The sequence below is a fragment of the Candidatus Hydrogenedentota bacterium genome (assembly GCA_016791475.1).
In the GTDB taxonomy this organism is placed as follows: Bacteria; Hydrogenedentota; Hydrogenedentia; order Hydrogenedentales; family JAEUWI01; genus JAEUWI01.
The window spans coordinates 1-57671 of the sequence record JAEUWI010000042.1 but is presented as its reverse complement, the minus strand read 5'-3'; the positions used below and the strand labels follow the sequence as shown (position 1 = coordinate 57671).

The 57671-nt window shown below is 61.9% G+C and carries 41 protein-coding genes, 1 tRNA gene and 1 pseudogene (1 of these 43 running past the window's edge); 16 read left to right on the top strand and 27 right to left on the bottom strand.

Annotation, left to right across the window (positions count from 1 at the left end; translation table 11 throughout):
* A protein-coding gene (locus JNK74_20065) for an acylase (GenBank protein MBL7648481.1) crosses the window boundary here: on the bottom strand, positions 1–1306 show its 5' portion. It extends 896 nt beyond the left edge of the window; the window shows 1306 of its 2202 coding nt (coding positions 1–1306); its start codon is at positions 1304–1306; its stop codon lies beyond the left edge, outside the window.
* A gap of 209 nt (positions 1307–1515) precedes the next feature.
* Here JNK74_20065 and rlmD point away from each other — a divergent pair, with 209 nt between their 5' ends.
* A complete protein-coding gene (rlmD, locus tag JNK74_20060) occupies positions 1516–2733 on the top strand; it encodes a 23S rRNA (uracil(1939)-C(5))-methyltransferase RlmD (protein MBL7648480.1) in 1218 nt (405 codons plus the stop codon).
* 176 nt (positions 2734–2909) lie between these two features.
* Here the strand turns inward: rlmD and JNK74_20055 are convergent, their stop codons facing one another.
* The 7 genes from JNK74_20055 to JNK74_20025 form a co-directional block, all read right to left on the bottom strand.
* Positions 2910–4163 carry a Gfo/Idh/MocA family oxidoreductase gene (locus tag JNK74_20055; GenBank protein ID MBL7648479.1) on the bottom strand — a complete coding sequence of 418 codons (1254 nt, stop codon included), beginning with the start codon at positions 4161–4163 and terminating at the stop codon, positions 2910–2912.
* 51 nt (positions 4164–4214) lie between these two features.
* Complete coding sequence (locus JNK74_20050; GenBank protein MBL7648478.1) at positions 4215–5114, bottom strand: sugar kinase; 900 nt, start codon at positions 5112–5114, stop codon at positions 4215–4217.
* Positions 5115–5373: 259 nt separating this feature from the next.
* Entirely contained in the window at positions 5374–6759 is a 1386-nt protein-coding gene (locus JNK74_20045) for a sigma-54-dependent Fis family transcriptional regulator (protein MBL7648477.1), read from the bottom strand.
* Positions 6737–8650: a GAF domain-containing protein gene (locus JNK74_20040; GenBank protein ID MBL7648476.1), complete on the bottom strand. Its 1914-nt coding sequence runs from the start codon at positions 8648–8650 to the stop codon at positions 6737–6739. The genes JNK74_20045 and JNK74_20040 overlap by 23 nt, the downstream gene beginning before the upstream one ends.
* Positions 8647–11163, bottom strand: a complete 2517-nt coding sequence (locus JNK74_20035; protein ID MBL7648475.1) for a GAF domain-containing protein — start codon at positions 11161–11163, stop codon at positions 8647–8649. Before JNK74_20035 ends, JNK74_20040 begins: the two co-directional genes overlap by 4 nt.
* A 2-nt stretch (positions 11164–11165) precedes the next feature.
* Positions 11166–12410 (bottom strand): beta-ketoacyl-[acyl-carrier-protein] synthase family protein, encoded by a 1245-nt coding sequence (locus tag JNK74_20030; protein MBL7648474.1) that lies wholly within the window; start codon positions 12408–12410, stop codon positions 11166–11168.
* Positions 12411–12416: 6 nt separating this feature from the next.
* Positions 12417–14096, bottom strand: a complete 1680-nt coding sequence (locus JNK74_20025) for a hypothetical protein (GenBank protein MBL7648473.1) — start codon at positions 14094–14096, stop codon at positions 12417–12419.
* A 385-nt stretch (positions 14097–14481) separates the two neighbouring features.
* Between JNK74_20025 and JNK74_20020 the strand changes: the two genes are divergently transcribed.
* On the top strand, positions 14482–15102 hold the full coding sequence (locus tag JNK74_20020) for a hypothetical protein (GenBank protein ID MBL7648472.1): 621 nt from the start codon (positions 14482–14484) through the stop codon (positions 15100–15102).
* A 33-nt stretch (positions 15103–15135) separates the two neighbouring features.
* Here JNK74_20020 and rsgA read toward each other — a convergent pair whose 3' ends face one another.
* Positions 15136–16209, bottom strand: coding sequence for a ribosome small subunit-dependent GTPase A (gene rsgA / locus JNK74_20015; protein ID MBL7648471.1), 1074 nt, complete (start codon positions 16207–16209; stop codon positions 15136–15138).
* A 138-nt stretch (positions 16210–16347) separates the two neighbouring features.
* On the opposite strand from rsgA, the gene JNK74_20010 reads away from it, so the two are divergent.
* The 4 genes from JNK74_20010 to JNK74_19995 all read left to right on the top strand — a co-directional run bounded on the left by JNK74_20010 (position 16348) and on the right by JNK74_19995 (position 21873).
* A complete protein-coding gene (locus JNK74_20010; protein MBL7648470.1) occupies positions 16348–17397 on the top strand; it encodes a hypothetical protein in 1050 nt (349 codons plus the stop codon).
* Between the two features lie 21 nt (positions 17398–17418).
* Positions 17419–18636: a HEAT repeat domain-containing protein gene (locus JNK74_20005; GenBank protein MBL7648469.1), complete on the top strand. Its 1218-nt coding sequence runs from the start codon at positions 17419–17421 to the stop codon at positions 18634–18636.
* 324 nt (positions 18637–18960) lie between these two features.
* Positions 18961–21669 (top strand): HDOD domain-containing protein, encoded by a 2709-nt coding sequence (locus tag JNK74_20000; protein MBL7648468.1) that lies wholly within the window; start codon positions 18961–18963, stop codon positions 21667–21669.
* A gap of 127 nt (positions 21670–21796) precedes the next feature.
* A tRNA-Arg gene (locus JNK74_19995) sits at positions 21797–21873 on the top strand.
* Between the two features lie 73 nt (positions 21874–21946).
* Here JNK74_19995 and JNK74_19990 read toward each other — a convergent pair.
* The 3 genes from JNK74_19990 to JNK74_19980 all read right to left on the bottom strand — a co-directional run bounded on the left by JNK74_19990 (position 21947) and on the right by JNK74_19980 (position 24510).
* The gene (locus JNK74_19990) at positions 21947–22207 is read right to left on the bottom strand and encodes a hypothetical protein (protein ID MBL7648467.1); all 261 of its coding nucleotides are present in this window, start codon (positions 22205–22207) and stop codon (positions 21947–21949) included.
* 116 nt (positions 22208–22323) lie between these two features.
* Positions 22324–22944, bottom strand: a complete 621-nt coding sequence (locus tag JNK74_19985; protein MBL7648466.1) for a hypothetical protein — start codon at positions 22942–22944, stop codon at positions 22324–22326.
* 183 nt (positions 22945–23127) lie between these two features.
* A complete protein-coding gene (locus JNK74_19980) occupies positions 23128–24510 on the bottom strand; it encodes a phosphomannomutase/phosphoglucomutase (GenBank protein ID MBL7648465.1) in 1383 nt (460 codons plus the stop codon).
* Positions 24511–24700: 190 nt separating this feature from the next.
* Between JNK74_19980 and JNK74_19975 the strand changes: the two genes are divergently transcribed.
* The 4 genes from JNK74_19975 (at position 24701) to bioB (ending at position 29330) form a co-directional block, all read left to right on the top strand.
* A complete protein-coding gene (locus JNK74_19975; GenBank protein ID MBL7648464.1) occupies positions 24701–25885 on the top strand; it encodes an 8-amino-7-oxononanoate synthase in 1185 nt (394 codons plus the stop codon).
* A gap of 208 nt (positions 25886–26093) precedes the next feature.
* Complete coding sequence (gene bioD, locus JNK74_19970) at positions 26094–26822, top strand: dethiobiotin synthase (protein MBL7648463.1); 729 nt, start codon at positions 26094–26096, stop codon at positions 26820–26822.
* A gap of 56 nt (positions 26823–26878) precedes the next feature.
* Positions 26879–28198 (top strand): adenosylmethionine--8-amino-7-oxononanoate transaminase, encoded by a 1320-nt coding sequence (bioA, locus tag JNK74_19965; GenBank protein MBL7648462.1) that lies wholly within the window; start codon positions 26879–26881, stop codon positions 28196–28198.
* Between the two features lie 148 nt (positions 28199–28346).
* Complete coding sequence (gene bioB, locus JNK74_19960) at positions 28347–29330, top strand: biotin synthase BioB (GenBank protein MBL7648461.1); 984 nt, start codon at positions 28347–28349, stop codon at positions 29328–29330.
* A gap of 9 nt (positions 29331–29339) precedes the next feature.
* On the opposite strand, the gene JNK74_19955 is transcribed toward bioB, so the two are convergent.
* The 10 genes and pseudogenes from JNK74_19955 to JNK74_19910 all read right to left on the bottom strand — a co-directional run bounded on the left by JNK74_19955 (position 29340) and on the right by JNK74_19910 (position 41480).
* Positions 29340–30092, bottom strand: coding sequence for a hypothetical protein (locus JNK74_19955; protein MBL7648460.1), 753 nt, complete (start codon positions 30090–30092; stop codon positions 29340–29342).
* 15 nt (positions 30093–30107) lie between these two features.
* A pseudogene (locus JNK74_19950) lies at positions 30108–30305 on the bottom strand (DUF1559 domain-containing protein).
* Positions 30306–30464: 159 nt separating this feature from the next.
* Positions 30465–31154, bottom strand: a complete 690-nt coding sequence (phoU, locus tag JNK74_19945; protein MBL7648459.1) for a phosphate signaling complex protein PhoU — start codon at positions 31152–31154, stop codon at positions 30465–30467.
* A gap of 84 nt (positions 31155–31238) precedes the next feature.
* Complete coding sequence (gene pstB / locus JNK74_19940; protein ID MBL7648458.1) at positions 31239–32081, bottom strand: phosphate ABC transporter ATP-binding protein; 843 nt, start codon at positions 32079–32081, stop codon at positions 31239–31241.
* A gap of 71 nt (positions 32082–32152) precedes the next feature.
* Entirely contained in the window at positions 32153–33757 is a 1605-nt protein-coding gene (pstA, locus tag JNK74_19935) for a phosphate ABC transporter permease PstA (GenBank protein ID MBL7648457.1), read from the bottom strand.
* Positions 33741–35936, bottom strand: a complete 2196-nt coding sequence (locus JNK74_19930) for an ABC transporter permease subunit (protein MBL7648456.1) — start codon at positions 35934–35936, stop codon at positions 33741–33743. Before JNK74_19930 ends, pstA begins: the two co-directional genes overlap by 17 nt.
* Positions 35937–36073: 137 nt before the next feature.
* Positions 36074–37042: a phosphate ABC transporter substrate-binding protein gene (locus tag JNK74_19925; protein ID MBL7648455.1), complete on the bottom strand. Its 969-nt coding sequence runs from the start codon at positions 37040–37042 to the stop codon at positions 36074–36076.
* A gap of 876 nt (positions 37043–37918) precedes the next feature.
* Entirely contained in the window at positions 37919–39673 is a 1755-nt protein-coding gene (locus JNK74_19920) for a PAS domain-containing protein (GenBank protein ID MBL7648454.1), read from the bottom strand.
* Positions 39674–39791: 118 nt separating this feature from the next.
* Positions 39792–40478, bottom strand: a complete 687-nt coding sequence (locus JNK74_19915) for a response regulator transcription factor (protein ID MBL7648453.1) — start codon at positions 40476–40478, stop codon at positions 39792–39794.
* A gap of 138 nt (positions 40479–40616) precedes the next feature.
* Entirely contained in the window at positions 40617–41480 is an 864-nt protein-coding gene (locus JNK74_19910; GenBank protein ID MBL7648452.1) for a hypothetical protein, read from the bottom strand.
* Positions 41481–41620: 140 nt separating this feature from the next.
* Between JNK74_19910 and JNK74_19905 the strand changes: the two genes are divergently transcribed.
* On the top strand, positions 41621–41950 hold the full coding sequence (locus JNK74_19905) for a (2Fe-2S) ferredoxin domain-containing protein (GenBank protein MBL7648451.1): 330 nt from the start codon (positions 41621–41623) through the stop codon (positions 41948–41950).
* Between the two features lie 13 nt (positions 41951–41963).
* Here the strand turns inward: JNK74_19905 and JNK74_19900 are convergent, their stop codons facing one another.
* Entirely contained in the window at positions 41964–43139 is a 1176-nt protein-coding gene (locus JNK74_19900; protein ID MBL7648450.1) for a M28 family peptidase, read from the bottom strand.
* An 84-nt stretch (positions 43140–43223) separates the two neighbouring features.
* On the bottom strand, positions 43224–46232 hold the full coding sequence (locus tag JNK74_19895) for a heparinase II/III family protein (GenBank protein MBL7648449.1): 3009 nt from the start codon (positions 46230–46232) through the stop codon (positions 43224–43226).
* 343 nt (positions 46233–46575) lie between these two features.
* Between JNK74_19895 and JNK74_19890 the strand changes: the two genes are divergently transcribed.
* The 3 genes from JNK74_19890 (at position 46576) to JNK74_19880 (ending at position 51348) form a co-directional block, all read left to right on the top strand.
* Complete coding sequence (locus JNK74_19890) at positions 46576–47367, top strand: MotA/TolQ/ExbB proton channel family protein (GenBank protein MBL7648448.1); 792 nt, start codon at positions 46576–46578, stop codon at positions 47365–47367.
* A gap of 8 nt (positions 47368–47375) precedes the next feature.
* Positions 47376–48299 (top strand): OmpA family protein, encoded by a 924-nt coding sequence (locus JNK74_19885; GenBank protein ID MBL7648447.1) that lies wholly within the window; start codon positions 47376–47378, stop codon positions 48297–48299.
* Between the two features lie 193 nt (positions 48300–48492).
* Positions 48493–51348 (top strand): DUF4861 family protein, encoded by a 2856-nt coding sequence (locus JNK74_19880; protein MBL7648446.1) that lies wholly within the window; start codon positions 48493–48495, stop codon positions 51346–51348.
* A 10-nt stretch (positions 51349–51358) separates the two neighbouring features.
* On the opposite strand, the gene JNK74_19875 is transcribed toward JNK74_19880, so the two are convergent.
* The 3 genes from JNK74_19875 to JNK74_19865 form a co-directional block, all read right to left on the bottom strand.
* Positions 51359–51997: a hypothetical protein gene (locus tag JNK74_19875; GenBank protein MBL7648445.1), complete on the bottom strand. Its 639-nt coding sequence runs from the start codon at positions 51995–51997 to the stop codon at positions 51359–51361.
* Positions 51998–52471: 474 nt separating this feature from the next.
* On the bottom strand, positions 52472–53104 hold the full coding sequence (locus JNK74_19870) for a tetratricopeptide repeat protein (protein ID MBL7648444.1): 633 nt from the start codon (positions 53102–53104) through the stop codon (positions 52472–52474).
* Between the two features lie 157 nt (positions 53105–53261).
* Positions 53262–54299, bottom strand: coding sequence for a Gfo/Idh/MocA family oxidoreductase (locus JNK74_19865; protein ID MBL7648443.1), 1038 nt, complete (start codon positions 54297–54299; stop codon positions 53262–53264).
* Positions 54300–54418: 119 nt separating this feature from the next.
* Here JNK74_19865 and JNK74_19860 point away from each other — a divergent pair, with 119 nt between their 5' ends.
* Entirely contained in the window at positions 54419–55585 is a 1167-nt protein-coding gene (locus JNK74_19860; protein MBL7648442.1) for an alpha/beta fold hydrolase, read from the top strand.
* 79 nt (positions 55586–55664) lie between these two features.
* Entirely contained in the window at positions 55665–57587 is a 1923-nt protein-coding gene (locus JNK74_19855; GenBank protein MBL7648441.1) for a hypothetical protein, read from the top strand.
* Positions 57588–57671 lie beyond the last annotated feature (84 nt).

Genomic DNA, 57671 nt, shown 5'->3' with positions numbered 1-57671 from the left:
TGGTCCAGATATTTTCCGACACGTTACCGGGAAGGTAGCCCGAATAGTCGTAACCGTCTTTTCGGAGCGGCAGCAGGGCATTGTAACGATACTGGATGTTGCCTTCCTTGTCCGCGTAGCCCACGTTGAAGGAGGGGATGGCCTGCATGGCCATGGCGGCATCGAATTCGGCCAGGTTTTTCGATTTGCCCATGCGGTACCACTGCTCCACCTGGCGAATATCGCCGTAGCCCGCATAGCGGATGGCGTAGACGCCGTGGGGGCGGCGGATAACGGGGCCATGGATGGAGTAGAGCACTTCCTGCGTTGCTTTCCACATGAAGCCGTCGAATACGTTCACCACCACCGGAACCGTGCTCTTGTCGAGGGTCTTCCATTCGCCGTCATACTTGTACTGGTCGGGATTGTCCGGGTTCATCTCCAGCGCGTAGATGTCGATCAGGTCGGGACTGTTCACGGTATGGGCCCATCCCAGATCGAGGTTGTGCCCATGGAGAATCACGGGGGTGCCGGGGAAAACGCCACCGACGATATCGAGCCCTTCTTCACTTTTCATCCGGGCTTCATACCAGGCGACGGGGCCGCTCCAGGGCTGGTGCGAATTGATGGCCAGGTGGGTCTTGCCGTCCGGGGTGCGCCCGGGGGCGATGGCGAAGGTGTTGGAGCCGGTGGGGAGGCCGTCGGCCAGCACATCGGGAAGGGCGCTCAATTCCCGCTCATTCGGCGATACGGACTGGACCCGCTTGCTTTCGTAGAGCTTGACCACCTCCTCTTCAAGTCCAAAAAAGAAGGGCGTCTTCAACACGAAGTCCGTCACGATGTCCTGGCCGGTAACGGGGAGGATGCCGGGGGTTACTTCGTGGGGGTGGAGCGCGGCGAAGTGGTTGATGCCGGCCGCGTAGGCCTCGCAGATCTTTCGGACCTCGGGGCTCAGATCGGTATCATATTTTTCCTGAACGATCTCGCGGAAACGAAAAAGCTTCACGAGGTAGTCAAATGGCGCGGCTTCCTCGCCCTTCAACATGGCCAACATGCCCCTGCTGAGATAGAGGGCTTCCTCGATGGTCGCGTAGTCATCTTCGGCGTGGGCGTAGGCCAGGCCATAGGCGCAATCGGCGTCGGTCTTGCCATAGATGTGGGGAACACCCCAGGTATCGCGAAGAATCTTGACGTTGAATGCGCCTTTCGCGGGAATGAGCTGCCGTGTCGGCGGGTTGAAGCGGATATAGGGGAGTTGCGTCGCAACGATAACAAGGAGTGTCAGGCAAAGTGCCCCGATGATGATCTGGGTCCAGCGAAATTTCATGCGGCCTCGTGGTGGTTCAGGGGAAGTACCGCGTGCCCTGGGCAGCGGGAGCGTGTGGTCATTATACCAATGGCGGGGTGGTCAGTCCTCTTTTGGGCGCGCCGGGTTTGGATCGAATATCGGCAGCGGGTTACAATAGCCCTTCCGGCAGGTCGCCCACGGAATCGCGCTGTCCACCTCACCCTTTCATTCTCAGGTCTTCCATTTCCATGACCCATTCGCACGAAAACGCCGAAGTCCGCTGTCCCCATTTTCTTGACTGTGGCGGATGCAAATCGCAAGACGTAGCCTATACCGCGCAGGTCGCGGCGAAATCTGCTGCGCTGGGCGTACTGTTTGCCGACTTCTGGACTGCGCCGGTGCATTTGACGCCCTCGCCTGTCATCTGGAACTATCGGAACAAAATCGATCCATCCTTCAGTCGCATGCGCTATGCCGAAGTGCCCCCGAAGGATTTCGTTCGCGAGACGGTGCTGGGCTACAAGAAGAAGGGTCAGTGGTACTGGCCGCTGGATATCGAAGAGTGCCACATCGGCCCGGAAGGCGCCAGTGCGCTGCTGCAGGCGACGCGGGCCTGGTATCGCGAGCACGATATTCGCGCATGGGACAACCGCACAAAGGACGGCGTGCTGCGTTATCTCCTCGTGCGCGATGGGAAACGGACGGGGGAGAAGATGGTGGTGTTGATTACCCACGAGGGCGAGTTGGACTGTGAGCCTTTTGTGGAACTCGCGCGCGAATCCTATGGCGCCACCAGTGTCTATCGCGGTTTCTTTACGGGCCGCAGCGATGTGGCCACGGCCGAGCGGCTGGAACTGCTCTGGGGCGCACCGCACATTACGGAAACGTTGCGCCTGCCGGATGGAGCAGGGACGCGTGACCTGACCTTCCGCATTTCGCCCCTGAGTTTTTTCCAGACCAATCCACTGGCCACGGAGAATTTGTATGGCGCAATTCGGGGACACGTGCGCGCGATTGCCCCGGACAGTCTCTACGATCTCTATGGCGGCGCGGGCGGCATTGCCTTCAGTTGCAGCGATCTGGTGGAGCGCGTGTGGTCCGTGGAGGAAGTCGCGCCGGCCACGGAAGACGGTCGGCACAACGCGGAGGTGAACGGCATTACGAATGTCCACTTTGAGACGGCCCAGGTGGAGAAGTATCTCACGGCGAAGCGGGATCACGGCGGCCTGGCCGACGGTGCGCTGGTGGTGCTGGATCCGCCGCGGTCGGCGCTGCACCCCAAAGCGCTGAAGCGGCTGATGGAGTTCCAGCCGGAGCACATCGTGTATGTGTCGTGTAATCCGAAGTTGCTGGCGCGGGAGCTGGCGGTGTTTACGGAGGCGTATGACCTGACTTCGCTTGAGGCCTTTGACCTGTTTCCCCACACGCCTCACGTGGAAGGGCTGGCGGTGCTGAAAAGGCGGTAGCGGGCGCGCGCTTTTTTCAGGCTACAGGGACGTCAGAGACAGCAGGGACGACAGGTTATTCGTCCCTGAAGTCCCTGTTGTCTCTGCCGTCCCCGCATAGTCGGCAGTGCACTGCAATTCTCAATAAGAAAACGCCGCCCCTGGCTGTCTTCAGGGGCGGCCTATTCGTTTTCTTATCAGGCGTTCTTAATGGTCTTCTTTTCTGCGTCGTACACCTGGCGATGACCTGTGGCCAGGGCCTGGGTTGCCATGATGGACGCGACGGAGTGGTCGTAGCCCGACTGGATCGGCGCGAAGGGCGTCTCGCGGGAGCGGAGGCACTGGAGCCAGTTCAGCATGTGGTTTGGGCGCTCCACCGGGGGGATGTTTCCATCACCCGGATCGAGGGGCGTCTCGCCTTTGCGTGCGCCTTTTGCGGAAATCTTCGGGTTGTTCCAATCGGTCAGGTCCAGCGTGCCTTTGGTGCCGTAGACTTTGAACACGTTGCCGTCGCCGTTGGCGAAGTCGGACGTGTAGGACACCATGAAGCCTTCGGGGTAGGTGTACTGGGCGCTGACCTGGTCCGGCGTGTCGAACTTGTGGTCATCCTTCCAGACGAAGGTGCCGCCGTGGCACGTGGCGCTGCTGGGGCAGTGGGCCCCGGTCATGTAATGCACGAGATCCAGAAAGTGCACGCCCAACTGGGGCACAGGGCCGTGGCAGAAGTCCATGTAGCCCATCCAGCCGGAATAGGCCACGGCACTGAATTCGCGTTTTGGCGCATCCATGAGGAAGATGTCCCATTCCACGTCTTCTTTCTTCACTTCCTGCAGGTAGCCGTACCAATAGGGTTCCGCCGCATTGCGCACCTGCTCGATGCGGTGGATTGTGCCGAGGGCTCCGGAATCGATGATGGCTTTCGCACCGCCGAAGCTGGGATAACTGCGGAGCTGGGTGCCGATCTGGCAGATGATCCCGCTCTTCTCCACAGCCTCCACCGCGGCATTCAGCGATTTGAGGTCCATGGCCAGGGGTTTCTCGCAGTAGGTGTCCTTGCCGGCTTTCGCCGCGGCTTCCAGGTGGGTGGTGTGCTGGTGGTCGCACGAAGCGATCATGACGGCGTCGATGTCGTCCTTCGCCAAAAGTTCTTCATAGTGCACGAAGTGCATGGCGTCGAGGCCGTACCATTCTTTGATCCGCGCGGCGGCATTTTCGCGCGAGACTTTCCAGGGATCGCAAACGGCCACATACTGGACGTTCAGGTCCTTGTCGTGGTTATGGACGCCATCCATGTGGGCGCCCACGCCGCGACGGCCACAGCCGATCTGGCCGATGTTGATGCGGTCATTGGCGCCTTTGACGCGGGCATAGCTTGCCGCGCTCATGGAAACCGCCGCGGCGCTGAGGGAGGCCGTCTTGAGAAATTCACGACGGGTCGGGGTCGTTTTCATCGTGGTACTGCTCCTGTGGGTGGCGCCGCGCGGCGGCGAAAAGTTTCTTGATTAGAAGGACGTCAGTTGTTTGAAGGCCGCGTAGCGTTCTTGAATCTTCGCAGTGTCCGCCGCCGCCAGGGCGTCGGGGCCGAAGGCTTCGCAGGTGCAGGAGGCCGAGGCGCTGCCATACACTACGGCCTGCTTCAGGGTCTCAAAGTCGGTGGCGTCGCTCCGGGCGATATGGCCCATGAAGCCCCCGGCGAAACTGTCGCCCGCACCGGTCGGGTCCATGACCACCTCCAGCGGCAGGGCGGGAATCGAGAAAATCTCGCCGTCCGCGCCGAAGAGCATGCAGCCGTGCTCGCCTTTCTTGATGACCACGATGGAGGGTCCCATGGCGCGGATCGCCCGCGCCGCATCGCGCAGATTCATTTCGCCGGTGAGCTGCTTCGCTTCGCCATCGTTGATGATCAGGCAGTTCACGCGGGCGAGCACTTTTTTCACCTCGCCGAGGGTGATGGTGAGCCACAGGTTCATCGTGTCCAGGGCGATGAACTTCGGCTGGGCCTGGTCCAGCACTTCAAGCTGGAGGGCCGGATGGATGTTGCCGAGGAAGAGATAGGGCGCGTTCCGGGTTGATTCGGGGAGCTTGGGGTGGAAGGTCTCGAAGACATTCAACTGCGTGTCGAGCGTGTCCCGCTCGTTCACATCGTCGTGGTACTTTCCGGACCAGCGGAAGGTCTTTCCCTCCGCCCGTTCCAGGCCCTCCAGATTGATCTGTTTCGATTCCAGGAGCGCCACGTGCTCGGCGGGGAAGTCCTCACCCACGATACCGACCAGATTGACAGGTACAAAGTTGGCCGCGGCGAGGGAGAAGTACACCGCCGCCCCGCCCAGGCCCTCCTCATTGCGGCCCGAAGGCGTTTCCACAGTATCCAGGCCAACAGAGCCAACGACGGTAATGCTCATGAAGTGATGTTCCTTGTTGTAGCGGGCGACGTTCAGGGAACGTGGCGATTTTGAGACAAGAGAGCGTAGCGAAGCAGGACGAATGGGTGTACGGCTTCATGGGATTGTGTGGAATGATAGCAAATCCGGTTTGGCTCATGCAGTACTGGCCCGCCATGAAACCGGGGGTTTTCGTAGTCCAGGCGGGGCGTCAAAGATTCACTACAAGTTACCCGGATAGGTCGGATTCTTGCCTCGAAGGGGGATGAAAGGGCGTGTGTCAACTCGCCAGGGACTGTTTGTCTTCCTGGTCGCTGATGCCCAACTGGTCCATCTTGTACTTGAGGATACGCCGGGTTGTCCCGAGGGCATCCGCCGCCTGGGACTGGACGTAGTTGCATTGCTCCAGCGCTTTCTTGATCAGGTGTCGTTCGAGGCGCTGGGTGGCCTCCTGGAGGGGGAGTCCGGCGAAGTCTTCCAGGCCATTGACCTCGACGCCGCCCTCGCCGGCTACGATACCGTTCAGGTATTCCGCGCGGATAATGCGTTCGCCGCTGTGGCAGACGAGAATGCGCTCCACGGTGTTTTCGAGTTCACGTATATTGCCCGGCCACTGGCAGGCCATGAGGCGCGACATGGCCCGGGCCTCGAAATCCTGGACGCGAGAGTTGACCCGCGGGCCGTGCTTGGCCACGAAGTGGGCAATGAGCTTGGGTATGTCTTCCCGTCGCTTGCGCAGGGGCGGCATGGTGATGGGGAGCACGTTGATGCGGTAATAGAGGTCCTGGCGAAAGAGTCCTTCCTCGATGGCCTTGTCGAAGGGGCGATTGGTCGCGCAGATGAAGCGTACATCGACCTCGATTTCACGATTGCCGCCCACCGGATAAAAGGTGCCTTCCTGGAGGACGCGCAGGAGCTTGGATTGGGCCTCGATGGGCATCTCGCCGATTTCGTCCAGGAAGAGCGTTCCGCGATCGGCCACCTGCATCTTGCCCACACGGCTTTCGGTGGCGCCGGTGAAGGCGCCCTTGGTGAGACCGAAAAGTTCGCTCTCCACCAGGTTCGCCGGAATGGCGCAGCACGAAAGGGGAACGAAGGGGTCGGCTTTGCGTTTGCCGCCGAAGTGAATCGCCCGGGCCAGGACGTCCTTGCCGGTGCCCGTTTCGCCCGTGATCAGCACCGTGGAGTCCACTTCCATCGCCTGACGCGCCTTGGCCAGGGCTTCCAGCAGGGACGGGGCCTCTCCGATAATGTGCTCAAAACCCGCCGAGCCCTGCTCGCGCAGCGTGGACAGCTCGCGCTTTTCCCGCAGCTCCTCCAGGGTGCGCTCCACGAGCGTGGTGAGATCGTCGACGTCGAAAGGCTTGATAACGAATTCGCGCGCGCCCTTCTTCATGGCCTTTACCGCAATATCCACGGTGTTGGAGCCGGTCACAATCAGTACGGGAACCATCTCGCCCCGTTCGTCGAGGCGCTCCAGAAAGTCCATCCCCGTCATGCCGGGCATGGTGAGATCGAGGAGGATCAGGTCCACATGCTTCTCGGAAAGGATCTGGAGGCCCGTCGCGCCATCTTCCGCCAGGTACACCCGGTAGTCGTCGCTGAGAATTATCCGGTAGGATTCCCGGATGCTCAGTTCATCATCAATCGCCAGAATGGTCTGCATGGCTCAGCTCCGTAGTCGGTATCTGAAGGGCGAAATAATTGCCGTCCTTTTCATCAGTGACCCACCGAATGGCGCCCTGATGCTGGTGGAGAATGCGATTGGCGATCGTCAGGCCCAGACCCATCCCGTGCTCCTTCGTACTGTAGAAGGGCAGAAAAATGCGGTCCGTCTCTTCTTTGGGCACGCCGGGGCCGGAATCCGCGATGCGTATCTCGATTGAGTTGTCCTTGCGCGCCGTGCTGACCTGTATTGTACCACCTGGAGGCACCGCCTCGATGGAGTTCTGCACCACATTGTGGAGGGCCTGGGAGAAGAAGACCGGGTCCATGTCGGTCTCGTCCAGGTCCGGATCGTAATTCTGCGCCAGTTTGATGGAGCGATTTGCCAGCTCGGTCTCGAAAGAGCTCAATACCGACCGGACGGTCTCATTGATGTCGCATTGCTGGAGGCGCAGGTTGGGGTTGCGCGCAAATTCGAAGAGGGTCTCCACGACCCGGTTGATGCGCTCCACTTCCTGCTGGACCACCCGGCTGAAGGCGTCCCGGAAGTCTTCGGACTCATACTTGCGCGGCAGGAGCTGGGCGAAGGTGTTGATGGCCACCATCGGGTTCTTGATTTCCTGGGCGACGCGGGTGGAGAGATATTCCCAGAAGGGGCTGTAGGCGATTTCTTCCTGGGAGACCCGATCCTCGGCGTGGGCCTGGAAGACAACCGTCGCGCCGCCGTGGGGGTCGGGGGCCACATTGAGGGAGAGCTGGCCTTTGGAAACGGGATCGCGAATGACCTCATTGAAGCGCGATTCCTTGCGCGCCATGCTCCGGAGGATGACATCGGCAAAAGCGGAGCCGAGCTTCTGCACGCTGGACCCCAGCACCTTCGCCGCGGACAGTTGCAGGAGGATCTCCGCCCGCTTGTTCAGCGCCATGATTTTGCGATCTCCGGAAACGGAGACCAGGCCGACCGGAAGATCGCCCGCCATGACCGACGGCGTTTCGTGTTCGATGCGCCGGTAGGGCGACATGTCTTCGAAGAGGATCTCCACGGAGCGCACGAAGAGCGAGAGTAGCTCGCGCTCTTCCTGCACATAGGAGAGCCCCGAGGCCTTTTCACCGAGAACCAGCGCGCCGAAGACCTGGCCATCCCGCATGAGGGGCGCCGCCAGGATGCCGTTGAGGACTTGCAGTTCTTTCAGCGCCTGGGGCGAGGAGCGAATGGCGTGGACATCAAAGAGGCACGCGTGGCTGTCAAACCAGTGCATCAGTCCAGCGCTGAAGGAAAGGCGGAGCTGGCCGGTGATGTGCTCATTGAGCCCGTGGGACGCGCCCACGGATACGCGCCCGCCTTTTTCCAGCAGCAGGCAGCAGCGGGTCGCGTCGAAAATGTCTACCGTGGCCTCCATCAGGCGGCGGGCCAACCGGTCCATGTCATCCTTGCATCCGGTCAGGCGGCTGATCCAGCGAAGGGCCATCTGGTGCTGGCCCAGGAAAATCGGCTGGTGGCTCGGCACTTCCAGGTGGGGCTGCACCACGCTCGCCATGACCGTCGTATGAACCAGGGAAGCCAGGGCCTCCTGTAGGGAATCGCAGGAAAACGGCTTGGTGAGTACGGCATTCGCGCCCGATCGGGTGAGGGCCGCCTGGGTCAGCAGGTCCTCGCGATTGGAGAGGACCGCGAGGGGAACGCCCGGCGCCATGTCCTTCACCGCCTCGACCAGGTTCTCGCCGCTGAGGGAGGTGTCGTCCAGAAATATCGCGTCCACCGTTACCGATGCGATCCGGCGGCGGGCGGTGGCCACGCTGGGCTCATGCAGGATCAAGTCGCCCTCCGGCAGCGAGGCGCGCAGCGCCTCCCAAACGCTCCTGTCTTCGGCAATGACCAGCAACACGTTCATAGCCCGACCCTTTCGATGGATTCGGTGCTCCCCGCCAGCGGGAAAGTTACAGTAAAGGACGAACCGGCGCCGGGGGTACTGCTTACATCAATGACACCCTGATGTTCCGTGATAATTCCATGCACCACCGACAGCCCCAGCCCGCTGCCATCGGCCTTGGTCGTGAAGAACGGCGTGAACAACTGTTTCAGGTGCTCGCGAGAGATCCCGCAGCCCCGATCACGGATGACGGTGCGGACGCAGGGCACGTCGTGACGAAGCACGGAGCCCTTCTGTTGCAGCCGCCCGTGGCCCGTGCTCACCTTGACTTCGATCATGGGGTTGGGCGAGTCCGTCATCGACTCGATGGCATTGAGCACCAGATTAAGAAAGACCTGATGCAACTGCTGATTGTCGGCCATCACGCCCACGCCGTTCTCCGGCATGTCCAGATGCAGCGCCACGCCGGACTTCCGCATCTGGTTTTCCACCAGCGCGAAGACGTTGGTCAGTATCTGGCGGATGTCGTGAAGGCGGAAGGAAACCGGTTGCGGCCGCGCGAAGTGGAGCAGGCGCGTCACGATGTTGTCGATGCGGTCCACTTCGGGTGGAACCACTTCGGCGAAGGTATTTCGAAAGTCGGCATCGTCGTAACGGTCCAGGAGCAGTTGGGTGAATGTCTTGATGGACTGGAGCGGGTTCTTGATTTCGTGGGCCATGCCGGCGGCCATCGTGCCGATGGAATTGAGCCGGTCCGCGCGCTGTACATTGGATTCAAGGCGTTTGATCTGGGTCATGTTGTGGATCAGCACCATCGCCCCCTTCATGCCCTGGCCCGGCATATCCAGGCACGAGGTGGACATGGCCACCGGCATTTCCTCGCCAACCCCATTGATAATATTGGTCTCCACATCCACGATGCCGCGCTTGTTGTCCAGGGTCATCTGGAGGAGGTGGGCCACCTTGGTGTCGAGTACCCCCAGCGACATGCCGGGGCTGACGGGACCCAGCACGGAACGGCCCTCCTGATTGATCGTCTTGATGACGCCATTCGTGTCCACGGCGATAACCGTACCACGCATGTTGCGCAGAATTAGTTCCAGGTGCACGTTCAATTCTTCGAGCTGGCCGTAGAGGCGGGAGTTTTCTATCGCCGTCGCGAGGGGGCCGGCGATGGTGGAAAAAACCCGCCAGTCGTCGTAGGTGTAGACGTCGTGGGTTTCTTTGTCCTCCAGGACGATCAGCCCGAGCACGCCGGACTGGGTGACCAGGGGAATCACGACCTGCGCACCGAGCGCCCGGAGGCTCTTGGCCAGGCGGGCGGTCTGGGGGATGGGGGAGCGGTGCTCCAACTCTTCCAGGATAAGGGGCTCGAAATTGCCGGCCACGTAGTCCAGCACGAATCCGATCGATGCGTCCGGCGCGGGGTTGGTGTCCCGGGTCGAGTAGGCCGTATAGACCAGCGGGTCTTTGCCCTTGTCCACCAGCAGCACCCGCAGGCCCGTGACGCCGAGGGTCTGGCGCAAATCCGCCGACACCCGCTCCATGATGTGCTCCAATTGAACATATTGATTGGCCAGACGCGTGATGCGTTGGCTGAGGGCTTCCGTATCGTAGCGGCGGTGCCGGATGACCCGGTCCAGCAGGAGCTGGGCGCGCTCGCGGAGGGGCTGAATGACCACCGCCACGACCATGGAGGTCAGGGCGATGCTGAGCATGTCGTAGGCGCGGCCCGCCTGGCTGAAGACGGCGTGGACGAGTGTAACGACCGAAAAATAGAGGATGAAGACGAAGACGGTAACGAAGGCGTATACCGTAGTCCGCGAGAGGATGAACCAGATGTCCAGCAGGTGGTAGCGGACCATCGAGTAGGCGAGGCCCGCCATCATCAGCACCATGAAGCAGGGCCCATACTGCTGCATGCTGTCCACGCCGAAAAGGGCCAGCGCGATGACGTTCGTGGCGGAAGCCAGCCCCACGCCGGCGAAGATGGAGGCGATGACATGCTCGATCTGTCGCCGCTGGATGCCCTGGCTGTGGCGGAGTTTCCGGAACAGGTTGACGAACATCAGGGTCATCGTCGCCACGATCATGATCGAATAGACGTCGAACACCCGTCCATAGGTTGCCTGGGGCGGCGCGTCTTCGAAGGGATGAAGCGTGACAATATACCAACGGGTATTCACCAGCCCCGTGAGGGTGATGGCCGCGGCATAGAGCAGGTAGAGGTACCACGTCATTCCCTTGAACTTCTGATCGGGGAAATAGCCGATGAAATGATAGAAGGTGGCGGGGAGGAAGCTGGCCACGGCAAAGGTGACCATAATCCAGTTGCGCGCGCTTTCCTCGGTGTGGGAGTGAATGATGAAAAACACACCCGCCGACCACAGGGCGAGGTTCAGGGTCAGGAGGGCGAAAAATCGATGGGTGTTCCGCTCCGGATTGCGCACCAGGACCAGCAGGCCCAGGAGGCAGCTCGACACCGCGGCTGTTATCAGCAGCGTCGAGGTCGCTATCGCGGAGATATCGGCCACGTTCAGGCAACCTTCCGCAGTACGGTGGCGCAGTGGGTCCCGCCGAAGCTGATGGAGACCACGAGCGCCGAGTCAATATCGTTCATCCGCGCCTTCAACGGCACAAAATCGAGGTCGCAGGCGGGATCGGGATCCTCCAGGTTCACCGTCGGCGAAAGGATACCCCGCTCGAGTGTCATCAGGGCGGCGCCCACCCCCATCAGGCCGCCCGTGGAATAGGACTGGCCAATCATCGACTTGACCGCGCTGACCGGGATGCGGTAGGCCTGCTCGCCGAATACCCGCTTATAGGCATTGGTTTCGCAGCGGTCATACATTTCGAGGGATACGCCGTGGGCCTGAATGCAGCCGACATCGCTGCGCCCCATCCCCGCGGTGGTCATGGCGGACTGGATTGCCCGGGCCAGGGTCTTGCCTTCCGCCTCCAGCACCAGAGGGTTCTGGCCCTCGGCGGCCGAGCCAGTGCCCGCCACTTCGGCGAAGATGCGCGCACCACGGGCGCGCGCCTTGTCCGCCCGTTCCAGCACCAGCGTGCATGCGCCCTCGCTGAGCACAATTCCGTCGCGGTGCCGATCATAGGGGCGCATGGCGCCGCCTGGATCGTTGTTGCGCCGCGAAAGAATGCCCAGCGAACAGGCTGAGGCGATGGAGAGGGGGAAAATAGGGGATTCCGTCGCGCCCACCACCGCCGCGTCGACATAGCCCATGCGAATCTGATTGTAGCCCCAGTTCAACACGTCCAGCCCCGTGGCGCAGCCGCTGGCAATCGTGATGGCCGGTCCGCGAACACCGATATCGATCGACACGTGCACCGTGGCCGAATGTCCGGAAAAGGCCGACGAAGCCAGCTTGTTAATCTTCTTGTAGCCCGCCGTCTCCATCGCCTCCATGTGGCCCTTGTAGGCCTCGTCCGGTGAGCCGATACTCGTGCCCACCGAAACACCGATCCGCTCCGGATCGTAGCCCGCGGCCTTCAGGCCCGCGTCCTGAACCGCCAGGCGCGCCGCGGCGATGGCCTGGTGGACATGGCGGTTCCAGTTGCGCACCACGCTCTTTTTCATGAAATCTTCGGGATTGAAATCCCAGAGTTCTCCCGCGATCTGGCAGGGCAGGTCCGAGGCGTCGAAGCGCTTTATATTGCGTATGCCCGTGCGCCCCGCCGCAATGGCGTCCCAGTAGGCCTCGCGTCCAATGCCGTTGCAGGACAATACGCCCATGCCGGTTACGACTACCGCATTGATTTCCATAGTTCGCTAATTCCCCACAACTTTCTTGACCGGAACCGCCGGGAACAGGTCGATGGTATTGATCGAGGCGGTCGCCCGGACGTTGAATAGTTCGATGGCCTCGCGCAGGTGGCCGAGATCCAGGCGGAGCGCCGCGTCTTCGAGCGTGCGCGTATACTCGGATTCATGACCGGCGTATCCCGATACCCGGGCCATAAGGGCGACGGCCGCACCGGCGACTTCCGCGATCTCCAGTTCCGCCAGCTCCGCGGACGCCTCGGCGCAGCGTCCCGCCACACCGGTTGCCCGGAGCGAGCCGATCTGGAATGGGAGGCTGGCCGCCTCATCCCGCAGGTTCGCGGTGAAGGGGGGATTGCAGACCCAGGCCTCGAGTTTCTTAAGCGAAAGGTCGAAATTAAACTCACTGGCATGTTGAAACCAGGCGCTCCCGGGCGCCAGCGTCGGAAGGCTCAACCGAATTCCATCCGGACGGTTCCGGCGGACGATTCGGAAGGTCTCCGCGCGGGTGTGGTAGTCGTCCACCGGGCAGGGGAAGGTAAAAGTCGTGTGGACGTACAGCCCATGGGAACGAATGTGCCGCAGGCAGGTCTCCGCTTCGCTGATGGTCCAGTTTTCGCCGTAGTAGTCCGACAGTGTCCACTGGCTGCCCGTAAGAAGGGTCAATCCCACGGCCTCGCAACCTGAAACGCTCAAGGCGTGGACCGCGTCCGCGCCCAGTTCGTGTACGTGGGCATCGCGGCTGTAGCGAATGGAAAAGGGAAGGCCCAGGCACTCCGATGCGAAGCCCTGCACCATTTCGGCCGGTGTGTGGCTTCCACTGACGTGGAAGATCTCCGCCCCGTAGAGGCGGTGCAGTTGCTCAAGGTCCGATCGCAACTGGCGGCACTCTCGCACCACGCGCTTGCGCGGCGGGGAGCCCCCGCGGTAATGCCCGCGGTGGGCGTGGCCCGTGGTCTGGGGCAGTGTGAAGAGCTTGATCTTGCCGCCGTCCAGCAGGCCGGGATACCGGGCCGGATGGTAGTCCGCGGAGGAAAAGCGCGGATCGATTTGGAGCGCGCCGCCCGCGCCTTCCACCAGACGGGCGCCATCCCGAAACAGCAGGCCGGAAACAGAGGCCCACTGCTCCCGCGCGGCAAGACTTCGGGCAAGACCGGTGAGCACGGATTCGGGGGACTCCAGGCAGGCGGCGTCAAATTCGGCGCTGCCGTGAAGGAGCAGCCGTGCAAAATTCTCTACAAATTCACCCGCGACCGCCACAACAAGGCCGGGATGGCGCTCCTTGAGCCCTTGCGCGAGGAGGCGGGCATCGGCCACGTCCTTCGGGCGATGAATCTGGATCAGGGCCAGGTCGGGAGGCGCTGCCGCGTGTCGGGCGATGACGCGGGCGACGCGTTCGCCACGAAACCTGTCCACGGCACGTCGCAGGTGGCGTTCTCGCGACGAAAATCTGCCGGCCCAGCCTTCGAGGCGGCCTTCCACGTGGTCCAGGTGATCGGCCAGGGCATGGTTCAGGGCGGGGCAGCAGGCGGCGTCGAGGCAGTCCACGGACCCTTCGTCGATAATCAGTACCGAATGGCCCTGGGCGACAAGGGTGCCGCTGCACCGCGCCAGCATGGGCTGCGGCATGAGATCGTCCACGTGAATGGGCAATCCCGGAAGCGCATATAGGTGGATTCGACTACCCATGGATAATTGTTTCGTCCCAGGCTCTTCCCGTAGGCGAGCCGTGCCATACACAATATGTAGACCAAACGAAGATAAAGTGACGCTATATATTGAGCAACATACTAGCACGTATACAAAAACTGTGCAAGTACAAAAATGTACACCATTTTTTGGCTTCTTCGGGGCGGCAGACATATCTTAGTCCTTGCCACAAAACACTTTGCGCAATTCAAGGCGGGTGAATAGTCTCAGGGTGAAAACTGGGGATTTGGTAGAAAGTGGAAGCGGGTGTAGTGATTTGATACGGCATTTGCGGGAGAACTCGCGCCCACAAGTGGTGACAAGGCTTTGGGCATTGTGCCACGGTGTGGTGGACCGGTAAAATGGCATTGAAGGAATCTACGTAATGGGAATTATGCAAAGCCTACGCGCGCGCAACTTCGCGAAGCAGTTTGAAAAGGTGGGGAAGGACTGTCAGTTTCTCGCCACTTATCTTGAAATCAAAGGTCATGTGGAACTGGGTGATCGCGTGATACTGGGTAACAACGTGCTTCTGCGCACCCACAGGCTCGGCAAGATCGTGCTGGGCAACGACGTCACGCTGGGAGACCATGTGCTGGTCGCCGGCAATGAATACGTAGAGATCGGTGATGGTACCTCGGTGGAGGCCTACGCCGTATTGCGCGACATGAACCACACCTTTCACGGTACGGACGTTCATTGGCGCCTGACACCGCACCAGACGGCTCCGATACGCATCGGGAAGAACTGCTTCATCGGTGCCCACAGCTATATCATGCCCGGGGTTACCATGGGTGACGGGGCCGTCATCGTGCCCCGCAGTATTATCAAGAAGGACGTGGGACCGGGGGAAATTTGGGCCGGGGCGCCCAGCGCCCAGTTGATTGGCCATCGGGACGGTTCCTCCAGTGGCAGCGCGTTGAAGCGCCATGCCGATCTGCTGGCGCTCTACGGGTTTGATTCGCCAACCGAAGAGCCACCGTCTGAGGAGCCGACCGGGAAATAACTTCCGTCGAATTGCGAGTGTATCGCGCGCGCCTCAGAAGTGCTTCCCATACTTCTCCTTCTTGATGCGTTTGACGAGCTTACCGAAGTTGCGGTCCTTCTTGCGCTTCTCCGCGGCCGATGCTTCATAGTGCGCGGCTTCCCGGCGAATCTTTTCGTAGTTCTCCAGTTTTTCCGGGTCCAGTTCCCCGGATTCCAGTGCCGCGACGACGGCGCAGCCGGGTTCGTCGCCGTGGCTGCAGTCGCTGAATCGGCAGTTCTCCGCGAGGGCGACAATGTCGGCGAATGTCCGGTCGAGTCCTCCTTCGCCGTCCGCCAGCCCCAATTCCCGCATGCCCGGTGTGTCGATGAGAATGCCGCCGGATGGAACCAGAAAAAGGGCGCGGTGGGTCGTCGTGTGCTTGCCCCGCTGATTCCAATCGCTCAGTTCCTGGGTATCCAACAATTCCTCTCCGAGGAGCCCGTTGATCAGCGTGGACTTGCCCACGCCGGAAGAACCGAGCACACAATAGGTCTTGCCGTCTTCCAGAAAGGTCCTGAGCGCTTCCAGTCCGCCGGCTTCCATGCTGCTGGTGTGGAGTACCCGCTGGCCGGGGTGTCTCGACTCGATTCTTGCGGTTTGGGCCTCCACTTCTTCCGGCGCCATCAAGTCGCACTTGCTCAAGACCACCACAGGCTCGATGCCGCCGCCGTGCGCAGCAGCCAGATAGCGCTCCAGACGGTTCAGGTTAAAGTCGCGTTCGACAGCCTGGACAATAAGGGCTACATCGATGTTTGCGCCGATGACTTGCCGGGTCGACTGATGGGCCGCGGCGCGCCGACAGAGCGCGGTCTTTCGCGGCAGGAGCTGGTGGACCACCGCCGTGCCATCATCGAAAACTGCGATGGCCACCCAATCCCCCACGGTGGGGAAATCGGAGCGCTCGTCGAGTGAAAACCGCAGTTTTCCGGATATTTCGGCTTTGTGGAGGCCCTGCGCGCTGCGCACGAGGTATTTTTCCAGGTGAGCCTCGACCACCCGACCGGGTTCAAGATGGGCCCAGCCGTGTTCTTCCATGGCCGTCTGGAAGCAGGGCAGGAAGCCCAGAGACGCCAGTGATTCTTCCACTTCTCGATCTCCCGAAGGGGTGAGGTTGAATGCATGTTCCCCCCTGATTGTATCCGGATATGCGCATCCGGTTTGCGTTTCGCACGGGGATTGGCGTAGAAGAGGGCTAAACAGGGCACTCAACCAGTGAGAGGCATCATGGGGCGATCAATTATTTGCTCATGCGGGCAGCGAAACAACATCGATGGATTCGGATTCGGCGAGGTACCCTGTTGCCTCGCCTGCGGTCAGCCCCTTCGCTCCGGCGGTGGTGACTACAAGGCCGAAGAGTTCAGCCCCGTGGTCGGAGGTCTCCCCGGGGACAATGGAGGGGAGTTCAGCACGACCCACGCCTTTGAAAGTCCCTCGGGTGTTGCGGAGGAAGCGTCGCCCCCGCCTGTTCAGCGCGCATGGGAGGGGCGAGTGCGCGAGGCGGTCCGCACCCCGGACGCCGAGGCGCGCTGCGCCCGGTGTCAGCGCGAGTTTCGCGGAGACTGGGACATGCACCGTCACCCGGACGGGGTGGTGTGCCATATCTGCCACACCCAGGCGGAGAAGGATTATATAAAGCCGGAAGACTGGCTCCGGCGCGAACTCTATCGGCCCGCGCCCCCGCGCAAAATGCACCAGCAGCCCCACCCCGAGGCGGAAGAGAAAGAGAGAAGAAAGCGCAAGGAAATCATCACCCTCTCCGTCGTCGCCGCGGTCGCGCTTGTCGCCATCAACGTGCTTCCGGTGGAGCGGTGGATGGCCACACTCTTTATGTCCGATATGGAGAAGGCGGCCGATCTGCCCACGGCGTGGCACTGGGTAGTCCGGGGGGTAAATATTGCCGTCAGCACCCTGGGCCAGGGGATAACGCTCTACGCCGCACTGGCATGGTCCCGCCTGGCCTACGAGGGGGGAATCGAGGAGAACTGGCCGACGGTCGCCTACCTCGCGGTTGTGTTCACCATTCTCAATGAACTGGTCACGCTTGCCGCAACCTACTTCATGGTGTTTATGATGCTCTACCGCATTCTGGTGGGGCTCGCGGCGACGATTGCGCTGATGATAAAACTGATGATGATTGCGGAGCGCTATCCGCTGCGCCTCGAAAGCGCCATCAGCTTCTGTCTTTCCTGGTTGCTTTGTTCATTGCTGCTCTGGCCCTGCACGTTTGTGATTCACCGCCTGGTGCAGGGTATCGTCGCGGCCATAGCGCTTTAGGGGCGCCAAAGGAGGGGAAGGATGCGTCGAACGGGTGCCGCACACGGGCTGGTCCTTCTCTGTTACTTCACGTTCTACCTCGTGTCCCCGCGCCAGGTCGGGGCGGCGGACCATCCCGATAGGGACCTTGCCTGGTGCGCGGAAGACCGCTATTTACCGCCAAACTTTGAAGGGTTCTTTCCCGATAGCGCTCAGGGCGCCGCGGAATTGGCGGCGCTCTGGGCCGCTCCGAATCGGGATGAAGCGGATAAATCGCGCGTCTTCGCAACGGTTCGTCAGGGCTTTCGCCACTACAGGGGAGATCGCGCCGAGCTTCTCCGTTGGCTGGGTCGCCGCTTTGTGGAAGGTCAATCCACGCAGGACGGGAACGCGGTGGAGATCATGTACCACGCGCTGGACATCGACCAGGAACAGGCGGGGGCTGCGGAGGCCAGAAGCGCCGCCCTTCGGTTTGGCGTGTCCGTCGTGCGACCCCTGCCGCCCAACGTGCTCCGGGCGCTGGCGGCGCTCAGTCTCGCATCCGAAGATGGCGACGAACTCAGCCGGGTGGTATGGGCCATTGCCGATCAACGCAGCGAGGCGCTGGCCATACTTGACGATTACACCGCGCACGGGGGCGATGTCGACCGTGAGAAGCTGGCGATCATTCGGAAGCTCTGGAACCGGGAACTCAAGGCGCAGGACTGGGTCCGCGATCGCAACCGGGCCCGCGCTCTCGATAAATTCGGCGACAGGCTCCCAGAAATACTCAGGGAATTGGACTCGGGCACGTCGGATGGGCGCAACGCAGCACTCGAATTCGTTCAGCGCAATGACGTTCTTCCAATCCTTCCCGAGAGCGTGCTGGCCGCTTTCTCACGGTGCGCTTCCGATTCGGACCCTCGTGTCCGGGCGCTCGCGGCCCGCCTGATTGGTGAACGGTGGGTTCTGGCGGCGACCCACATGCACCCCCGGGCGGTGGATACCCTGTTAAAGCTGAGCCGCGACGAGGCGGCGCTGGTCCGGCATAATGCGATCTACTACGGACTGGCCGCCGTGTCCCCCAAGGATGAGGAAGTGATTATCCGGCTCCTCGAAGTGGCGTCGACCGAATCCGATACCGCGCTGTACGAGCGGATAAAGTGGGGCCTGCGAGCAAGTCGGCCTCAGGTCAGGGCGTTGCTGAACGCATGGCGCACGTCGAGCGAACCGTCGCGTGTGGCGTTGAGCGCCCGGCTCTACCACGACCTGGCGGGCTAGTCCAGGGCAGGCGGCAGAAATTTGACACTTATGCGGCCGATACTGCTACTATCCGTTAGGATCGTGGAGGGAGCGACGCCGGGAAGATTTGGGACTCCCCGGTGCGTGTGATTGGGAATTCGCGGAAAATCGGGATATGTTGTGTTTGGCCAATTTTGGATCTACATGATATAGTACTCCCATGGGACAGGGCTTCGGGGTGACTTCCCCCAGGGAACCCTGCGATTTGAATGACTTTACAGTGAATGTGGCGTCGACCTCCTACGGGTAAAGATGACGAACACGGATGTAAAACAGAGGATTAGCTCTTTACAGCAACTACCTGTGCTGCCCCACCTGGCACGGGAGATTCTGCTGTCTCTGGATGCCGGTTCCGTTCATTGGGAAGAGCTTGCGGCGATTGCCGCGTTCGATGATGAGATGTCGATGGCCCTGCGCGCCGCGTCCATCAGTGAAAACCATGCGAGTGCCCACGCACCGCTCGAAGATCACATGCTCGGTCTTGGCATCGCCCGCGTTGCGGAAGTGGTCTTCGCCCAGATCGCGCCCAACCTCTTCGACGAACCCCGCAGTCACGGGATCGATCTCAAGGGGTTCTGGACCCACGCCTTCACGACCGCCCGCTATGCGCGCAATATCGCCCGGAAGATAAACAGCCGCTACGAGGCCCTGGCCTATGTGGCGGGCCTGCTGCATGACATCGGGAAGCCGGCCCTTGATCGCGTCGTGGTGCGCGGTTACACACGGGCGCTTGAGCTTGTTCGCCAGCAGGGGCTCTATGCGCTGGAAGCGGAGCGAAGAGAGCTCGGCGCCGACCATACCGTGGCGGGAAAATGGCTCGCCGAAGGTTGGGGATTGCCCTCGACCCTGGTCGCCGCGATCTGGCTTCACCACCATCCGCCCGGAACCCTCGACAATACCCCCTATCCCGTGCAACTGATCGAGATTGTGGCGCTGGCCAATTTTCTCGCCCATGGCGACGAATTGGAAGCGCCCCCGCAGGAGCGCATGGCCGCGATGGACGAGCAGCGCTGGATGCGCCTTGGCCTTGAGCGCGTCGATGTAATCGAGATGCTGCGCAGTTCCTCCGAGGAGCGGCTTGATGCGCCCGTACGCCCCGCGCCTCGGGGCGAGAGTGCGTCGCGCTCCGATGTGCGCGAAGACGTGGGCCGCCTGCGACAGGAACGGGAATACTACGAGGCGCTCTGCAACCTCTATGAGCGCCTGGAACCCGGCCTCTCCACTACCGGCCAGCTCACGCTTCTCATCGACGCGTTGCGACAGGCTTTCGCCATTCCCGCGGGCTTGTGCTACCTGACGGAAGAGCGTTCGGGAGCCCAGGTCGTCTTGCGCTGGCACAGCCTGGCGGAAACCCCGGAGGTGGTGCCACTACGCGAAGAGAACGGTGGCCTGGCGGCGGCCTCCCTCGACGAACTCATATCCGCCCTGGGCGGTCCCCGCGATGCGAGCGGGCGTGCGCCGGCCTCGGCGGTCCACCGCCATGGCTTCATGGCGCTGCCCCTGTTCCACAGCAACCGAAGCGTGGGCCAGCTCATTTTCCAAAGCGGTCAGGGCGGTCCCGTGCTCTCGGAGAACTTCCTCAATTCGCTGATGCGGTTCATGCGGGCCGCCGGCACGGCCCTTGCCCGTTGCAACGCCGTACGCGGCGCCAACGAGGAAGCGGAATCCCTCGCCGCGGCGGTTTGGAAGCAGGAACTGACCCACCGCCACGATCGCAAGACCGAGCGCCTGATTAGCGTCGGCAAAATGGCCGCGGGTGCGGCCCACGAAATCAACAATCCCCTGGCCGTCATATCCGGCAAGGCGCAGTTGCTCCTGGGCAGCGCGCAGCGCCCGGAGGACCAGCGTGCCCTTGAGGTCATTATCGAGCATAGCCAGCGCGCCAGCGGCATTCTGCGCGATCTCCTCCAGTTTGCCCGGCCCAACCCGCCCCAGCTTACCCCCAGCCGCGTCAGCCAGTTGCTGCAGGCCACGGTTGATCGCGTGCGGAAGCGCCTGGAAGACGAAGGCATCCAACTGGTCGAAGACTACGCGCCCGATCTGCCCGCGGTCCAGCTTGACCGCGTACAGATGGAGCAGGTGTTTCAGAACATCCTGAAGAATGCTGAGCAGGCCATGGCCCGCCAGGGCGACAAGCTTACGATCCGCGTGCGGCCCAATCAGGACCGCACCGCCGTGATCATTCAATTCATCGACACGGGCCAGGGTATTCCAGCCGATGTGATGGACAAGGTGTTCGAGCCCTTCTTCACGACCCACAGCGGCAATGAAGGCACGGGGATGGGCCTGGCCGTCTGTCACGGGATCGTGGACGCTCACCGTGGCACCATCACGCTGCACAGTCAGGAAGGCTCTGGCACGACCTGCACCTTGACGCTGCCCGTGGCGTCGGAACGGACAACGCCCGTTGCGACCGCGGACGATGGCCTCCGTGGCAATTCCTCGGGGATTGCGCAGCATCCTTTGGTCGAGCAAGGCGTAGAGCCCCGGCGCGCTCAGCCTCGCCTCGCCCCCGAAGTGGAAGCCGCCCTTCAAGCCCGCAATGAAAATATGCGTCAGGAGCCTTCTCCCCAACCCGCCTCGACGTTTCCGGCGGAGCCCGCTACGCCGCCCGCTTCCCGGGTCGCTCTGGACAGCAAGGGCAGCCTCTTGCTTGTGGACAGTGATTCTGAATTGCGAGAAGTCCTGGCCGAAGCACTGCGCAGCCGGGGCTACCGGGTGCGTACGGCCTCGGATGGACTCGAAGCCCTCGCGGAGGTCATTGCCCACCGGGTCGATCTCGTGATGCTCGACGGCAACGTCCCCGGGGTCAACGCGCCCCAGGCGCTGGTCGACGAGATTCAGAAACGCCGCCCGGAAATTCCCGTCATCCTGCTCGTCGGTGCCGCAGCCAACGTGGAAGACGTGGCCGGCTATGGCGGCGCCACCCGCCAGGTGCTCCGCAAGCCCTTTGAAGTCGCCCACCTCTTCCGCACGATTGAAGAGTCGATCGCGTCCAGAAACGTCGCTTGAACACGGCGCCCTGGAAAGGCGGAACCGGCTCCACAGGGGTAACATGTCTGAACGCGTGCCTGCGTCAGGAGTTCGGGTGATTTGCTAGACTTCGCGACGATGCTCATGCTACTATGCGGGCAGTTACGCGCCCGTAGCTCAGCTGGATAGAGCGCTTGCCTCCGGAGCAAGAGGCCACAGGTTCGAATCCTGTCGGGCGCGCCATTTTTTTGATTGTTTCGGCCCGCGTGCTAATTTTGGCGCGCGGGCTTTTTCGCTCTTGGGGTCAGACGGGGCTTCAGTCGTCGCCATCGTCCTCGCCGATGCTGACGTCGCGCAGGATTTTTTTGACGCCCGCTTTCTTGAAGATTTGTTCGAGGGCCTCCACGGTCAATTCTTCGGGCTTTTTCAGCTTCAGGACCCATCGGCCTTTGTTGCCTTTGGTCTTGTCCCTGGCGATGGTGGCCTTGAGTCGCTTGGCGAGGAGCCCTTCGATTTCCTGCCGGGCGTCTTCCGCGAGCTCTTCTTTGAGCTTGAAGGTGATCATCTTTTTTTCCATTGCTGGGTCTTCCTTCCGGTGCTGAATCCCGAGTGCCGAGTTCGGGTGATCTGCTTCTTGCAGTGGACCCCTCGCACTGCGCCGCGCAGGGTTTCCGTCGTGGCTTCCTGGCCGCGTCAGGGGGCGTCGGCGCAGACGTCTTCGAGTGAATCCCCGTTGAAGGTCCAAACGAGCTGGTCGCCTTCGTGGACGCAGGTAAAGGTGGCGGTGGCGAAGCGCAGGAGGGCGCCGGTCTCGCTGAGTTCTATCGCGCCGCTGTTGTTCAGGTCGAAGGTGTCCAGGTCGAACTGGGAGAATTCGGGGAATCCCGACTGTACTTCCGTAAGGCTCAGGGCGTCGTTGTTGTCCACATCGAGGTCATTGAAGTTCGCGTTGAGGGCGGGGCGGATGTCGTTGGGGGTGTTCTGTTTCACGCGCAACTGCAATTGTCCGCCCACAAGCAGGGTCCAGGCGACGCCGTCGGGGCTGGTTTCGCGATCCGGGGCGGTCAGGACGATCTCGACGCCGGTCCCGTTGGGCACTGGGCCCGCGAGTATGTTGTCGCTCGGAAGGCTGTCATCGGGGCCGATCATGCGGATGTTGGTAATGTTGAACTGGGAGAACTGGTTCTGGATGGTCAGCGTGGTTTCACTGCCGCCGATAGGATCGGCGGGGCAGCCCGAAAGGGTCAGGAAGATGAACAGGGCACCCGCGGTGGCGATGGCGGTCCGAAAGACCGGGTGAAAACGTGCAGTCATGTCGTTCATCCTTCTGGATTGAGGCTGGGGTGTAGACGTGCCATAACCATTGTAGAGGTCGGACCGCGTCGTGGGCTACTTTTTGGGGGGGAGCGTCTCGGTGCTTTTCTGCAGAGGACCGTTGAAAGAAAAACGGGGCTGCCGCGCGTTGCGGGCAGCCCCGGAGCGGGTTGGTCCAGGAACTTAGTGCTTGTTCAGCGAAACGCCGAGCGAGGCCAGTTTGTCCTCAATCATTTTGAGGATTTCGTTCTTGCGCTTGTCGGTGTCGGCTTCCACGCGAACGACCAGCTTGGGGCTGGTGTTGGAGGCGCGGAGAAGGCCCCAGCCGTCTTTGAACTCGATGCGGGCACCGTCGATGGTGACGACATCGAGCCCGAGATCTTTCTGGAAGTAATCCCGGGCCTTCGCGATCACGTCGAATTTGATCGCGTCAGCACAGTCATATTCCAGTTCGGGCGTGATGGGGCGAACGGGAATATTTTTGAAGTGGCTGCTGAGGGGCTTGCGGCCGCCGGCCAGAATTTCGAGAAGCCGTGCGCCGGAGTAGATGGCGTCGTCGAAACCGTACCAGCGGTGCTTGAAGAAGATGTGCCCGCTCATTTCACCGGCGAGCTGGGCGTGGAATTCCTTCAGCGCGGCCTTGAGGTGGGAATGGCCGGTACGCCACATGACGGCTTTGCCGCCGCACTTTTCGATGTGGGCGTACATGCTACGGCTGCACTTTACCTCGCCGATGATGGTGGAGCCGGGCTTGTCCTTGAGAATCTGCTCCGCGAATACGGAGACGAGGCGGTCGCCCCAGAGGGGATTGCCCAGTTCATCGCAGCCGCCCAGACGGTCCACGTCGCCGTCAAAGGCGATGCCCAAATCGGCGCCGTGCTTTTTCACGGCCTTGATGATGTCCTGGAGGTTCGCTTCCTTCGTGGGGTCGGCATGGTGGTTGGGGAAGTTGCCATCGACTTCGCAGAAGAGCGGGATAACCTCGCAGCCGAGTTTTTCATAAAGCGGCACGGCGACCACGCCGCCCACGCCGTTGGCCGCATCGACCACGACCTTCAGCTTGCGCTTGAGAGTGATACCTTTCGTAATCCGGGCAATATACTTAGGCACCAGATCCATACGGGTTATGGTGGTGGTCTTGTTTACCACGGGGAACACGCCGGCCTCGGCGATCTTGCGGAGTTTCTGGATCTCCGCGCCGTAGATGGTGGTCTTTCCTACGCCGACCTTGAGTCCGTTGTATTCTTTCGGGTTGTGGCTTGCCGTGAGCATGAGGCCGCCATCCACCTTGAGGGTGTTGAGGGCGAAGTAGAGCACGGGGCTGGGCACCTGGCCGATGTCGATTACATTGAAGCCGCAGGCGGTGAGGCCGTCGATCAATGCGGCGGCATACTCCTTGCCGGTGAGGCGTCCGTCGCGACCGACGACGACGGTATTGTACTGGCGCTTTCCGCGCATGTAGGCGGCATAGGCCTTGCCCAGCGTTTCATAGGTGCTCGCGTCGAGGTCTTTCCCGGCGATACCCCGGATGTCGTATTCTCGAAAAATTTCAGGATTCAGCTTCATGTAGGTTCCACTCCGCGGTTGTGGATTTGGCGTGATGATACGCGAGATAATAAAGGAACGGGGCTCGTGCTTTCCAGAATCCATATTTTTCTTTAAGAATCCATACCAGGGATTGCACGGATGACACGGATAACAAGGATTTGGCTTCAATGCGACGTGGTAATACTCTTCTTTGCGGTAAGGTGGGTCCGTGAATTCTCATGCTTATGAGGCCGATCTGCAGGCCATTCGGGACGATCGCCGGTGGCGTTTTCTACGTGAATGGCAGGGTGCGGGCGGGGTGTTTCAGCATGATGGCCGCCGCTATCTTAATTTCTCGTCAAATGACTACCTGGATCTCGCGAATCACCCGGCGCTAAAGGCTTTGGTGCGGGAGGTTCTCGAAAATACTGCCTGTGGCGCCACGGCTTCGCGCCTGATGTCCGGGAATCTTAGCATTCACGAGGCGCTGGAGGCGGCTATTACGAAGTTTTGCGGCCAGGAGTCGACGCTGGTGTTTCCCAGCGGCTACCAGACGAATGTGGGCGTGCTCTCGGCGCTGGCGGGCCGAGGCGATACAATTTTTTCGGACGCATTGAACCACGCGAGTATCATCGATGGGGCGCGACTTTCCCGCGCGGACATACAGGTCTATCGGCACAACGATACCAGCCATCTTGCGGAGTTGCTCGCCGCCGCGCCGTCCACGGGGGGTAAGATAATCGTGACGGATTCGGTGTTCAGTATGGATGGCGATCTCGCGCCGGTGACCGAACTGTCGGCGCTGGCTCGAGAATACGAGGCCGTGTTTGTGGTGGATGAAGCCCATGCAATCGGCATCTGGGGCGAAGGTGGTGGTGTGTGCAAAGGGCTGGAGATTAAGCCCGATCTAATCACGGGGACACTGGGGAAGTCGCTTGGCTCCGGCGGTGCTTTCGCGGCGGGCGGCGCGGTGTTTCGCGACCTGCTGGTCAATAAGGCGCGGAGCTTCATCTACAGCACGGGCCTGACGCCCATGAACGCGGCGGCGGGTCTCGCGGCGGTGAAATTGATCGAGGCCGAGCCAACGATGGGTGAGGCATTGCTGGCGCGATCCGCTTTTTTCCAGGAGCAGCTTGCTGCGCGCGACGTGCCCATCGTGCGCAGCACGACCCAGATCGTTCCCATCATGGTGGGGGACAACCAGCGCGCGGTGGATCTTTCCGAGGCGCTGTTGGCGGAGGGATTGATCGTGACGGCGATTCGCCCGCCCACGGTGCCCGAGGGCACGGCGCGGCTGCGATTTTCGGTGACACTGGGTCATGGAGAAGAAGTGCTGTGTGAAGCGGCGGAGCTGGTGGCGCGGGTGTTGGTGGGGGATGGTAAAGTTGCCCATGACGCTTCGCTTCACTCATAAAGGACAAGACATTGCCTGGGCTCACCCCACTTACCCCCCGCAAGCGCGGGGGACCAAGAGGTTCACTATGGAGAGTAGGGTTCCCCCCGCTTGCTGGGGGCCAGGGGGGTAAGACCCGGATTCGCAAAGACCAACTCTACGTTCTAGTTCTGCCGCTGGATAACTTTCCGACCAACACATGAACATGATAACCACAGGAGCGTGCAACGTGCGCAATGGACTTTTCATAGCAGGCACCAACACGGGCGTCGGCAAGACACTGGTGACGGCGGGTATTATGCGCCATCTCCGAAAGCAGGGCCTCGACGTGGTATCCATGAAGCCCGTGCAGACGGGCGGGCTTCCCGGGGCCGAAGGATTGTCGGCACCCGACTTGGATTTTCATCTCGCGATTTCGGGCTTGAGCATCACGTCGGAAGAGCGCGCGCTGATGAGCCCTTACGTCTACGAGCCCGCGTGCTCGCCGCATCTGGCGGGCCGACTGGGCAATCACTACGTGAATCTGGACCACTGCCAGTCCTGCGGCGAGCATCTGGCCGCCGCGCACCAGGGCGTGCTTATCGAAGGGGCCGGTGGACTCATGGTCCCGCTCAACGAAGAAGAGACTCAGTTGGGACTTGTCATCCAGTTCGGCGCGCCCGTGCTTCTCGTGGCCCACATCGGCCTGGGCACCATCAGCCATTGCCTGCTGACCCTCGAAACGCTGCGCGAGGCCGAGGTGCCGATTGCGGGGGTGATCTTCAACGCCACGGCCCCCGGCGAAGGCGAAGACTTTATCGGGCGCGACAATCCCGAAGCCGTGGCGCAGTTTGGCGCGGTGGAGGTGCTGGGGAACGTGCCGTGGCTGGGCGATGTGGAGGGCGATGCGGCCTGGGAGCGCTTTGATGCCAGCGTGCCGGGGCTCGCGAAGATCGCTTCGTATTTCTCGCCGGAGTAGAGCCGCCACGGCGACGAAAGTTGCACCTTAGAATCGTAATTCAGTCGGGACAGTACATGAACCTTTCAGAACTCAAGACTCTTGACCACCGCCATTCCTGGCATCCCTACACGGACGCCGTTACCTATGAAGCCGCCCCCTATACGTGCATCGAGCGGGCAGAGGGTGTTTATCTCCATACGGCGGATGGCCGCAAGCTTTATGACGGGATTGCGTCGTGGTGGGCCGTGGCGCTGGGGCATAGTCACCCGAAGGTCGTCGCGGCGATTCAGGCGCAGGCGGCGGTGTTGCAGCACCACGTGTTTGCCATGCAGGCCAATGCCCCGGCGGTGCAACTCGCCGCGCGGCTGGCGGAAATCGCCCCGGGCGATCTGAACCGCTGCTATTTCGCGGCAGACGGATCGAGTGCGGTGGAGGCGGCGTTGAAGATGGCTGCGCAATACTGGATCTATCAAGGCAAGCCGAAGAAGACGCGCTTTGTGGGCTTGCGGGACGCATACCATGGTGACACCATCGGCGCGATGGGCGTGGGCTTCACGTCGTGGTTTCAAGCGCCCTATGGCGCGCTGGTGACACAAGCCCTGATCGCGCCCACGCCTTTTGCGCCGTGCGACACCGGCGATCCCGAGGAAGAGCGCGCCGCGGACGAAGCCTTCGCCGAGATGGAGCGGATGGTTCTCGCCCATCACGAAGAATTGGCGGCGGTGGTTGTCGAGCCGCTCTGCCTGGGTTCTGCGGGTATTCGCATTTATCCTGCGAGCTACCTGCGCAAACTTCGCGCGCTCTGCGATGCGCGCGACGTGCTGCTCATCGCCGATGAGGTGGCCGTGGGCTTCGGGCGCACGGGCAAGATGTTTGCGTGCGAGGTCGCCGGTATTGTTCCCGACATTATGTGTCTCGGCAAGGCCCTCACGGCGGGACACCTGCCCATGAGCGCGGCCATCGCCACCGACCGGATCTTCAACGCGTTTCGTCGTCCCGACGAGACGCCACGGGTGTTTTACGATGGTCACACCTTCTGCGGCAATCCCACTACCTCGGCAGCGGCGCTGGCCGCGTTGGATGTGATGGAGGAACTGAATCTCGTTGAGCATTGCGCGCCGCGCTATGCCCAACTCGCCGAGGGCATGAAGCGTATCGGGAATTTGCCCTCCGTGGCCTACCAGAAGAGCCTGGGCTTGATCGGCATGTGTGCGATTTCGGAAAAGGCGGGTGGCGCGGTGCGGGCGCGGGCTATCGTGGCGCGGGCGAGTGAACTGGGGCTCTATATTCGGCCCCTGGGCGAAGTGCTGTACCTGTGGCCGCCGCTCACGGCCACGGAGGAGGAATTGGGAGCGATGATAGGGATATTGGCGCGGGCAATTGGCGAGGGTTGACGGGGAAATCGGACGGATCGGACGGATCTGATCGATTTGCCCGATCGGTCTGATTGGCCTGATTGCCAAGAGGCACCCGCGCACCACTTTGTGCTATGCTATCGGCTCATTTGATCGATATTTTCCCCACCTGGAGTTCTTATATCCCATGGCTGAATCGGCAAGCCCCTTTGGCGCGCTTCGTTACGACTGGACCGAAGCGGAACTGGACGCGATCTACAATCTTCCCCTGACGGAGCTGGTCTATCAGGCCCAGTCTGTTCATCGTCAGTATCACGATCCGAATAAGGTGCAGCAGTGCACCCTTTTGAGCATCAAGACTGGGGCCTGCCCCGAAGATTGCTCCTACTGTCCGCAAAGCGCCCATCACAACACGGGTCTGGACAAAGAGCCGCTCATCGACGTGGAAGGGGCGCTGGAAGCCGCCCGTGCCGCCAGGGAAAATGGTTCGACCCGTTTTTGCATGGGGGCGGCCTGGCGCGAAGTGCGCGATGGAGAGCAGTTTGACCGGGTGCTCGAAATGGTCCGGGGCGTCAAGGCGCTGGGCATGGAGGCCTGCTGCACGCTGGGCATGGTGAACGAAGATCAAGCCCGTCGCCTTGCCGAGGCCGGCCTGGATGCCTACAACCACAACCTCGATTCCGGCCCTGATTTTTACAAAGAGATCATCTCGACCCGCACCTATGACGACCGGTTGAACACAATTCAGAATATTCGCAAGGCGGGCGTTACGGTGTGCTCCGGCGGCATCGTGGGCATGGGGGAGACGGTGAAAGATCGCATCGCAATGCTGGCGGTACTCGCCGGGCACAATCCCCATCCCGAAAGTGTGCCGATTAATGCGCTCGTCGCTGTTGAGGGCACGCCGCTGGCCGATCAGGCCCCCGTGGACCCGCTCGTCATGGTGCGCATGATTGCCACGGCGCGTATTGCCATGCCGGGTGCGATGGTGCGCCTCAGCGCGGGCCGCACGTCCATGAGTGACGAGACCCAGGCGCTTTGCTTCCTGGCAGGCGCGAATTCCATCTTCGCGGGCGAGAAGCTGCTGACCACGCCGAATCCGGGCGAAGACCGGGACAAGGCGCTGTTCAACAAGCTGGGTCTGGAGCCGCTGGAGCTGGAGCGGGTTTAGGGCGCTCCATCACCCCAGTCCGTAGTGGCTGTTTTCCTTCACGACCTGATCGTCATCCGTGATAGGAAAGGCTCCGGGGTACTTTACAAAAGCTACGTGCCCGTCCATGTAAAGCACATTGCAGCCGCCCGGCAGGTGGTTGAAATTCACCGTGCCGTTGCTGTTGTCCGTGAATTCTTCACTGCCGTAGGCATCCCATAAGATCGGCAGGGTGCTCTCCGCCCGGGCGCTCGCGCCCGCATTGTTGATGTCGGTAATCAGGAAACGCTCGATCCCCTCCCGTAGTCGCAGCAGCGCGCTTCCGCCGGCGGAACCCTGAGCCAGCGGCGCGGCCGGCACCCAGGGCGGCCAGGGGGCGCTCCCTGCCAGCGGCAGGTCGCCCTCGTAATCCTTCAGGTGAACATTGCCCAGTCCGAGTATCGCCGTCGTTCCCACTATGGCATTGGTGGCCGCAGCGCCCCAGAGGCCGTAGAACTCCGCGTTATTGCTGATCAGGTAGCCCTTGTAGATGTACGATCGGCCCAGTTCCCCGGTGGCGTAGTAGTCGTACGACACCTTGTCACCCGCGGCCTGCGCCGCCGCCTTCCACGAGTCGAATGTGCCGCCATCCGCGGGCACCCGGGCGGCTACACTCAGCCAGCCGGGATCGCCTCCGCTGTCTGAGGGGCAGTGGGCCGTTCCTGTGTCGTTCAGGTACTCCGGGAAGATGGTGGATGCCGCTGGCGCGCTCCAGAGCGGGCTCGAGCGGGTATCGGCCCGCACACTTCCATAGGGGGAGAGAGGGGGGAATTTCCCTTTTGATTCCGAGGCATACATCTTGAAGACCAGCCCGAATTGCTTCAGGTTGTTCTGGCAACTCGCCCGTCGGGCGGCTTCGCGGGCACGGGCGAGCGCGGGCAGCAGAATGGCCGCAAGGATTCCGATGATGGCGATGACCACCAGTAGTTCGATCAGGGTGAACCCCATGCGTTTCATGAACATGTTTCTATCCGCATCCGTAATGGCGACGGAAGCGATACGCCGGTCGCACGGGAACATTATGGGGGATCCTCTGGTCAGGTTCAATTAGAGAAAAAGAAGCGGCGCGCCTGGACCGCGATGGCTCCGGGTGCGCCGCGTGGAATCAATTGGCAATCAGCGCCGAGGTGTTTCCTGCAGGGCGATGTAGTCCTCCACGTGGTGGCGTACAATTTCGCCCTCGGCCATGTAGATCACATCCTCCGCCACGTTGGTGGCCAGATCGGCGATGCGCTCCAGGTGACGGCTCACGCTCAGCAGGTGGATGAGGGACTCGAGATCTTCTGGATTCTTCCGGATCGCATCCTGGACGCGCAGGTAGACTTTGCGGTTCATCGCATCCACCTCATCGTCGCTCTTGCAGACCTGCCGGGCGAGGGCGGTGTCCGTGCGGACCAGCGCATCCAGGCTCTTGGCGAGCATGGCCTGGGTTTTCTCGCCCATGAGCCGGAAATCAAAGGCAATTTCGACCGGCTTCTGCGTGGCCAGGAAGAGGGCGCGCTCGGCAATATTTACGGCCAGATCGCCGACCCGCTCCAGGTCGTTGTTGATCTTCAGCGCGGCAACGATCAGGCGCAGGTCGGTGGCGACGGGTTGATAGAGGGCGAGCATCTTCAGACACTCCTCCTCCACATCCACCTCCATGTTGTCGATTTCATCGTCATTGTCGATCGCGCGGGCGGCCATGGCCGAATCACGCTGTTCGATGGCGTTTACCGCCAGGCGGACATTCTCTTCCACGCGCGTGCCGAGGAGGAGGATTTTCTGGTTCAGGGTGTCAATGGCACGCTGGATGTGAATGGGCATGGTGTGTGATCAACTCCTCGCCTGGCGGCGCCAGGGTTCAAGGCTCTTTATGGCCGGGTGCGGCCGCGTACTGTTTCGCCGGGCTCACCCGAAGCGACCGGTGATATAGTCTTCGGTCTGCTTCTTGTCCGGCGAGAGGAAAATCTTGTTGGTTGCGCCATATTCGATCAGGACGCCCTCATACATGAAGCCGGTTCGATCGGAGATGCGGGAGGCCTGCTGCATGTTGTGGGTGACAATTACGATGGTGTAGTCACCGCGCAACTCATCGATCAGGTCTTCAATGCGCGCCGTGGACTTGGGATCCAGCGCGGAGGTCGGCTCGTCCATCAGCAGGATGTCCGGTCCGACCGCCAGCGCGCGGGCAATGCAAAGACGTTGCTGCTGCCCGCCCGAGAGGGTCATGGCGCTGGCGTGGAGCCGGTCCTTCACCTCGTCCCAGAGTGCGGCGCGGATAAGGCTCTGCTCCACGATGGGGTCCAGGTCGCGCTGCTTGTTCGTGCCGTGAATTCGCGGGCCATAGGCCACATTCTCATAGATGGTCTTCGGAAATGGATTCGGCTTCTGGAACACCATGCCCACGTGCTTGCGCAGTTCGTCGACATAGAGGCCCTTCCGGTAGATGTCCTCGCCGTTGATCAGGATCTGCCCTTCAACCCGCGTTCCCTGGATAATATCGTTCATGCGGTTAAAGTTCCGCAGCAAGGTCGATTTGCCACAGCCGGACGGTCCGATCAACGCGGTAACCTGATTCTCCGGAATATTCATGTTGATGTTGGAGAGGGCCTTCGTCTCGCCGTAGAAGAAGCTCAGATTCCGAATCTCGATCTTGGTGTGATCGGAGGCCGGCGCTTCCCGCTCCCGGACCGTGGCCAGGGGCCGAACGGCGGGCGTGGTTTCGGTCGACGGGGAATTGGTAGCTTCCATGGGTTTCGTTCCTGATGGGTTCATTTCGGCTATAGTACTACCAGTCATGGGATTACTCCAAACGCGTCCGCCTACAGGTGGGTTACGCTGTGGCGTTTGCGGATCTGGTTGCGAAGGTAAATGGCGACGCTGCTCATGATCATGACGATGAGTACGAGCAGGAGGGTGGTCACGAAGACCATGGGCTTGGCGGCTTCGACATTGGGCGATTGAAAGCCGATATCGAAGATGTGAAAGCCCAGGTGCATGAACTTTCGCTCCAGGTGAAAGTAGGGGAAGTTGCCATCCACCGGCAGGGTCGGCGCCAGTTTCACCACCCCCGTGATCATGAGGGGGGCGACCTCGCCCGCGGCGCGGGCCATGGCGAGGATAAACCCGGTCATGATCCCCGGCGCGGCCATGGGCAGCAGCACCCGGACCAGCGTCTGGAAGCGCGTGGCCCCCAGCGCGTAGGAGCCCTCGCGCATGCTTCTCGGAATAGAGCCCAGGCCCTCTTCCGTCGCCACGATTACGACGGGCACCGTCAGCAGGCCCAACGTCAAGCTCGCCCACAGGATGCCACCGGTGCCAAAGGTGGGCGTCGGCAGCCGATGCGGGTAGAACAATGAGTCGATTGAACCGCCGATACCGTAGACGAAAAAGCCCAGGCCGAAGATTCCGTACACGATGGAGGGGATACCGGCCAGGTTGTTGACCGCGATGCGCACGACATACAGCAGGGGGCCGTTCTTCGCGTAGAGCCGAAGGTAGACCCCGGCGATCACGCCCAGTGGAAATGAAAGCACGCTCATGAGGAAGATCAGGATGATCGTGCCGAAAATCGCCGGGAAAAGTCCCCCTTCGGTGTTGGACTCGCGGGGCTCATCAAAGATCAGCTCCCACAGCTTTTCCATGTAAAATGAGGACTTCGCCAGGGCGCCCATGGCATTGGGCTGGTAAGCCCGCACAATGTCCGCCAGGACAATCGTCTGCTCCGTGCCCGATCCGTCCGCGAAGATGGCCGTCTTCGACCGCACACGATCATTGGCGCTCGTCTGCTGGGCCAGAAGTCCTTCAAACTCGCCTTCCACCGCACTGATTTGGTTGCTCAGCTCCTGCCGCGTCTCCTCCGGTCCTTTCTCATACACAAGTTTCGCCAGGGCGTCTTTGTAGCCAAGCAATTGCTGATTCAGCGCGCTCATCTGCACGGCGAACTCGTCCAGCGCTTCCTTCTGGACCTCGACTTCGGCCAGCGCCGCCTGGAAGGAGGCCCAGTCCGACGCGCCGCCGCTTTCGGGCAGGGATTTCAGGAATCCGCAGAAGTTGCCCCACTCGCGCCGTTCCACCATCACCACTTCTTCCGGGTGATCGGTCTTGGCGATCGTATCCTCCGGTATCCAGCGGAAATCCAGGCCATAGAGGTCGCGGTTGGCCGTCTTGACCTGATACCGCGCGGGCGTGTCGATACCGGCCTTGTCCCGGCCCGTGATATTGCCCACGACAACCTGGCCGTCGGTCTGTGTAAACCGCGTGACCGTCGCGGGCCACATCACGCCGAGACCATTGGTCGCCACCACCAGGATCAAGATGACGATGGAGAGGATGGTCACCGACAGGGCGCCGGCGGTAAGCCACACGAAGGGCTCGCCGGTAGACCAGATTCCGCGATTGCGCGCCATGTTATTGGGAGAGGCCATATTTATTTCTCAGGTGTTGCCGGATAAGTTCGGCCATCGTGTTCAATATAGACGTCAGCAGGAGAAGGAGCACGGCGGACAGAAACAGCACGCGGTAGAGCGTGCCGCCGACGGGCGCTTCCGGTATTTCCACGGCGATGTTTGCCGAGAGGGTGCGCATGCCGTTGAAGGGGCTCCAGTCCAGGAAGGGGGTATTGCCGGTGGCCATCAGCACGATCATGGTCTCGCCCACGGCGCGCCCGAAGCCGATGATGATGCCGGCGAAAATACCGGGGCTCGCGGTGGGGAGGATGACGCGCCAGACCGTCTGCCAGCGGGTGGCGCCCAGGGCCTGGGAGGCCGCCTTGAGACTGCCTGGAATGTTCGAAAGGGCGTCCTCCGATATTGTGAAGATAATTGGGATAACGGCAAATCCGAGACCAAAGGCGATGATGATGCAGTTGCGCTGATCATAGCGCGTCTCGCCCTGAGTGTAGAGCCAGGCTTTGAAATCTCCGGTGAAAACGGCGGATTCCAGGATTCCGCCCAACTGCCAGGCGCAGACGCCGGCAAGGAGAGTCACCGGGATCATAACGAGGAACTCATTGCCCCGCTCGAGTTTTTTGAACAGGGCGGTTTCACGCACGGGCTGACAGGCCATGACAAAGAGAATGTAACAAATGGGAAAAAGAGCGACGCTGCACATGAAAGAGAGCACGTTCGTCTCCACGATGGGGGCGAGCCAGAGAGCGATCAGAAAGCCAATAACCACGGACGGTACGGCGGCCATGATCTCGAGGGTGGACTTGATGATGCTTTGCATGGTCCGGTTCGTGAACTGGCTGGTGTAGATCGCACCCAGCAAGGCCAAAGGCACCGCAAAGAACATGGCATAGACCGTGCCCTTGAAGCTGCCGAATATCAGCGGCACCAGGCTGAACTTCGGTTCGAAGTCGTCGGAGGACGCCGAAGATTGCCAGGTGGATTCCGGCTGGGGATAGTTCTCGTACCAGATTTTTCCAAACAGTGTTCCCAGGCTGATCTCGGGGTGGGGGGCATCCAGCTCCCAGACATGAAGGGTGCCCTCTTTATCGAGGCCCGCGATCCCGTTGGCCCGCGTGTTCATTGCCACCTGCGCCAGAGGCTTCTCCGGGCGGATACTCAGCAGGTGCCGTTCATTTGTCGGGTAGTCAAAATTCATTGTGCCGTCGTCGAGGAGCCGCAGCATCATCTTGTTGCGGCGCGACTGGAGCAACGCCTGGGTGCCGGAATCTGCAGATTCCAGGGTATGGATGCGCGTGAGTGGGCGGGTGCCTTCGGCCGCGTTTTCCACGGGAAACCACGTGCTGTACACGCCCGCTTCGTTGACGGCGGCGAGTGAGATGTCGCCGAAGACGAGGCCCACCCGGGTGACCGGCAGGCCGGACCCGTCAAAGGCCACATCGTCCATCAAAGTGACTTCGCCGGGTTCGCCGATAGACCACCGCAGAATCCGACCATTGGCGGTTCCCGCGTATAGCCCCGCGCCGTGAGAATCCAGCGCCAGCGAACGAATCTCGGTGCCTTCCACCGTTAGGGGGGTGGTCTCCGAGGTGACGGTCTCATTCCCGAGGAAATCCGTCTTGACGGCGATTTGCGAAACAAGGAGTGAGGAAGGGCCGGTCTGATCCACACGAATCCGCCCGTCTTCCTGCCCTATGCGACCGACCGCGAATGTTGGCACGACGCCCTCGGGCGCGGCGAAGCTCGCTTCCTCCTTTACCGACGGTACCACAACACGGGCCCCGTCGCCGGAGTGATCCGTCGCAAATCCGACTTTGACCAACGTTACCTCGTGATTGCTCCAGTGGACGCTGTACTGCAAGTTGCCAAACAACTCCGCGCTCAGGATCGTTGCGGCGGGATCGCCTGGCGCCGCGATCCGGTGCTCCGCCGTTACCTTGCCGTCGGCAATCGTGAAAAACTGAAACAGGCCGCTCCGGTCGAGCGTCCCGACGGTTTCCAGGTACTCATCCATGCAGAGCGCCGCAATTTCGGCCCGCCCCGGCGTGGCGGGAATTGAGATTGATGCGACCTCGGTTGCGTCCGGGGACTTCAGCAGGGGGAAGGCGACCTGGAAGATCAGCACGAGGATCAGGATAACCGCGCCGATAATGGCGATGCCGCCCGAGGTGATGACCACGGTGGCGATTCGGTCGATAAGGTTGGCCCGGCGATGCGGGCTTTTCGAGGAGAACAAAGGATTAACTCCACAGGCTGGGAAACGAGCAGGAACCTGCCCCGCGGCTGGACAGCGCACAGGGCAGGTTCTCCAGAGCTTCAGCTACCTTTCGGCCATCAATCAAGCAGGGCCATCTGCTTTTCCGCGAGCTTCGCGGGAAGGGGAAGATAACCGTCTTTCAAGACGACTTCCTGACCGGCCTTGGAGAGCACATACTTGAGAAACTCGCGCGTCACGGGCGAAAGCGGCTGCTTCGGGTCCTTGGCGATGTAGACGTACAGCATGCGTCCGAGGGGATAGTCACCGCTCAGCACGTTCTCATAGGTGGGCTCGAAAGCCTTTCCTTTGGCATCCTTGGCCAGGGCCACTGTCTTGACGCCGGAAGTCTTGTAGCCGATGCCGGAGTACCCGATGCCCTGCTTGTCTTCCGATACGCCCATTACGACCGAAGCGGAACCGGGCTGCTCTTTGACGGTGTCTTTGAAGTCGCCCTTATAAAGGGCCGTTTCCTTGAAGAAGGCGTAGGTGCCCGAGGCCGAGTTGCGCCCGTAGAGACTGAGCGGCAGCGCCGCCCAGGTGTCCTTCAGCCCAAGCTCGCCCCAAATCTTGATGTCGGCGGGTTGGCCGCCGCTGCGGGTCTTGGAGAAGATCGCATCCACCTGCGGCAGCGTCAGGGACTCGAGGGGGTTGTCCTTGTTCACGTAAACGGCAAGAGAGTCCAGGGCCACGCCGACGGCCGTGGGCTTGAATCCGTACTTCTTCTCGAATTCGTCGATTTCGGACGACTTCATCATGCGGGACATGGGGCCGAGCTGCGCGGTGCCGGAAATGAGCGCCGGAGGCGCCGTGCTGGAGCCCTTGCCCTCAATCTGGATGTGGACGTTGGAATACAACTCGCGGAAGCCCTCGGCCCAGAAGGTCATAAGGTTGTTCAGCGTGTCCGAACCGATGCTGTCCAGGTTGCCGCCGACGCCCTGAACCTTTTCGTAGGCGGGGAGCGCTTTGTCCACTTCCACGGCGAAAGCCGCGGTGCCGGTCATGGCGAGTGCTGCGCCGGCGAGGATTATTCGAGACAGTTTCTGCATTGAGTTATCCTTTCGTAAGGGATTTCTGTTGCGGCCCGCGAATCGTGTGCGGGCCTTTCAATTGCTGTTTTTGTGGTTGCTTGGAAGATCGTGAACGCACCCCACTTGCGGCGGGGTAGCGATGGGTTCAAGGAGTGACATCCCGCGGTACGGCCCGCTTCTGGGATGCTTCGGGGCCTTTGATGGCCCGCTCATGGATTACATGGGTTCGTTCATCCGTACGGTTATCGTACCTGGTGACATTACAACGTGTTGTTGATCCTGGGGGATTCCATGTTCCGGGGTAATTCACCCGCTGACTCGCTCATGTGCGTGGGGGATGAAGGGCAAGCAAATGAGCGTATCCATTTCGCAGTTGGCCCGACTGATTCCAGCGGGCTTTCTCATTCTGGAGCGGGTCCCAAGCCCGATCCAGTTTACGGCGTAATAATACCCTTCCGGGGTTAGGATTTGATTAGGAAATTGCTGCGTTCCTGTGTTGGAAGCCTCGCTGGGTCTTGAGGTTTCGCACGGGTCCTGTCCCGTGCCAGGTGGGCCGTATGTGCGGGTGATGGATTCTGTAAGTTGTTTCTTACCATCAATTTGCAAAGCTGATCGCGGTCGGCTTGGCTGCGGGCCGACCTTGAAGGTTGAGGTCAGGAGGGTGCCCGCGCTCATTCGAACCGCAGAGTCCTAACATTAGGCTAACATTTCGCTTCGTGCCAACTCGTATTGTGGCACGACATCAAGCAAATGGGTCTGTGGTACACCGGTGAAAACAGCGCCGCCGCAGTGGGTAATCCAAAAACTGGGGACGCCAAAGCAGGGGCTGTTCGGGCAGGGGGGCCACCGCCATGGGCGCAACCCGCGAACCACCGTCGGTGCGTGGAGTTCGTATCACCGTTCCAGAGGAAAGCGGAGGGTAAACGTGCTGCCTTCCCCCGGTGTGCTGATCACCGAAACGCTGCCCGAGTGCGCCTGGGCGATATGTTTGACGATAGAGAGTCCGAGTCCCGTGCCGCCCAGATCCCGGCTCCGGGCCTTGTCGATCCGATAGAAGCGCTCGAATATCCGGTCCAGCTCATTGGCGTGAATGCCGGTACCTTCATCGATCACGTCGATTACCAACCCGCCATCCTTCTCGGCGGCCCGGACCAGGACCGCCTGGCCGTCATCGCTGTATTTCACCGCGTTGTTGATCAAGTTCACCAGCCCCTGCTCCAGCAGCGGGGGATTGATGTTGGCGGCCAGGTCCTGAGGGCATTGTATTTGAATACGAATCTCACGCAGGTCGGCCTGATGCTGGCAGAGTTCGACGGCGGCATTGATTACCGGCAGAACCGGCGCCTGTTCGATTTTCAAGGACGCGGCGCCCTTGGTCTGCTCCAGACGAGACAAGGACAGGAGATCTTCGATAATGGCGTCCAGGCGATTGGCCTGTTTCTCGACGATCTGAAGGAAGCGCCGCGTATTCTCGGGGGCGGGGTCCGGGTCGTCCAGCAGCGTTTCCACAAAGCCCTTAATGGAGGTGATGGGAGTCTTCAGCTCGTGGGAGACATTGGCCACGAAGTCCTGCCGCACTTCTTCGAGGCGCCGGAGGCGGGTGATATCGTTCAGCACAACGACCGCGCCCAGCGTGCGACCGGACCCGTCGTGGAGCATGGCGCCCTGCGCCTTGAGCAGGAGCGGTTCGCGCTGGCCGACGGACAATTCCGCTTCCACCGGCGCATCGCTCACCAGGGCTCCCTGGACGAAGTCGCGCAGTGCGGTGTTTCGCACGGCCTCCAGAATGGGGCGGCCCTTGACCGCGTTGGCGTCGACACGGAGCAGGGTGCTGGCCGCTTCATTCATGCTGATGATGCGCAACTCCGAATCGACGGCAAAAACGCCTTCCATCAGGCTGGAAAACACGGCGTCCTGCTCGTTGCGCTGCTGTTCCATTGCCTCGATGCGAAAGGCGCACTGGCGCGCCATCTCGTTCAACGCCTCCGCCAGACTACCGAATTCTTCCGAGTCCGGGATGGCGAGGGGGCTGGCGAAGTCGCCGCAGGCGAAGCGCGCAGCCCCGGCTTTGAGGGCCATGACGGGCCGCACGAGCCGCCTGGAGACGGCCCAACTGAGAAGCGCGGCGCAAAGCGTCACAATCAGAACGGCCCCGCCCATACGGCGATAAATCGCCGCGATGGTGGCGTCAATTGAGGTAAGCGGGAACGACGCGCGGATGACACGAGAATCGGGCGCGGTCCCGACCGGCATCGCCACGTAGACCATCTTTTCATTGACCGTATAGCTGAAGCGTGTGGACGCGCCGGTCAGCCCCTTCAGCGCCTGGGCCACCTCGGGCCGGGTGGCGTGATTGTCCATATCGGCGGGGGACTCGTCCGAGTCCGCCAATACGGAGCCGTCCGGGTTGATCACCGTGAGGCGCGTTCGCGACTCGGCGCCGAGCCGCTCACACAGGGCCTGGATGGCCTCGTTTCCGGCGGTTTCCGGCTGCGCCTCGATGGCCGCGCGAAACAAAATCGCCCGCGCCGCCAGATCCTGTGCCGCTTTTTCGGTTTCGATGGTTTCAATCGTCCGAGTGGCCACAAAGGCCAGCAAGATAAGCGAAAGGAACGTGATGGCCATGAATGCGGGGAGTATTTGAAGCATGAACCGTTTGCGCGCCATAGACTCTCTCGCTACTCTCCCCTGGCTCGTGTGCGTGTCGCGACCAAACCGAGGCTTTCCCCGCCATCGGGGAAAGCGGCGCATCAACGGAATGGCCGCATCAGGAACTGAAACGATACCCCACGCCCCGCACCGTTTCAATATATTTTCCCGCATCGCCCAGTTTCTTGCGGAGACCGACGATCTGCACGTCCACGCTGCGCTCGGTCACCGCATAGTCGTCCCCATGGACTGCGTCCACAATCTGGTACCGCGTGAAAACCCATCCGGGGCGTCGGGCAAGGTAGTGGAGGACTTGAAATTCGGTACGGGTAAGCGTGATGGCCTCGCCGGCGACGAGCACTTCGTGGCGCCCCGGGTGAATCACGAGTTCGTGGATGTGGAGGCTCTCGTCGTCGCCCGGCATGTCCATCGCGTTGCGGCGGAGCACGGCGCGCACCCGGGCCAGCAATACCCGTGGGCTGAAGGGCTTGGTCATATAGTCATCGGCCCCCAGTTCCAGGCCCGCCACGACGTCCGCCTCTTCGCCCTTGGCCGTCAGCATGATAATGGGCACGGAGCGGTGGCTCCCGTCGCTCCGGACGCGCCGACACACTTCAAGCCCGCCGATCTTGGGGAGCATCAGGTCCAGCAGGACGAGATCCGGCGCTTCCTTGCGGATTATGTCCAGCGCCGTCTCTCCCGAGGTGGCCTCAAGTACCCGGTAGCCCTCGCGGTTGAGGTTGTAGCGCAGCAATTCGAGGATATCGCCCTCGTCTTCGACGATGAGTATGGTTTCGTTGGCCATGGAATGCCCTTATCAAGTACTTCTGCGGGGTTGTGTCTCGCTATTATCGCATCGGATTGTTAAGGCGGTGTTAAAGCGGCGACCGCGCCCCGGTGCAACGGCAGGTCAGTATGCGCCCCGGAACCGGGCCCGCAAAATTCACGGCGCACCGGAACGCGCACCCGGCGGCCCCGTCGTCCGGCCCCCGGATCGCGGTCCGATGATGTAGCGCCGCCACTGGATCGTAAAGGCATAGCCCTCGAAGTCGAACTCCCGATCCCAGAAGTGGTTATAGCCCGCGTTCACCGTGAGCGTCGTGTCTTGTGAAAGGGGGAAATCCACTCCACCCACGATGGTCGCGCTCGGCAGGGTCCAGGCATCGCCCAGTTCCAGATTCACGAAATTGGGCAGGGGCGCGAGCCCGAGTTTTGCCTTCGCGCGAAAGGTCGCATGAGTCCAGGTAAGGCGGGTTCCCAGAAACGGTCTTACGTTGGACAGGCGGTCACCCAGGCCGTCGTAGGTCCGCTGCTCGGCCATGCCCCAGGGGAAATAGTCCAGCCCGACGCCGGCGAAGACCGCACTGCGGTGAATCTCAAAATCGGTATGGAGTGGCAGAAGCAGGATGCTCCGCCGATCATTCTTAGTCCGCACTTTGCCCGCGGTATACCCCGCTTCCAGAAACACGGACCACTTTTCGTTGAGATTTCTGCCCACGCCGATGTGGGGCGGCCAGAGCCCGTGGTCATCCCGGAGATCGCTGACGGTGTACACCCCCTCGTGGCCGGGGGATAAGGCGCGCAGCACCGGTTCAAGGGTCTTGTTGATCAATTCTTCCGATTCCAGACCCGGATAGACGTTTACAGCGGCGATGAAGTAATACCAGTTGCGGGCGGCTTTCGCCCCCTCCATCGAGGTCGCCCAGTCCTCCGCCGCGGATTCGAGGCAGGGGCAGGCCAGGGCCAACACAAGGCACCAGGCCTTTGTCCCAATCCACCAAATTCGGCTTTCTCTTCGACCCGCCATGCCCCAAGTATACCCATCGCGCCCCGGCCGGTCTATCCAATTTCGGCGCTGGGACCCGGGCGCGGTGATCGGGCATAATAGGGGAGACAACCGCCCACGCAGCACCGCCGCGCCCCCCGCCCGGCCAAAGGGTTTGCCCGATGGATACACATCCCCTTCCGTTCAAGAAAATCATACTGGTATGCACCAACAGTCGGGAGCCCGGCGAGCGCGTCTGTTGCGCGGGCCGGGACAGCGTCGCGCTCCACGCCGAACTCAAGGAGTGGGTGGCCCGCAACGGGCTCAAGCGCCACGTCCGCATCTGCAAATCGGGATGCATGGACCGCTGCGAAGAAGGACCCAATGCGCTGGTAATGCCGGACAACCTCTGGATCACCGGCCTGGACCGGGCGGCTCTAGAGGTTGTGCAGGCCCAGCTCGCGGAAGAATTCGACGTTCGGGAGCCGAAGCCGGTCGGCGAGGGGGAATAGCCGCCGTCGCGATTTATTGCGTCTTTGTAGCGGCGCGGTTCGCGGCCAGCCCGCGCAGCAGCAGATCGGTGAATTCGATGGTCTCCGCCACGCCCGTCTCGTCCACATCGCCGATGCGGTCCGCAACCTGGTTCCAGCAGGGGGGCAGTCCGTCGCGATCCAGCCCCATCAGGGTGATGGCCTTCATACCGCGCATCAGGGGCACATGGGCTGCGGTGGGTATCGCGCGCAGTTTTCCCGCGCGGACCGGCCGGCCCACCCGCAGCGCCGCCGCGCGTTGCAGCAACTCCCGATCGGGTCTCAGCGCGTGCATGAAGCCCTCCTCCTCCAGATAGTGGAGACTCCCGGCACCCACGCCCTCCAGATTGACGATCCAGGTTTGCGCACGATTCAGGCCGGGGTCGGCAAGCAGGTGTCGCATGCCCGCCATCCAGGATTCATGCGATCCGGTGGCCGCGATCCAGACATCAAACTCTTCGATGGGCTGTGCGTGGAGCTTCTCCGCGAGGCCCAGGAGCGCCGCGACGCCGGAGGCGTTGTGATTCGCCCCCCGAATATCCTCTCCCTGGGACGCGCTCCAGTAGAGCCCCAGCGCGCCGCACAGCAGGAGCAGAATGGCGAACCAGCGGAGGATGGCGGCCACGCTCAACCCCGATGGATCGTGGGTGGAGAAGGCGTCCGCCGCGCAAGTGGCGATGACAAGGGCCATGGCCGCCATCAATGCGAGGTGCAGGGGCCGAAGCCACGGCACCATCCCCGGTGCGGAGAGCGGCGTGGCCGAGCCGCTGTCGTAGTAGGCCGCGACGATGATGAGACCTTTGGGGCGGGTGCCCAGGAAGCGCCCGATGATGTTTTGCGAGGGATACTGCGGCAGGAAGCGCGAGAGCCCCCGGTAGCCGCAGAACTCGTAGAGATAGAGAAGAAACACCCCCAGGCCGTAGCCGAAGGCCGCCGGGGGCCACCCCAGGGCGATCACGCCCACAAAGAGGAACTCCGCCAGGTAGGAGGCAAACAACAGGAAGTAGTTTTCCGGCGCATGGAAAGATTCGACCGAAACATTCGGCGTATACTGGCCCAGCCGGGCTTCAATATACAGGCCCGCCTTCCGCTCCTGATCGCTTTGCGCGCTCCGGTGGGAAAGGCGACCCGCCAGGTGCATCAGGTCATCGTTTATCTGTGCCAGACCCAAATGGGATTTCCTCCAAGACCGATCCAGAGCCGCCTGGCCGCTGGAATACGGGGAATGCGTGTTCTCGCCCGGAATCCGCCGCCACTACGGTTTAGAATCCCCTCGCAGATAGGTGACCGCCGGTATCTCGATAGCCGCGATGGGTTGTGCGGGAAAGCGCGACGTCGTGACCGTCCGTTCCGACACGCGCTCGATGGGGAAGCCCGTCCAGTCGCCCGCGACATTCACTCGGGCGTAGCCCCGCGCTTCGCCCGGCGCATACGACCAACCCGCGGGCGCTTCAGCATCGATGGTAAAGGTTTCGCTCGACTGCATGGTCGCCGCCGACTTCCAAATCGGCGCGCCATCGACAACGATCTCACTGCCCAGTTTCAGAAATTTCGCGCCCACGGTAAGGGCATCAATGCCGCCATCCACACGGCGGTGAAGCAGCGCGAAGGTCCCCTGAAAGGTGAATCCACCCAGTTCGGTCGGCCTGTCGAAATTATTCAACGCGGCGAAGGTGCCCGCCGTCGTCTCGATCTGAAGCGCAATCGCATCGGGGCCCGCGTCAACGGGTACGCGGACGACCGACTGAATCAAGAAGTCGTCATCGCCGGCGCGGGATTCGCGCACCGCCGCAAAGCGGCTTTCGAGCGCTTCGCCGCGCCGCACCGCATCCACATAGCGAACGCGGCGCCCCGCCTCTTCATGGGTGCGTTGTCCGGGACCGTTGGACGCCTCCACCGTTGTGTCGGGGGCGTCTAACCACAATCGGCAGGCGCCGCTGTCTTGCTGCCAGGTTGCCTGCCACGCGTCCTCCTCGGGGGCGGCCGCTCTCACATCACGAAGGCCGAAGATATCCGCTTCGGCCAGGCTCTCGCCAATCCTGGGCAAGGGCGTTTCCGCGGGCATCGCAACGCCGCTGAATGTCAACCGCCCTTCGGCGGCATCGCTCGACGCCAGCTCGCTGTAGGCCCTGTAGCGATGCTCGGCGCCCCCATCAACGCTGAACAGGTCAATGGCGAAACTCCGATTGTTCTCCAGCTTCACCAGCACGACCCTGCGCCGGTATTCCGCGCACTGGGGATAGGCTGTGGAGCTCGCTTCAACGACCGACGCCAGGGGGGACGTGGCCATGAAACCGAATTCCGTCTTCCTTCCGCTGAACTCCTGCTCCGCGCCGTCCACGATCACCAGATTGTGGCTTGCCGTGCTCCGGATCCATTTGTTCACGGGCATGTCGCCGAGGTACCCCAGATCGCCCGCCAGCGTTCGCGGTCCATCGGCGTAAAACAACGCCAGATTGTCAAAGTGCCGGTGCCCGCCCGGCGGATTGAAAGCCAGGGTCAGGGTGTCCCCATCCGGTCCCGAACCGTGACGGAGCACCGCCGTCTTCCAGGCGGGGTGGTAGATCTCCGCCAGGGGCAGGGGCCGGGCGTCTCGAAGGATTTCGTCGGTGAGGTTGAACACCGCATACTCGCCGGAGGCTTTCGGGTGAATCTGGGGGAGCACGCCCCCAAAGTACTCGGGGTAGCGGCGCGCGCCCATCTGCACGATATCCGAGGACGGCTTCGCCGGTAACCGTGTGTCGCTCAGAGGCAGATAGCGGCCGTCGGGCAGGAGGGTGTCCAGCACCGAGCGGTACATGAGCCGCAACCGGGGATCCTGTTGATATAGGTCCACCACGCCGCCGCGTGCCGAGAAGCCGGTCGGCCAGGCGTAGCCGTGGAGCGTCTCCGGCACGATGAGCAACTGATCGAGATACATGCCGGTGTACGACGGGCTCTCGGAACTGAAGCCGTCGTATAAGAACGAGCCATCGCGGACCCGTTCATAGCCGCGGAGGGCCACGTCCGCGTATTCGGGAATGCCCAGGCACTTGCCCAGGGCCGCCATGGCGTTGTAAATACGGGGCGACTTGTTGTTGTCCTCCTCCGCCTTGCCTGGGCCGCCGATGTAGGGCTCCGCCCCCATGGCCCATTCCAGAATCAGATCCCGCTCCACGATGCGACACGAGGCATCGTCCCAGACGGGTGTTCCGTCGGCATGCCGGGCCGTGCGCGTGAAGTCATAGGCCTGAACCACGCCCGTCAATCCGCTGATGTTGTCCGTGCTCGGGTGGATGCGGCCCGCGCCCCAGTAATTCTGGAGCATGGCCGCTTTTTCCATCGTGTCGCCTTTGTAGGCCTCTTCGGAGAGGTGGCGCTTCCATTCAATGGGCAGGGCCTTGTCGTGCCACGCGGCATAAAGGGGGTCACAGTCGGCGTAGGTGTCCCAGTAGTCGCGGTAGGGCCACTGGCGGTAACATTCGGCGAAACGCACCAGGATGTCGCGGGCGGCGGCGGCATAGCGGGGATCTTCGGTGAATAAAAAGGCCAGGCCGAGGGATTGCACGGCACTCCGCATGAAGGCGATTTTTCGCTCGCGGATGATGCCGGAAAAGCTGTTGTGCATGGGATAACCCACCCAGTGCCAGGCCCGCGCGCCGCTCCGGTCCTCCGGGTTGGCCTGCTCGTCGGGGTTTAGATAGTAGCGCACCGCGTGGCCGGTTCTGGGCAACTGAAGGACCTGGGTCTCGGGATACTTCTCATTGGGAAAGACCGTGCCGCATTCCGCGCAGGAGAACTCGTCCGGCTTTCGGTAGTTCCACGCCACAAGCGGGTCGCCCACCCCCTCCTGGCTTTTCACACCGACACACTCGGGACAGGTAAACCCGTAGGCGTGGGCGGGGGCCTCTTTCGGGATCATGGCGGCTATCCAGCCCGCGGGCTGGGCCACGACTTCGTCCGAAAAGGCGATCTGGCCGTCGAGCCACTTTTTCGCCCAGTCGTGATTCGCCACGTTTTCCTTCGCCTGGGCGATGGTGGCCGCGTCGTAGTACGAAGGATGGAGCGCCTGGGCCCGAGCGAGGAGTTCGTCCTTTCGGGCCTCAATCTCGGCGCGAAAATTCCTTTCCGCTTCGGAAAGACCCGGTGCCTGCCAGGGCATCAGGCCCGCGCCGCGCACCACGGCGTGGATGTAGGCCTCGGGGGACTTTTCCTGTGCGCCGGCACCCTGTAACAATCCGGTGGCGGCGCAGCACAATGCAACGACTTCGAGGGAGTACTTCATCGTGGGGATTTCCGCAAGTCAAACGTTGCGTCTAGACTACCATAGCGGTCCGGGAAACGCGAAGTTTCCCGCGCGGAAACCCGTGTCTCCGCGGGCGCGCACGGCTGTGCGTCCTTGAGGCGGAGGTGCTATGCGCGTCGCTCGCAAAAGCTGTCTTCTTAATGCCATAGTCCTCGGAGTCTTTCGCGTTCGGACGGGCTCCTTCGAAATGGATTTGGAAGCCGCTGCGGGTTCCTGACCTGTCCGGTTGATGTTTCAATCTTGAAGTCGCGTCACACGTCTACAGTTTAACGATTCACTTCGGTTCAGGCCGGCGGTAAGCAAGAGAAAGGCAACGCGTACCATGGATCCGATAACCATTATGGGCATCATCGGCGGGTTTTCCGCCATTCTGCTCTCGGCGATTCTGGAAGGCACCCATCTCGGGTCCCTGTTCCACCCGGCGGCCATGCTGCTGATCGGCGGCGGGACCCTGGGAGCAACCTCGGCCTGCTTTTCCATGCCGGAGATGATGGGGCTCTTTTCCTCCACCCTGGAGACCATCCGGAAGCCCTCTACCGATCCCAAAGAGCTGTATCAGGCATTCTCTGAAATGGCCACGGTCGCCCGCCGCGAGGGCGTGCTCGCGTTGGAGCAGCTTTCCACCCGCTATAAGAACGACTTCCTCCGGCGTGGAATTCAACTGCTCGTCGACGGAACGGCGCCCGAGCTGCTCAAGGACATTCTCACGTCGGCCCTGGCGACGGAAGAGACCCGGCTCAAGACCCAGGCGAGCATCTACGCCGCCGCGGGTGGATTCGCCCCGACCATGGGCATCATCGGCACCGTAATCGGCCTCTTTCACGTGTTGGGAAATCTTTCCGAGCCTGAAAAGCTCGGCCACTCCATCGCGGGCGCCTTCCTGGCCACGCTCTATGGTATCGGTCTGGCCAACCTCGTACTGCTGCCCCTCGGGAAGAAGATCGGTTTTCGCGCCCATCAGGAAGTCGAGCTGGGGATGATCACCATCGAGGGGCTTATCAGCATTCAGAGCGGCGACAATCCCCGGACTGTCCAGCAAAAGATTCTGTCCCTCATCCCCCGAGCGGAGCACGGTCACCTTGGGGCGATGCCGTCCGACGACGGTGAGAAATAGCGGTCGCCATGGGCAAGAAGAGACAAACCGAGCACGAACACGAAAATGAGGAGCGCTGGCTCCTGAGTTACGCCGACATGATCACGCTGCTCATGGCCTTCTTTGTCGTGCTGTACGCCATGTCCAACGTCGACTCGAAAAAATACGAAAAGCTGGCCGCTTCCCTCAGCGAATCGCTGGGGCCACGCCAGGTGACGCCCGTCGACCTCGATCTGAATCCGCCGCTGCGCCGCGAGGGCGAGCGAGGCCGACGCGTGCTCCAAGGCGATCCGCCACCTCCTCCGGCCCCGGCGCCTCCCTCGCCCCCGGCGCAGGATGCAAAGAGCCAGCAGGAGCTCCGGCGGGAAAAGGCCGAACGCCTTCGCGATGAGGTCGTGAGCAAGCTGTTGGGGGAAGATTCAAAAGACGAGATCATGGTGTCCGTCTCCGAGGATTTTCGAGAGGTCTCAATCCGGCTCGCGGCTTCCCTGCTCTTTCAGCCGGGCAGCGCCGACATGGAGCCGTCCGCCGTGCCCATGCTGGAGGAGATGGCCGCGATTCTTCTCCCCTTGAAGCTTCCCGTGAAGATTGAAGGGCACACCGACAACGTACCCATCAATACCCCCCAGTTCCAGAGCAACTGGCAATTATCCGCCGCGCGGGCGGCCAACGTCCTGCTGTATATGCAGAACCAGTTTGGCCTTCCCCCGACACTCCTCTCCGCGAGCGGTTATGGCGAGTTTCGTCCAATTTCCGACAACGAGACTCCCGACAACCGCGCCCGAAACCGGCGGGTCGAGTTCGTCGTCGCCGTGCCGGACGAGGAAGAATCCACCGGCCTGGAGTCGGTTCAGGGGGCGGGCGAACTGGTGCTGGAGCAGGACCGCGAGATCCGTCCTGAGGAAGCGGCGGGCGGAATAAATCCGCCCGGCGCGGCGGCCGCCGACAACTGAATCGGGCTTATTCCATTAAGGGGGCGGGGAATTGTAGACTAGGCGTGTCAGTCTCTATTGGCATCTGGATGCCCGCGTGATCGCGAGGGGTCCGTAGCCGTCGTTGCCTTCCGAGGATCGCCCATCACGGACGGCGCGGTGCCGGGCCATAGAGACGGAACAACTCCCAGGCCCAAGAGGATACCCACACGTCATGCGCCCCTATTTGCCTTGTGCTTATCTTGCCCTTTTACTGCCGATCTTCGCCGCCGCTTCCGTAGCCCGCGCCCAGGAGGACGCCGTCGGATCGCCGAAGAATACCATCGTATTCGAGCGCATTTTCGGCAAGTCCCGCCTCATTGCCCCCGAGCGCATCGCCGAGGTGAAGGCCCTGCCCGCCGGAGAAAAGCTGGCGCTGGACACCAACGGCGACGGGCAGACGGATGAAGCCTGGTACATCGATACGGCCTACCGCCACGACAAGGAAATCATTCTCGTGCGCGCCGTGGATGAAGATGGCGACTTCGACAAAACTGGGCGACCCGACACGGACAGCGATCTCTACTTCTTCGACTGGGACGCGGACGGCTACATCGACGTGGTGGCGGACTACGTGGACGACGACGGCGACAACGATGTGGACCAGATGGGGCTCTATTACAACAAGAACTGGCAGGACCAGAAGGATGACATGACCGTCTGGTGGGCCATGGACATCGGCGACGACAACCTCCTCTGGTACGACGTCAACGGCACCTATTACCAGCCTTTGTGTCAGTGGCGCACGCACTTCAGCGGTGACGAGCTTTTCTATCAGTTCCGGCTTACCGTGGACGATGAAAAGTGGGTGAACGTGTGGGAAGATCCCTTTGCATTCTACGACCCGGACGGTGATCAGGCCAGCGAAGTCGTGGTGCGCGTCAGCGCCGTGGGCGAGGCCGTGAAGAACCTCCGCTACAGCATCGACGCGGACGACGACGCCTATGGCCGCGACACGCACAATTATGACTTCTCCGTCACCGCCCTGCCGCCCGCCGAGGGCTTGTCCTCCGCCGCATGGCACACGGAGGCGCTGAACATTCGCGGCGTGGATACCCTGCCCCTGTTGCCCTGGAACAAGACGAAGGAATTCGGCCAGCAGGCAAAGTGGGGCAAGGCCATGCTCACGTGGGACGAGATCAACAGCAACACGGACGAGAAACCCGAGCAGGATCCCCACGAGCGGTGGGAGGGCATCCTCAACGCCAAATCCAAGCACGGCGACTTCGAACAGGTCGGCGGTCCGCCCTCGTCGCCCTTCAACAAGCGCGTGGAAGTGACCGCGAAGCCCGCGTCGCCTTTGGCGCTGTACTTTGATGAAGTCGATCAGCGCCTCCACCTCATGGGGGCCGAGTACGGTTACATGGACATCGATTTCAATCTGGATGGCGTGCTCGATGCCGCCCAGACCTGGAAAGACGAAGATGGCGACGGCCAGCTCGATACCCGCGCCATCGACGTGAACGCGGACGGCGCCATTGACATTCGCCAGATGCTGAAGCCCGGCGACAAGACCTACGCCCTCGAATTCGAAGCACTGCCCGGCGTCTACAAGCCCGCCATCGAAAGGGCACTGAAAGACGGCCAGCACTTCATCGACACCGCCACGGAGGCCCTGGGCTCAACGCCCGCCGACGCGCAGGCCGTCATCGACTACTTCAGCGGCCCCCTCGCGGATGTTCACCCCGAGACCGAAATCGGTCAGCGAATCCGCAATACCCCCGCTGGTGCTCGCTTTTACGTAGAGCTGGCGCGGGACAAAGTCTTCGTTGCCGCAAAGGCCGCATTGGGCGAGAAGTTGGGCTGGGAGAAGGTGGATAAGGCCTACAGCGCCGGCGACTATGCCGGCGCGGCGAAGGAACTCGCAAAGGTCGCCAGCCTGAAGCGGGACCCGAAGGCGATTCCGGCGTTGACCTTGAATGGGAAGACGTATACGAAGCGGGTTACCCTCGTGATCGGTGACCACGGCAGTCTCGCGAGTGTCCCCGTGTTGCAGGACCGACCCGTGGCCATCGACGTGGACTCGCTTCGTGCGCAGGCGGCGGACTTCAACGGTAGAGACTGCGCCGTGGTTCATGGGGACCGCCGGGTAGACTGGCGGGTGCTTGCGCATCAGATGGACAACTGGGGCCATGATGGGAAGGAGGAGCTGACTTTCGTCTCCGACGTTCCCGCGTCGGGAAAGACGACCTTCCATGTGTACTACATGCCCGAGGGTGATGCTTCTCAGGAATACCCCAAACTCACCAACGCCGTCCTCGACAACCCGGCCTATGTCGCCTGGGAATCCGACGCGGGCGCGTTCCGCTTCTACACCGGCCAGTTCGATTTCTTCGGCAAGCAGGTGCAGCTCAAGCCGCGCGCGGAACGGTTGATCTACCCGATCATCGACGTAAACTACCACGCCGAGCAAGACTGGGGCATCGACGCGCTCCATGTAGGCAAGACCAGCGGCCTCGGCGGCCTGACGATTTATCTCGACGGCAAGGAATACCCCGTACAGAGTCCGGCGGGGGAGGGGCACGTGACCTTCGAGCACAAGGTGCTTGGTTCCGGTCCCGTGCGCGCGGCGGTGGAGATTATCGCCAGCAATGTCTTCCCCGATCAGCCCGAGAAGAAGGTCAACCTGCGCTGCTTCATCTATGCACGCAACGCGGGGACCGAGATCAATGTCCAGTTGCCCGAAGGGCTGGAGGGAGCCACCATCGCGCCCGGACTGATGAACCTGGCGGAAGGTGTCAATGGGCGCTCCGGCAACGTGCTGTCCGTCTGGGGGCGCCAGGGCGACGATATTGGTGAGATCGGCCTCGCGTTGGCGCTGGACGGTTCCGCAAAACCCACCGTGCAGCAGCTTGATGTGGAGCGGCGGGCGGTATGCAAGCCTGACGGCAACCGCTTCCGCTACTGGATCCTCGGTGGCTGGCGCCGTGGCGCCCAATACCCCACGTCCTATGGCGCGGAGAACTGGCAGCGCGAGGCGGACGTCTGGGCACGGCAAATCACCGCCACGCTCAAGGTGGCGGTGAAATAGCCGGGGTCGTTCAAGACTCGATCAGGTCACTGGGAATTCTCAGCTCAGGTTCCAGATCCAGCGCCTGCTTCAGATAGCGGTTCACTTCCGCGTCGCGACCGTAGCGGTGTTCCGCCCGGGCCAACTGGAGGCACGCGTGGGCGATGGCCATGTCGTAGTCGGTCCAGCCGGGCGTGTTTTCGCGAAGTTCGCGCACCAGGGCGATGGTGTGGTTCCACGCCTCCACAATGACCTCAATCGGGAGTTCGGTGCCGAAGAATTCCTCGTCCATCAAGGCCAGGGCGTACTGTGCCGATGCGCTGTAGTCCTTCGGGGACAGATCCCGCGCCGCCATCATTTCCCGCTGCACGGTGGCGATTACCTCGGCGCGGCTCCGACCAAGGGTCCCCACGAGCAAATCGCTCTCGTTGTAGCAGAGGAGCGCGTACTCCGCGCGATAGCTCGCGTTCTTCGGCTCCGCCTGAATCAAGGCTTCGTATTCCGCAAGGGCGGACTTCACGTCGCCCTTGTAGGCGTATTGCTGGGCGCGCTCGTAGCGCGGTGCGCGATCGAGCAGAGCCTTGCCGCGCGCGGCAAGCACTTCCGCCGGACCCATCCAGACAGATAAGTTCAAAACGATTAAACTAGCAATCAGGGCCATTCTCAACATGATGCACTTCCTTTGTTGATGGACCTTCGACAGGCTGGTGGCGCCGGGGTGCGGCTGAACGCAGCGGAACGATCGAAGCACTACTCAAGAATCGTCGTTGCCGACACGAATCGTGGCGGGTATTCCTTCGGCCCCGGGGATTCCCGGCGCCGGGTGTGAGCGCGATACAACGTTACATCGCGTATGCACACACAAAGCAGGTTTGGTGCCAAAAATCTGGCATGGTGTCCGGTCATCCATCTTCACAGGGCGATGCGGTCCGGTTCTTTGGTGTTAAGTTGTTTATTGAAAACAGGTTGCGGGAGATCGCCGCGGCCCCGTGGACGTCACTCCTGTTGCGGAAACCTACGCCCAGCGGCACGCCAGCGTTCGCTACGGTGCGTGGTCGATTCAATTTGGACAGTTGTGTCCTACCTATAGGTAGGTGGCCGGGACCGAATGAACGTTGCTGTAGTGCGGGCGCAACGCGGACGGCTATTCCAGGTGGGTCGGAATCCTGAATTCGGGAGACAGTTTCCGCACTTCCGCGAGGGTAGCCTCCGCGTTTGCCGTCTCGCCATAGCGTGATTCGGTCCGGGCGCGCTGCAATAGCGCGTAGCTCAGGTGCTCCGTGAAGAAGGGCCAGGCGGGATCGTCGCTGTGGCGCTCTTGAATCAGAGCGATGACATGGTCCCAGGCCTCCAGCGTCTGATCGCGGCTGACCGACTGGCCGAAGAACTCGGTGTCCATGAGATAGAGGGCGTACTGCGACGCCAGCTCAAAATTGTCCGGCGCGAGTCGCCGGGCTCGGTAGAATCCGTCCCGCACCGTCAACACGATGTTCTCCATTCGCCATCCGGCTTCGTCGCGCAGATAGTCGGCGTACATGTAGCAGAACAGGGCGTACTCGAAGTGGGCCGTCGGATCCTCCGGCCGCGCGGATACCGCATCCCGGTACGCCGTCAGTGCAGCGTCCAGATTGCCTTCGTGGGCGAGTAATTCGGCCGTAGTCGTGGATTGCGCCGTGCCGTCGCCCGCGGTGGTTGTGGCGCGGATGGACTCAAAGGGTCCATACCAGATGCTGAGATTCAGCGCGACCAGTGAAGCAATTGTGGCCCATCGAAGCATGGCGGAATTCCTCCGGCTATGGCAGGGTCGGAGCGCCTGATATGTGGAGTCGCAGCGTACTGCACGGCTGCGGCCTCTGGCGCTTGATCCTTGCCTCGGCGGAAGGGTGCCACCCGTGGGTTACGGATCTGGATGTGCTGAGATTACAAATTTGTAATCAGAGGCTAATCTCTTGACCCGTTCTGCTGGATTCGTAGGCCGCTTCGGCGATGGCCACCGCCTGCCGTCCGTCCCAACCGGTCCCCCGCAGATCGCCGCTGTAAATGCCGTCGACCAGCGCCTGCAGGGTCTTCGCATACGTGGCGAGTCGCACGGGATCGAGAAATCCCTTGCCCTGCCAGTCGATTTTCTCCTGCGCCGCCACCACGCGCCATTCCCCGCCCTGCTCCGCCACCCGGAGTTCGCCGTACCAGTCGGCGTCGATGCTGCCGCGCTCCAGGAGCACCTGGGTGGAGCCGCCCATGCGGGGAATGCCCGGCGCGGTCGCCTCGAAGGTGCAGAAGATCGTGCACACGGTGCCATCTTCCAACGTGAGCACCAGGTCGGAGGTCGAGTCGACTTCATAGTCGGGTCCAAAGGCGCGCACCTTGCCGAAAACCTTCACCACCTCCCGGCCGGTGAGCCAGCGGATCTGGTCGATGTTGTGGATGCCGTGCCCCATGAGAACGCCCACGTTCTCTTTTCTCAACTGCCACTGCGGCGTGGTCTTCATGCCCTCGGGCACCACCTGCGTATTGTGAATGTGCAGCACCCGCCCCAGGGCGCCTTCGTCGATGAGTCGTTTCATTTCCGTGTTGACGATGCGCTGTCGCTGGGTATAGGTGATGTCGCAGCGCAGCTCGCGCTCCGCGCAGGCCGCCAGGATCGCATCGCATTCCGCCGCCGTGCAGGCCATGGGCTTGTCGATGAGGAGGTGCTTGCCCGCCTCGGCCGCCGCCAGGGCCTGCGCCCCGTGGACCCCGTGGGGCGTCGCGATGCACACCACGTCGATGTCGTCCCGGGCCAGCAGCGCCTCCAGGTTCGGTTCCAGCGCGACGCCGTACTCCTCCGCCAGCGCGCCCGCGCGGCTTCCCACGGCCACCGCGCGCAGGGTCAAGTCCGGCACCAGGGTCGTAATACAGCGGGCGTAGGTCTGGCCCATGAAACCCGCACCGACGATCGCGGCGCCAAGGGGGGGGCGGGGGGAAGCTGGCATTTCGAGTTCCTTTATTCGTATAACAATCCGTCGCGGGCGGCACATGCCGGGGGGAGGCCCGCGCCCGTATACTAGCCCACGCGGGGGCGCGAAGCGCAAGGATTGAGAAGGAACCGACCATGAAGAATCGTCTGACCGCCGTGATCGCCGCCGCGATCCTGTTCTCCATCGCGCAGGCCGCATCCGCCTGGCCCGGCTTCGTCTGGGAAGACTGGCAGAAGGCCACGGGCGAGCAGAAGCCCGCCCTGAATACGCCCCAGGCGGGCCTCAAGACTCTGCTGCCCCTCCTCGATCCAGCGCCCGGCGCCACGGAGAAGATTTCGACCCCGGCCGCCTGGGAGGCCAAGCGCGATGACATCAAGGCCACCCTGGCGGCGATCCTGGGCCAGCCCGGTGAACTGGAGCGGGTGAAAACCGATCCGGAAATGTTCGGCACGGAGACGATGGAGGGCTACGTGCGCATCCACCTGTACATTCCCGGCGAGTGGAATGACGCTATTCCCGCCTACCTGCTCCTGCCCGATAAACCCGTTTCCACACCGGCCCCCACGATGATCGTGCTCCACCAGACACAGGCCCCAGGCAAAGATGAGGCCTGCGGCATCACGGGTGACCCGGAGATGGCCTTCGCGGATGAACTGGCGAAACGCGGTTATATCTGCATCGTGCCCGACGCGATTGGCTTCGGCGAGCGGATCCCCGCGGGTGAGCAGCCCTACCACGATGCGATGAAGCTCTACGAGCGCCACCCGAAGTGGTCCTATTTCGGCAAGATGAACTGGGACATTTCCCGGGTGGTGGACTTTCTTCACTTGCGGGGCGATGTGGACAAACGGCGTATCGGAATCATCGGCCATTCCCACGGGGCCTATGGTTCCATCATGGCGGCGATTCACGAGCCGCGCATCAGCCTGGTGGTCGCCAGTTGTGGCTACACCACCCTGCGCACCGATCCCCGACCGGATCGGTGGAGCCATCTGACGGCCCTCATGCCACGCATGGGATTCTATGTGGAGGATGTGGCCTCGGCCCCCCTGGACTGGCACGAAATTGCGGCCTGCCTCGCGCCCCGGCCCTATTTCAACTGGGCCACGCTGGAAGATGACATTTTCCCTGAAACGGCCAACCTCGCCGACGTTTATGAGCAGATCAAGAGCGTCTACGCGATTTATGGCAAGGAGAGCCGCTTTCATGGCGAACTGGTTCCGGGGAAGCACCGCTTTCCGAAAGAGGGCCGTGAAATGGCCTATGCCTGGATCGACCAGCAGTTTGGCGTAAAGCGGTAGTGGAGACCGTGGATTCGCCGCGGAGAATGGACACGGTGGACCTGATTCACACAGTCCACTCAGTTCACTTGGAGAGCGCATGGCAACACAGGAATCGAAAGTCAGTAGATCGAGTCTAGCCCCCCTCTACCTCCTCACCGCGCTCGTCATGGCCTATGGCTGGGGCTATCGGGGTATTGTGGGTCATGAAGGGGGCGCCATGGTGCCGGGAGCGCTGCTGGGGCTGGCGCTCTGCCTGGCCTCCGGTCGCACCGACTGGTTCCGACGAAGTGCGGTAGCGGGCCTGTGCGGAGCGGTAGGCTGGGCCTGGGGTGGCTCCCTGAGTTACATGGAGCAGACCATGTACGCCGTGAGCGACTCCTTTCCCGATGTGCTTTACGCGTATGCCATGCTTTTCTTTTTCGGCGCGCTCTGGGCCGGGATTGGCGGCGCGATTCTCGGCCTGGCCTTCACCCTGCCGCGCTCCGCGCTGGACCGCCTTGTGCGGCCTTTCATCACGATGTCGGCGGCCTTTCTCGCGGTCTATCTCTTCCTTTTCTTCAACCACGGCATCCGCGACAGCTACGAACGCCTCGTCGCACAGCACTTTGACGATGGCGACATCTTCGCGGCGGTCATAACACTCCTGGCCTGCGGTCTTCACGCCATTCTGCGTCCTGCCGAGCGTCGCGAGGCCATGCTCTTCGTATGGGGCGCGGTCGCGTGGCTCGCGGGCTATCTCTGCCTGACGAAATTCGGGGGACTCCAACTCGGCCCGCCCTATCGCAGCGAAAGCTGGGGGGGCGTGCTCGGCATTCTCATCACCCTGCTGGTTTACCTCGTGCGCACCCGCAACCGCGCAGCCCTGCTCCTCGCGTGCTATGGCATCGTCGGCGGCGGACTTGCTTTTGCCCTCGCGGTATTCATCCGCCATCCCATTCGCGTGGAATGGGGCCCCTTTGCCTCCTGGGGCGGCATGATGCAGTGGAAGATCGCCGAAGAGACCTTCGGATTACTCATGGGCCTCGCCATAGCCCTCGGTGTCGCGAGGCTGCTGCGCGGCGGCCTGGCTCCGGCCGAAGAAGACGCGCCGCGCAAGCCGCTGGATGTGTTCGCCGTTTTCGTGGTGATCATCGCCCTGCTCTGGATGAACGTTCGCCGCGGGCCCGAGCGTTGGCTCTACCGCTACGAGGTCATCACCCACGATCCCGTGGCGGGACTTCCCCCATGGATCTGGTATGTCATCGGCGGACTCGTGCTCAGCGCGCTCGGGGTCTACGCATTGCGCCTCTACGGTCGCGATCAACTCGCCCTCGCGCCACAGACCGCATTTGGCAAGGGTTCTTTCGTGCTGCTCTTCTTGATGTGGGCCACGGTCGTCACCGGTTTTGCCCAGATGCTGCCGGGCGGCAAGGGAGAGGAGCACCCCATCGTGGACATGACCTTCCTCGCCTTCGCGGGCGCCGCCACGGCGTTGCTGCTGATGCTGGGCCAACCGAAATATGCCCGGAAGTCGCCCGACGCGGCTGTAGCGGCGGATGATTCTGTGTGGCGTCTGAGTACAAACTTCTACGTTACCTGCATCGCCACGCCGATAATCCTGGTCGCCATCACCGGCATCAGCATGGCCATGCAGGACGGCCCCGTCGAAGGCGCGCGCCTGCGCTTCGGCGAGAAGGCCTACTGGCGCGAGGCCATGGCCGTCATGGGCCACTGGGAAGTGGCCGGACTGAGCAGCCAGCCCCGTGGCGAGGCCGAAAAAGAATCCGACGCCGGCATCACCGCCATCGATTTCATGCGCGACCGGTCGGTCATCGTGACATTGGTTTCAGGAGAGAAAATCACCGATGCCCACCGCTGGTTCCACGCGGATTCGCGGGTGCACCTCGACTGGTACGGGCGTGTGGAAGACCACGCGGAACGTGCTACCATCGTGCTGAGCCTGACCGAGGGAAAGGTGTATGTGCCCTGGCCCCCGAAGGGGGAAAGTGCGGGGTATCTGGTGTTGAAACGCGCACCCTGATGGGTCGTATGGGTCGTATGGGTCGTATGGGTCTTATGGGTCTTATGGGTCTTATGGGTCTTATGGGTCTTATGGGTCTTATGG

Coding starts and splice junctions, on each gene's coding strand:
- rlmD (MBL7648480.1), top strand. CDS start 1,516: ATGACCCATTCGCACGAAAACGCCGAAGTCCGCTGTCCCCATTTTCTT.
- JNK74_20055 (MBL7648479.1), bottom strand. CDS start 4,163: ATGAAAACGACCCCGACCCGTCGTGAATTTCTCAAGACGGCCTCCCTC.
- JNK74_20050 (MBL7648478.1), bottom strand. CDS start 5,114: ATGAGCATTACCGTCGTTGGCTCTGTTGGCCTGGATACTGTGGAAACG.
- JNK74_20045 (MBL7648477.1), bottom strand. CDS start 6,759: ATGCAGACCATTCTGGCGATTGATGATGAACTGAGCATCCGGGAATCC.
- JNK74_20040 (MBL7648476.1), bottom strand. CDS start 8,650: ATGAACGTGTTGCTGGTCATTGCCGAAGACAGGAGCGTTTGGGAGGCG.
- JNK74_20030 (MBL7648474.1), bottom strand. CDS start 12,410: ATGGAAATCAATGCGGTAGTCGTAACCGGCATGGGCGTATTGTCCTGC.
- JNK74_20025 (MBL7648473.1), bottom strand. CDS start 14,096: ATGGGTAGTCGAATCCACCTATATGCGCTTCCGGGATTGCCCATTCAC.
- JNK74_20020 (MBL7648472.1), top strand. CDS start 14,482: ATGGGAATTATGCAAAGCCTACGCGCGCGCAACTTCGCGAAGCAGTTT.
- JNK74_20010 (MBL7648470.1), top strand. CDS start 16,348: ATGGGGCGATCAATTATTTGCTCATGCGGGCAGCGAAACAACATCGAT.
- JNK74_20005 (MBL7648469.1), top strand. CDS start 17,419: ATGCGTCGAACGGGTGCCGCACACGGGCTGGTCCTTCTCTGTTACTTC.
- JNK74_19990 (MBL7648467.1), bottom strand. CDS start 22,207: ATGGAAAAAAAGATGATCACCTTCAAGCTCAAAGAAGAGCTCGCGGAA.
- JNK74_19985 (MBL7648466.1), bottom strand. CDS start 22,944: ATGACTGCACGTTTTCACCCGGTCTTTCGGACCGCCATCGCCACCGCG.
- JNK74_19980 (MBL7648465.1), bottom strand. CDS start 24,510: ATGAAGCTGAATCCTGAAATTTTTCGAGAATACGACATCCGGGGTATC.
- bioA (MBL7648462.1), top strand. CDS start 26,879: ATGAACCTTTCAGAACTCAAGACTCTTGACCACCGCCATTCCTGGCAT.
- bioB (MBL7648461.1), top strand. CDS start 28,347: ATGGCTGAATCGGCAAGCCCCTTTGGCGCGCTTCGTTACGACTGGACC.
- phoU (MBL7648459.1), bottom strand. CDS start 31,154: ATGCCCATTCACATCCAGCGTGCCATTGACACCCTGAACCAGAAAATC.
- pstB (MBL7648458.1), bottom strand. CDS start 32,081: ATGGAAGCTACCAATTCCCCGTCGACCGAAACCACGCCCGCCGTTCGG.
- pstA (MBL7648457.1), bottom strand. CDS start 33,757: ATGGCCTCTCCCAATAACATGGCGCGCAATCGCGGAATCTGGTCTACC.
- JNK74_19925 (MBL7648455.1), bottom strand. CDS start 37,042: ATGCAGAAACTGTCTCGAATAATCCTCGCCGGCGCAGCACTCGCCATG.
- JNK74_19920 (MBL7648454.1), bottom strand. CDS start 39,673: ATGCTTCAAATACTCCCCGCATTCATGGCCATCACGTTCCTTTCGCTT.
- JNK74_19915 (MBL7648453.1), bottom strand. CDS start 40,478: ATGGCCAACGAAACCATACTCATCGTCGAAGACGAGGGCGATATCCTC.
- JNK74_19910 (MBL7648452.1), bottom strand. CDS start 41,480: ATGGCGGGTCGAAGAGAAAGCCGAATTTGGTGGATTGGGACAAAGGCC.
- JNK74_19905 (MBL7648451.1), top strand. CDS start 41,621: ATGGATACACATCCCCTTCCGTTCAAGAAAATCATACTGGTATGCACC.
- JNK74_19895 (MBL7648449.1), bottom strand. CDS start 46,232: ATGAAGTACTCCCTCGAAGTCGTTGCATTGTGCTGCGCCGCCACCGGA.
- JNK74_19890 (MBL7648448.1), top strand. CDS start 46,576: ATGGATCCGATAACCATTATGGGCATCATCGGCGGGTTTTCCGCCATT.
- JNK74_19885 (MBL7648447.1), top strand. CDS start 47,376: ATGGGCAAGAAGAGACAAACCGAGCACGAACACGAAAATGAGGAGCGC.
- JNK74_19880 (MBL7648446.1), top strand. CDS start 48,493: ATGCGCCCCTATTTGCCTTGTGCTTATCTTGCCCTTTTACTGCCGATC.
- JNK74_19875 (MBL7648445.1), bottom strand. CDS start 51,997: ATGTTGAGAATGGCCCTGATTGCTAGTTTAATCGTTTTGAACTTATCT.
- JNK74_19870 (MBL7648444.1), bottom strand. CDS start 53,104: ATGCTTCGATGGGCCACAATTGCTTCACTGGTCGCGCTGAATCTCAGC.
- JNK74_19865 (MBL7648443.1), bottom strand. CDS start 54,299: ATGCCAGCTTCCCCCCGCCCCCCCCTTGGCGCCGCGATCGTCGGTGCG.
- JNK74_19860 (MBL7648442.1), top strand. CDS start 54,419: ATGAAGAATCGTCTGACCGCCGTGATCGCCGCCGCGATCCTGTTCTCC.
- JNK74_19855 (MBL7648441.1), top strand. CDS start 55,665: ATGGCAACACAGGAATCGAAAGTCAGTAGATCGAGTCTAGCCCCCCTC.